The 43,546-nt window shown below is 37.5% G+C and carries 42 protein-coding genes, 5 tRNA genes and 1 pseudogene; 9 read left to right on the top strand and 39 right to left on the bottom strand.

The genetic code is table 11. The annotated features are described in order from the left end of the window. Positions 1–92: 92 nt before the first annotated feature. The 21 genes and pseudogenes from MT391_RS17345 to MT391_RS17245 all read right to left on the bottom strand — a co-directional run bounded on the left by MT391_RS17345 (position 93) and on the right by MT391_RS17245 (position 16,755). Positions 93–593: a YehS family protein gene (locus tag MT391_RS17345; RefSeq protein WP_166371559.1), complete on the bottom strand. Its 501-nt coding sequence runs from the start codon at positions 591–593 to the stop codon at positions 93–95. Between the two features lie 59 nt (positions 594–652). Further along, the gene (nadA, locus tag MT391_RS17340) at positions 653–1,711 is read right to left on the bottom strand and encodes a quinolinate synthase NadA (protein ID WP_166371557.1); all 1,059 of its coding nucleotides are present in this window, start codon (positions 1,709–1,711) and stop codon (positions 653–655) included. Between the two features lie 102 nt (positions 1,712–1,813). Next, positions 1,814–1,889 (bottom strand) — tRNA-Lys (locus MT391_RS17335). Between the two features lie 193 nt (positions 1,890–2,082). Next, positions 2,083–2,158, bottom strand: a tRNA-Lys gene (locus MT391_RS17330). A 192-nt stretch (positions 2,159–2,350) separates the two neighbouring features. Then, positions 2,351–2,426 (bottom strand) — tRNA-Lys (locus tag MT391_RS17325). Positions 2,427–2,584: 158 nt separating this feature from the next. Continuing rightward, a tRNA-Lys gene (locus tag MT391_RS17320) sits at positions 2,585–2,660 on the bottom strand. Positions 2,661–2,961: 301 nt separating this feature from the next. Further along, positions 2,962–3,669, bottom strand: a complete 708-nt coding sequence (gene ybgF, locus MT391_RS17315; protein ID WP_240923607.1) for a tol-pal system protein YbgF — start codon at positions 3,667–3,669, stop codon at positions 2,962–2,964. A gap of 40 nt (positions 3,670–3,709) precedes the next feature. Further along, complete coding sequence (pal, locus tag MT391_RS17310; protein WP_166371553.1) at positions 3,710–4,249, bottom strand: peptidoglycan-associated lipoprotein Pal; 540 nt, start codon at positions 4,247–4,249, stop codon at positions 3,710–3,712. Positions 4,250–4,277: 28 nt separating this feature from the next. Then, the gene (gene tolB, locus MT391_RS17305) at positions 4,278–5,591 is read right to left on the bottom strand and encodes a Tol-Pal system beta propeller repeat protein TolB (protein WP_299668586.1); all 1,314 of its coding nucleotides are present in this window, start codon (positions 5,589–5,591) and stop codon (positions 4,278–4,280) included. A 9-nt stretch (positions 5,592–5,600) separates the two neighbouring features. After that, positions 5,601–6,758: a cell envelope integrity protein TolA gene (tolA, locus tag MT391_RS17300; protein WP_499499197.1), complete on the bottom strand. Its 1,158-nt coding sequence runs from the start codon at positions 6,756–6,758 to the stop codon at positions 5,601–5,603. Next, positions 6,759–7,190, bottom strand: a complete 432-nt coding sequence (gene tolR / locus MT391_RS17295) for a protein TolR (protein WP_166371547.1) — start codon at positions 7,188–7,190, stop codon at positions 6,759–6,761. It lies immediately after the preceding gene. Positions 7,191–7,195: 5 nt separating this feature from the next. Then, a complete protein-coding gene (gene tolQ / locus MT391_RS17290) occupies positions 7,196–7,879 on the bottom strand; it encodes a protein TolQ (protein WP_166371545.1) in 684 nt (227 codons plus the stop codon). Continuing rightward, entirely contained in the window at positions 7,869–8,273 is a 405-nt protein-coding gene (gene ybgC / locus MT391_RS17285; protein ID WP_166371543.1) for a tol-pal system-associated acyl-CoA thioesterase, read from the bottom strand. The genes tolQ and ybgC overlap by 11 nt, the downstream gene beginning before the upstream one ends. 327 nt (positions 8,274–8,600) lie before the next feature. Then, positions 8,601–8,705 (bottom strand): annotated as a pseudogene (gene cydX / locus MT391_RS17280) (cytochrome bd-I oxidase subunit CydX); the annotation flags it as partial. 14 nt (positions 8,706–8,719) lie between these two features. Continuing rightward, entirely contained in the window at positions 8,720–9,859 is a 1,140-nt protein-coding gene (cydB, locus tag MT391_RS17275) for a cytochrome d ubiquinol oxidase subunit II (RefSeq protein ID WP_499499195.1), read from the bottom strand. Between the two features lie 9 nt (positions 9,860–9,868). Next, on the bottom strand, positions 9,869–11,428 hold the full coding sequence (locus tag MT391_RS17270) for a cytochrome ubiquinol oxidase subunit I (protein WP_499440975.1): 1,560 nt from the start codon (positions 11,426–11,428) through the stop codon (positions 9,869–9,871). 748 nt (positions 11,429–12,176) lie between these two features. Next, a complete protein-coding gene (gene ruvB, locus MT391_RS17265; RefSeq protein WP_166371535.1) occupies positions 12,177–13,184 on the bottom strand; it encodes a Holliday junction branch migration DNA helicase RuvB in 1,008 nt (335 codons plus the stop codon). A gap of 100 nt (positions 13,185–13,284) precedes the next feature. After that, positions 13,285–13,908, bottom strand: a complete 624-nt coding sequence (ruvA, locus tag MT391_RS17260; protein ID WP_166371533.1) for a Holliday junction branch migration protein RuvA — start codon at positions 13,906–13,908, stop codon at positions 13,285–13,287. 87 nt (positions 13,909–13,995) lie between these two features. After that, on the bottom strand, positions 13,996–14,883 hold the full coding sequence (gene rarD / locus MT391_RS17255) for an EamA family transporter RarD (RefSeq protein WP_499499193.1): 888 nt from the start codon (positions 14,881–14,883) through the stop codon (positions 13,996–13,998). Between the two features lie 81 nt (positions 14,884–14,964). Next, the gene (ruvC, locus tag MT391_RS17250; protein WP_166371529.1) at positions 14,965–15,486 is read right to left on the bottom strand and encodes a crossover junction endodeoxyribonuclease RuvC; all 522 of its coding nucleotides are present in this window, start codon (positions 15,484–15,486) and stop codon (positions 14,965–14,967) included. Positions 15,487–15,813: 327 nt separating this feature from the next. Beyond that, positions 15,814–16,755, bottom strand: a complete 942-nt coding sequence (locus MT391_RS17245; protein WP_166371527.1) for a LysR family transcriptional regulator — start codon at positions 16,753–16,755, stop codon at positions 15,814–15,816. A gap of 105 nt (positions 16,756–16,860) precedes the next feature. On the opposite strand from MT391_RS17245, the gene MT391_RS17240 reads away from it, so the two are divergent. Then, complete coding sequence (locus tag MT391_RS17240) at positions 16,861–17,496, top strand: carbonic anhydrase (RefSeq protein ID WP_166371525.1); 636 nt, start codon at positions 16,861–16,863, stop codon at positions 17,494–17,496. 85 nt (positions 17,497–17,581) lie between these two features. Here MT391_RS17240 and MT391_RS17235 read toward each other — a convergent pair whose 3' ends face one another. From MT391_RS17235 to MT391_RS17225, 3 genes are all read right to left on the bottom strand, one after another. Next, entirely contained in the window at positions 17,582–17,869 is a 288-nt protein-coding gene (locus MT391_RS17235) for a hypothetical protein (protein ID WP_166371523.1), read from the bottom strand. A gap of 458 nt (positions 17,870–18,327) precedes the next feature. Next, complete coding sequence (gene arfB, locus MT391_RS17230) at positions 18,328–18,744, bottom strand: alternative ribosome rescue aminoacyl-tRNA hydrolase ArfB (protein ID WP_166371521.1); 417 nt, start codon at positions 18,742–18,744, stop codon at positions 18,328–18,330. Then, positions 18,744–19,361: a tRNA-uridine aminocarboxypropyltransferase gene (locus MT391_RS17225; protein WP_499499192.1), complete on the bottom strand. Its 618-nt coding sequence runs from the start codon at positions 19,359–19,361 to the stop codon at positions 18,744–18,746. Before MT391_RS17225 ends, arfB begins: the two co-directional genes overlap by 1 nt. 45 nt (positions 19,362–19,406) lie before the next feature. Here MT391_RS17225 and rrtA point away from each other — a divergent pair, with 45 nt between their 5' ends. Further along, the gene (rrtA, locus tag MT391_RS17220; RefSeq protein ID WP_166371517.1) at positions 19,407–20,018 is read left to right on the top strand and encodes a rhombosortase; all 612 of its coding nucleotides are present in this window, start codon (positions 19,407–19,409) and stop codon (positions 20,016–20,018) included. A 111-nt stretch (positions 20,019–20,129) separates the two neighbouring features. On the opposite strand, the gene flgL is transcribed toward rrtA, so the two are convergent. The 3 genes from flgL to flgJ all read right to left on the bottom strand — a co-directional run bounded on the left by flgL (position 20,130) and on the right by flgJ (position 24,901). Further along, positions 20,130–21,599, bottom strand: a complete 1,470-nt coding sequence (flgL, locus tag MT391_RS17215) for a flagellar hook-associated protein FlgL (protein ID WP_499499190.1) — start codon at positions 21,597–21,599, stop codon at positions 20,130–20,132. A 271-nt stretch (positions 21,600–21,870) separates the two neighbouring features. Next, complete coding sequence (gene flgK, locus MT391_RS17210) at positions 21,871–23,886, bottom strand: flagellar hook-associated protein FlgK (RefSeq protein ID WP_499499188.1); 2,016 nt, start codon at positions 23,884–23,886, stop codon at positions 21,871–21,873. Next, on the bottom strand, positions 23,879–24,901 hold the full coding sequence (gene flgJ, locus MT391_RS17205; protein WP_499442756.1) for a flagellar assembly peptidoglycan hydrolase FlgJ: 1,023 nt from the start codon (positions 24,899–24,901) through the stop codon (positions 23,879–23,881). The genes flgK and flgJ overlap by 8 nt, the downstream gene beginning before the upstream one ends. A gap of 178 nt (positions 24,902–25,079) precedes the next feature. On the opposite strand from flgJ, the gene MT391_RS17200 reads away from it, so the two are divergent. Then, complete coding sequence (locus tag MT391_RS17200; RefSeq protein WP_499499186.1) at positions 25,080–26,405, top strand: Na+/H+ antiporter family protein; 1,326 nt, start codon at positions 25,080–25,082, stop codon at positions 26,403–26,405. 149 nt (positions 26,406–26,554) lie between these two features. On the opposite strand, the gene MT391_RS17195 is transcribed toward MT391_RS17200, so the two are convergent. The 10 genes from MT391_RS17195 to MT391_RS17150 all read right to left on the bottom strand — a co-directional run bounded on the left by MT391_RS17195 (position 26,555) and on the right by MT391_RS17150 (position 35,601). Beyond that, a complete protein-coding gene (locus MT391_RS17195; protein WP_299668641.1) occupies positions 26,555–27,679 on the bottom strand; it encodes a flagellar basal body P-ring protein FlgI in 1,125 nt (374 codons plus the stop codon). Positions 27,680–27,738: 59 nt separating this feature from the next. Next, positions 27,739–28,416 carry a flagellar basal body L-ring protein FlgH gene (gene flgH, locus MT391_RS17190; protein ID WP_166371505.1) on the bottom strand — a complete coding sequence of 226 codons (678 nt, stop codon included), beginning with the start codon at positions 28,414–28,416 and terminating at the stop codon, positions 27,739–27,741. A gap of 13 nt (positions 28,417–28,429) precedes the next feature. After that, positions 28,430–29,218 (bottom strand): flagellar basal-body rod protein FlgG, encoded by a 789-nt coding sequence (flgG, locus tag MT391_RS17185; protein ID WP_166371503.1) that lies wholly within the window; start codon positions 29,216–29,218, stop codon positions 28,430–28,432. A 44-nt stretch (positions 29,219–29,262) separates the two neighbouring features. Then, complete coding sequence (locus MT391_RS17180; protein ID WP_499442750.1) at positions 29,263–30,009, bottom strand: flagellar basal body rod protein FlgF; 747 nt, start codon at positions 30,007–30,009, stop codon at positions 29,263–29,265. Between the two features lie 358 nt (positions 30,010–30,367). After that, positions 30,368–31,855, bottom strand: a complete 1,488-nt coding sequence (flgE, locus tag MT391_RS17175; RefSeq protein WP_499499184.1) for a flagellar hook protein FlgE — start codon at positions 31,853–31,855, stop codon at positions 30,368–30,370. Positions 31,856–31,871: 16 nt separating this feature from the next. Continuing rightward, entirely contained in the window at positions 31,872–32,567 is a 696-nt protein-coding gene (locus MT391_RS17170; protein WP_499499182.1) for a flagellar hook assembly protein FlgD, read from the bottom strand. 10 nt (positions 32,568–32,577) lie between these two features. Beyond that, positions 32,578–32,997, bottom strand: a complete 420-nt coding sequence (gene flgC, locus MT391_RS17165; RefSeq protein ID WP_166371495.1) for a flagellar basal body rod protein FlgC — start codon at positions 32,995–32,997, stop codon at positions 32,578–32,580. Positions 32,998–33,018: 21 nt separating this feature from the next. Further along, positions 33,019–33,420: a flagellar basal body rod protein FlgB gene (gene flgB / locus MT391_RS17160; protein ID WP_299668661.1), complete on the bottom strand. Its 402-nt coding sequence runs from the start codon at positions 33,418–33,420 to the stop codon at positions 33,019–33,021. 272 nt (positions 33,421–33,692) lie between these two features. Beyond that, a complete protein-coding gene (locus MT391_RS17155) occupies positions 33,693–34,526 on the bottom strand; it encodes a CheR family methyltransferase (RefSeq protein ID WP_499499180.1) in 834 nt (277 codons plus the stop codon). A gap of 148 nt (positions 34,527–34,674) precedes the next feature. Then, positions 34,675–35,601 carry a chemotaxis protein CheV gene (locus MT391_RS17150; protein WP_166371489.1) on the bottom strand — a complete coding sequence of 309 codons (927 nt, stop codon included), beginning with the start codon at positions 35,599–35,601 and terminating at the stop codon, positions 34,675–34,677. Positions 35,602–35,711: 110 nt separating this feature from the next. On the opposite strand from MT391_RS17150, the gene flgA reads away from it, so the two are divergent. The 3 genes from flgA (at position 35,712) to flgN (ending at position 37,238) form a co-directional block, all read left to right on the top strand. Then, positions 35,712–36,401 carry a flagellar basal body P-ring formation chaperone FlgA gene (gene flgA, locus MT391_RS17145; protein WP_240923606.1) on the top strand — a complete coding sequence of 230 codons (690 nt, stop codon included), beginning with the start codon at positions 35,712–35,714 and terminating at the stop codon, positions 36,399–36,401. A gap of 76 nt (positions 36,402–36,477) precedes the next feature. Beyond that, positions 36,478–36,792, top strand: a complete 315-nt coding sequence (flgM, locus tag MT391_RS17140; RefSeq protein ID WP_166371485.1) for a flagellar biosynthesis anti-sigma factor FlgM — start codon at positions 36,478–36,480, stop codon at positions 36,790–36,792. A gap of 26 nt (positions 36,793–36,818) precedes the next feature. Continuing rightward, entirely contained in the window at positions 36,819–37,238 is a 420-nt protein-coding gene (gene flgN / locus MT391_RS17135) for a flagellar protein FlgN (RefSeq protein ID WP_299668672.1), read from the top strand. A 361-nt stretch (positions 37,239–37,599) separates the two neighbouring features. Here the strand turns inward: flgN and MT391_RS17130 are convergent, their stop codons facing one another. Together MT391_RS17130 and MT391_RS17125 are read right to left on the bottom strand one after the other, a co-directional pair. Continuing rightward, on the bottom strand, positions 37,600–38,076 hold the full coding sequence (locus MT391_RS17130; protein ID WP_166371481.1) for an LPP20 family lipoprotein: 477 nt from the start codon (positions 38,074–38,076) through the stop codon (positions 37,600–37,602). A gap of 269 nt (positions 38,077–38,345) precedes the next feature. Continuing rightward, positions 38,346–39,122, bottom strand: coding sequence for a FlgO family outer membrane protein (locus tag MT391_RS17125; protein ID WP_299668677.1), 777 nt, complete (start codon positions 39,120–39,122; stop codon positions 38,346–38,348). 234 nt (positions 39,123–39,356) lie between these two features. On the opposite strand from MT391_RS17125, the gene MT391_RS17120 reads away from it, so the two are divergent. The 3 genes from MT391_RS17120 to MT391_RS17110 all read left to right on the top strand — a co-directional run bounded on the left by MT391_RS17120 (position 39,357) and on the right by MT391_RS17110 (position 43,142). After that, positions 39,357–40,514, top strand: a complete 1,158-nt coding sequence (locus tag MT391_RS17120) for a flagellar assembly protein T N-terminal domain-containing protein (RefSeq protein ID WP_499499178.1) — start codon at positions 39,357–39,359, stop codon at positions 40,512–40,514. A 25-nt stretch (positions 40,515–40,539) separates the two neighbouring features. Next, a tRNA-Arg gene (locus MT391_RS17115) sits at positions 40,540–40,615 on the top strand. Between the two features lie 259 nt (positions 40,616–40,874). Continuing rightward, the gene (locus tag MT391_RS17110; protein WP_499499176.1) at positions 40,875–43,142 is read left to right on the top strand and encodes a sensor domain-containing phosphodiesterase; all 2,268 of its coding nucleotides are present in this window, start codon (positions 40,875–40,877) and stop codon (positions 43,140–43,142) included. Positions 43,143–43,546: the final 404 nt, after the last annotated feature.

The raw sequence follows: 43,546 nt of genomic DNA, 5'->3' as shown, positions 1-43,546 counted from the left end.
ATTAATGCCAGACTCTGACATATTAATAAATAATAGGCATAAAAAAACCGAGCTAGCTTGCTCGGTTTTTATCATACTTAAGACAGTCTATTTTATTCGACTTCTACTGCATCGGTACTTGGTTTAGTACCACGGAATTGCACGGTGATCCCGTCAATGAAACGACGTAATAATTGGTCGCCACAAGGTTTGAAGTTACGATGATCCGCTTTTCTGAATAAAGCAGATAATTCACCTTTAGAAACAGGGAAATTTGCAAGCTTCAGTGCATTTAGCATATCTTCATCTTTAAAGTTTAAAGCAATACGCAGCTTACGAAGAATATCATTATTAGATAATACAGCTTTAGCCGGTAATATTGCTGGAACAGCACCTTCTTTGCGACCACGTTTTTCGTAAATTAAGCCATCAAGAAAAAGTGACAATACGCTGTCACGACAAAAAACAAAACCTTCTGCATCTTCTTTTGCCATAATGCTGTGTAAAAAATCAACATTCATTTCGTTATCAACAGAAGCAAAAATTGCGAGCATTTTAGTATCGTTTAATTGCAGTGCAAAACGAACTCGACGTAAAACATCATTAGTAATCATATATTCTCAATAAGTTGTGTAAATAAATACTGTTATCAACAGTATTTAAAGTAAAACGCTTATGCGTTACCTTTAACTTTTAACTGTTGTTCAGCAGCAAAGTTTAACATTCTATCTAACGACACTAATGCGCCTTTGGCAACATCAGCATCAACATCAATCTCATGCCCATTGGCATCAGTTAACGCATTATAAATCGCTTTAAGGCCATTCATAGCCATCCAAGGACAATGTGCACAGCTGCGACATGTTGCACCATTTCCAGCAGTAGGAGCAGCCATCATCTCTTTGTCTGGGCAAGCTTGTTGCATCTTATAAAAAATGCCCGTATCGGTTGCGACGATCAATTTTTTATTAGGCAACGTTTGCGCTGCTTTAATCAATTGGCTTGTAGATCCTACCGCATCAGCTAACTTCACCACGCTTTCAGGCGACTCAGGATGCACTAAAACAGCCGCATCAGGATGCACAGCTTTCATATCACGCAAAGCACTTGCTTTAAATTCATCGTGCACAATACAGTCACCTTGCCACATGATCATATCAGCTTTAGTTTTGCGTTCGATGTAACTACCTAAATGGCGATCAGGCCCCCAAATAATCTTTTTACCTTCGCTATCAAGGTGCTCAACAATTTCGAGCGCGATACTTGAAGTAACTACCCAATCGGCACGTGCTTTTACCGCTGCAGATGTATTGGCATAAACAACGACTTCACGATCTGGGTGTTGGTCACAAAACGCTGAGAACTCTTCTACAGGACAACCGACATCCAGTGAACAAGTTGCTTCTAGTTCAGGCATTAGTACAGTTTTATGTGGAGTTAAAATCTTCGCAGTTTCACCCATAAAGCGTACACCAGCAATAATAAGTGTTTTAGCTTGATGGTCACGGCCAAAACGCGCCATCTCTAAGGAGTCCGCTACATAGCCACCTGTTTCTTCAGCCAAGGCTTGTATTTCAGGGTCGGTATAATAATGAGCGACAAGTACTGCATCTTTTTCAACAAGTAATTGTTTGATTTTAGCTTTATAATCGATTTTTTCCTGTGAAGATAACTCAACAGGTTTACCTGGAAACGGGTAATCCGATCCAACAAGCGGGGAAAATTGGCTCATTCTTAACTCTTAGAAATGGAAAAATAGATGCAAATTATAACAATTTGAAACAATAATTGTAATGAAAAATTTAAGGGAATATAAAAGGATAAATCAGGGGAGTGGTGGGCCGTGAAGGATTTGAACCTTCGACAAATGGATTAAAAGTCCACTGCTCTACCAACTGAGCTAACGGCCCATATCATTAAGATATAGTATGGTTTTAATTTCTAATTCACTTTTAAACTAAAAGTGAATCAATAGCTCTACCAACTGAGCTAACGGCCCATATCATTAAGATATAGTATGGTTTTAATTTCTAATTCACTTTTAAATTAAAAGTGTATCAATAGCTCTACCAACTGAGCTAACTATAAAATCACTTTAAAAAGTGGTGGGCCGTGAAGGATTTGAACCTTCGACAAATGGATTAAAAGTCCACTGCTCTACCAACTGAGCTAACGGCCCATATCATTAAGATATAGTATGGTTTTAATTTCTAATTCACTTTTAAATTAAAAGTGTTTCAATAGCTCTAACAACTGAGCTAACACCCATATAGTTTCATATGGCTTGGTTTTATTTTTGATATTCACTTTTAAATTAGAAGTGATTCAATAGCTCTACCAACTGAGCTGACTATAAAACCACTTTAAAAAGTGGTGGGCCGTGAAGGATTTGAACCTTCGACAAATGGATTAAAAGTCCACTGCTCTACCAACTGAGCTAACGGCCCATATAGTTTTATATTAAAAGTGTTTCAATAACTCTAACAACTGAGCTAACACCCATATAGTTTCATATGGCTTGGTTTTATTTTTGATATTCACTTTTAAATTATAAGTGATTCAATAGCTCTACCAACTGAGCTGACTATAAAACCACTTTAAAAAGTGGTGGGCCGTGAAGGATTTGAACCTTCGACAAATGGATTAAAAGTCCACTGCTCTACCAACTGAGCTAACGGCCCATATAGTTTTATATGGCTTGGTTTTATGCTTGACATTCACTTTTAAATTAAAAGTTTTTCAATAGCTCTACCAACTGAGCTAACAACCATATAGTTTGATATGGTGATGATTTTCAACTCTTCATGTGAGTTTTTTGTTAATAGTTACAACATGAGCTAAGTCACATGTCCCTCTCAACTGCGGCGTATAATATAGAATTTTTTTAATAGCGCAACAAAAAATTACTACTTTTATTTCATCTGCTGAGAAATTAAACAAAATGCAATTAATGCACTATTAATTCAAATTATATTGTTAATTTTATAATGCTTTTAAACGTTTAGCAGATAACCCTGCTGCCGAAGAACTTGGGTATTCAGTAATGGTTTTTTGATAAAAAGATCTTGCTGAATCTTTATTACCTAAGTATTCATCAATAATACCAATTTTAAACATTGCATCAGCACGTTTATTCGAGTCTGGGTACTTATCTGTTACAACTAAAAATGCAACACGTGCCTCATCTCGTTTTTTCTCTTTATATAAGAGTTGTCCTAACCAATATTGTGCATTAGGTACATAGCTTGATTTAGGGTGGTCAATCACAAAGGCTTCAAAAGCAGTGATCGCCTGCTCGTATTGTTTATCGTTGAGAACCAAATCTACTGCAGATTGATAAGCAGCCCTATCAGTTCCGTCACCAGTATCTTGATTAACAGGGGTTAATGCCCTAGATGAGTTAGTTGAACCTTTTTGACCTTCATCTATCATCTGATAAAGATTACGCTGTCTCTCTTCTATTTGCTCTAATTGATTAGCAAATACTTCCAATGAGCCTTTCATTTGGCTTACTTCTTGGCCGAGTTGATTAAGTTGAGTTTGAAAGCGAATTTGCATTTTATTGCGAGCGGTCATTACTCGAGTCAATTCGTCGATGCGATTCAGTAATTCTGCGTTAGTTGCAGTATTCACTGTTGCATCTGAAATAGGCGCAGCGGCATATAGTGGGTGAGAGATAAAAGCGGCCATTAGCATGGCCGCCTTAATAGTACTTTTATTCATAGGCGGATTAGTAAACTAATTCAGCACGACGGTTTTCAGTACGAGCCATCTCGTTATGTCCAAGATTAACTGGTTTTTCTTCACCGTAGCTTACGACTGTAATTTGACTAGCTGCAACACCCATGTTTTCTAGGTATGTTGACACTGCTAAAGCACGACGTTCACCAAGAGCGATATTGTACTCAGGTGTTCCTAGTTCATCTGCATGACCTTCAATCGTAATTGTTTTGTCAGTGTTATTTACTAAGTATTTTGCATGTGCGTCTAAGATCACAGCGTAATCAGGCATGATTAAAGATTTATCAAACTCAAAGTGAATAGTTGTTTTTAAGATAGCATCAGTATAAAGCTGAGCTAGTTGCTCTTCAGCAGTTAATTCGATTGCTTCAATAGTATTTGTTTGCACATCATCAACAACTTGTTCAACAGCTTGAGTTGCGTTTTTTTCTGCAGACTCTGCATCTACATCAGAATTTGAAGAACAAGCACCTAGCGCTAACATTGGTAAGGCTATTAACAAGCTTTTTGAAATTATTGAACGATTCATTTTATTTCCTTAGTACGTTTAAATTAAATTATTGTAAAAATGGTGACCATGCCGGAGACTTCACATCACCGTTGTTCGATGGAATATTCGCTTTAAATCGCCCATCCATCGAAACTAATGCTAAACCTTGTTTACCTTGGTAAACAGTGCTGTAAATTATCATACTGCCATTTGGGGCAATACTTGGAGATTCGTCTAACTTTGTTTTGGTTAACGTTCTTAATTCTCCTGAATCAAGGTCTTGCACGGCAATCATATAATTCCCATTGTGACGACTAACCAGTACTAGATTATCACCATCAGGGGTTATTGTTCCACCTAAATTTATCTCCCCTTCCCAGGTAATTCGTTTTGTTTTACCAGTTGTGAGCGATACTTGATAAATTTGTGCTCTTCCACCACGTTCTGACGAGAAGATAATAGATTTCCCATCTGGAGCCCAGCTCGGTTCGGTATCTATGACACGGTTTTTAGTCAATCGTTGCAAAGATTTTGTTAAAATATTAAAAGTATAAATCTCAGGCTGACCATCTTTTGATAGAACCAATGCTAACTGCGTCCCATCAGGAGACCACGTTGGTGATCCATTGATTTTAGGGAACGAAGTCATTAACTCACGCTTCTGTGTATACAAGTCTTGGATATAAATTTGTGAACGGCGTTTTTCAAAACTAACGTATGCTAATTTACGTCCATCGGGCGACCAAGAAGGTGACATGATAGGCTGTTTTGAACGCAACACTAACTTTTCCCCTTCCCCATCATAATCTGAGATACGTAATTGGTAAGGATGCGAGCTTTTTCGATCCACGGCAACATAAGCAATGCGTGTTAAAAACGCCCCTCTTTCTCCTGTTAATTTTTCATACACAATATCACTGATACGATGCGCATATTGACGTAGTTGATTTGTAGCGACGGTATTACGTCGTTTATCCATAATTGGATTATAATCAGCCATATTAACATTTCCCGTTAACACATCTAATAACTCAAAGGTCACAATATAATTACCCGGTTTAGTATCAGGTTTAACTTCCCCCATCACTATCGCTTCTATGCCGAGCTTTGTCCAAGCAGCATAATCGACTTCAGCACTGGTAGAGGGTGTTTTAGGCATGTTGTTGATAGATAATGGATTGAACTTACCACTACGCTGTAAATCGGCAGCAATAATTTCAGAAAAATTCTGCGGTTTTTTACCTTGTCCCAACCATTTAAATGGCACAACGGCAATCGGACGCGCGCTGTTGACACCTTCTGTGATCAAAATTTCTAATCGAGCTGATGCACTGCTACAAGCAGTGACCAGTACTAATGCCATAATAAATCGAATAAACATCTGCATTCCTTATAATTCAGGCTCTAATGTAATATCAAAATCCCGAAATTGAGAGATAATTTCAGGGTCTTTAGGAATAGGAAGTGTCTTTGCTTGTATGGTGGCACGACGCGCAGAATCACATAACCTTTTATCTCCACGGCTCATTCTTGCACTAAGCACTAAACCATCTGGAGCCAATTTTATTGCTAACGTACAACTACTCCCTTTCATACTCGGGTCAACTTTCCAATTGCGACTAATTTTGGCACGTATCAGCGCTTCATATTTAGCAATTTCAGATAGCTGTTTCGCGCTTCTGGCACTAGAGAAATCATCAGAAAACTCTGCCGCCATTTGCCTATCAAGTTCAGCTTGTCTCAAACGCTCTTTTTCCGCCGCAGCTTTACGCTTTGCTTCTTTCTCTGCTTTAATTTTAGCTGCTTTTTCCTTTGCAGCTTTTTCTTTGGCAGCCTTCTCTTTTGCTTCTTTTGCGGCCTTTTCCTTAGCGGCTTTATCTTTCGCTTCTTTTTCAGCTTTTTCCTTCGCTGCTTTTTCTTTAGCTTCTCTTGCAGCCTTTTCTTCTGCCGCTTTTTCTTTCGCTAAGTTTTCTGCTTTTACTCTTTCCGCTTCTTTTTTAGCTGCTGCTTTTTTTTCAGCATCTTGTTTTATCCTTAGCGCTTTAGCATCTTCTTCGGCTTTTTGTTTCTCTTTTAAAGCGCGAGCGGCATCATCGGCCTTTTTCTTTTCCTGTAATACCTTAGCCTCTGCTTCTGCTTTTTGTTTTTCCTGTAATGCTTGAGCAGCCGCTACTTTTTCTACTTCTAGCCGTTTTACTTCCTGTTGTTGCTTTAAAACTTCCTGCTCTTTACGTTGTACCGCTTCTTTTTCTGCTTTAATTTGGTCTTCTTTTTGCTTTTTAAGTCGCTCAGCCTCAGCCTGCTCTCGTTCTTTCTGTTGTCGTGCATCATCTATTTTTTGCTGCTTAGCTTGCTTATTTTTTTGCGCACTTTTAGCGAGATCATCAAGCATTTGTTGATTTATCATGGTCGCTTCAATAATAGATACCGCTTCTTTAGGCTTATCCTTAGGCAAAGAGAAGTCGACATTCATGAGCAACAGCCCACCAACAATAAGATGTAAAGAAAGCGCGGTAATGAATGCGATTAAATTTGTGCTTGTTTTCATTTATTGATCAGGCTCTGTCATTAAACCAAGTGATGGAACGCCCGCTTGCTGCAGCAACACCATTAAATCAATTACGGTTTTGTAATTCACATCACCGTCACCTTTAACAATAAATTGAGAGTTAGGGTCAAGTTCCAATTGTCGCTCAACAAGTGCAGACATCTCTTCTGCTGCCAATGGGGTATCGACACTATCGCCAACACTTAAGTAATATTGACCTTGTTTATCAATAGAGGCGATCAGCGGTGGTGTTGTATCCTCAGGCAACGATTCCGCTACTGCCTGTGGTAAGTCAACTTTAACGCCTTGTGTCACGAGAGGAGCCGTTACCATAAAGATAATCAGTAGTACCAACATTACATCAATGTAAGGCACAACATTTATCTCTGCAATGACACGTTTGCGTCTAGGAGTACGATAAGAATGTTGCATATAACTTACTCACCCTCAGTCATTGCTTGACGATGTAATATTGAAGTAAACTCTTCCATTAAATTAATGTAAGACGTTTCTAACTGCCCAACTTGGGTTGAAAATTTGTTATAAGCCATTACAGCTGGAATAGCTGCAAATAAACCCATCGCTGTTGCAATCAAAGCTTCAGCAATACCCGGAGCAACCATTGACAATGTGGCTTGTTGAACTTCACCAAGTGCGATGAATGAATTCATAATCCCCCATACTGTACCAAACAAACCAATATAAGGACTGATTGAGCCAATAGTAGCAAGCACTGGCAACCCGGCTTCTAACTCATCCATTTCACGCGATAGAGTAACGCGCATTGAGCGATGTGCACCATCAATCACACCTTCAACTTTACGTCCAGGCATACGATGTAAACGGGAAAACTCTTTAAATCCCATATAAAATATTTTTTCGCCACCATTAACACGCTCATTACGTGCTGCCGTTTCTTTGTATAAACGACTTAAATCATGACCAGACCAAAAACGATCTTCAAAGTGACTAAGTGCACTCTTGGCTGCTTTAAGCATTCTCGAACGCGAAAAGATCAACGTCCATGAATAAATAGACATGCCTAAGAGCAATAACATAACCGACTTTACAAGCAAACTTGCTTGTAAGAATAACCCTAAAAATGACATATCAGCGTGCACGAGTAATTACCTCAATTATTTCTGTTGGAATAGCGTTTGGTTTCATTTTTTGTAAATTTACGCAAGCGATTAGAGTATCAGCTTGGCAAAGAAGTTCCCTACTATCATTGAAAATTTTCTGTGTGAACATCAAACTCGCTTTGCGGTAAGACGTCACTTCTGTTTCGACATTAATCAACTGGTTAAAACGTGCTGCTTTTATGCAATCCATTTCCACCTTTTTCACCACAAATGCAATATTCTGCTGTAATAGCGTATCTTGTTGAATATCATATTCACGTAAAAACTCTGTGCGGCCTCTTTCAAAAAATTTCAAGTAGTTGGCATAATAAACAATGCCACCCGCATCGGTATCTTCGTAATATATACGAATTGGTAAAGTTGAAATTAACACTCGGCTCCCTATTCACTAATAATAAAAAACATGAACGCGACAAACGCTACTACAACTACCACTTTTTGTCGATAAAGTGGTAGTAATTGCTGTTTTTTAGTCACAAAAAACGAGCATATCTTCTTTTTGTTTATTTGTTTACTATTCTTTTGAGTTAAAAATAAAAGAATAATCTTAGCTAATAAAAAGCCCTTGAAAATAATCATCTTCAAGGGCTTTAAAACACTAAAGTGAATAACGTGCTCCTTGTTAAAAGAGCCGTTTTAGCTAGTCGGTCACCGACTTCATTTCACTATTAGACTTTACTTTATCTTGCTGTTCATTGTTTTTATTTTCTAGCTCATTAGTTTCTACTTGCTCTAACCACAAGCCATTGATAATACCTAATGCACACGCTAATAAAACACCTAAAATCCATGCAAAATACCACATAAAAAAACTCCTAATTAATACGCTGAATGTTTGTGTTTTTTCATATGGGCAATACCGATACGTCCAAACATTTTCAAATAAGCAAACCCTGTATATAACAGAATTAATGGTATAAAGATGGACGCCGCGATCGTCATTATGTTTAATGTGAACTCACTTGAAACAGCATCCCACACGGTTAAACTTGCACTTGGATCTAAGCTTGATGGCATAATGAATGGGAACATGCTAAACGCACATGTCAATAACACGCCAACAAGGGCAATACTGCTACTGATGAAAGCCGTTCCGCTATAATCTTTTTTACTCGCAAACCAAGAAAATAACGGAAATAACAAACCGATAGCAGGTGCAATCATCATCAGAGGATACTTATCATAGTTAGCTAACCATGCCCCAGGTTCAGATATTACCGTTTTTAGTAAAGGATTAGCTGCGCCATTATTATCAATAACTGAAGTCAATACATATCCATCGATGCCTTTTGCCAACCACACGCCTAATACGGCAAATAAGGTAACAATAAGAGGAGCAACAATTAGACTCACCATTCTTGCGCGTTCTCTCACTTGCGCTTCAGTTTTCATTTGCAGCCAAGTAGACCCCTGCAATACAAACATCAGCAACGTGAATATACCCACTAATAAACCAAATGGATTTAATAAACCGAAGAAGCCTCCATGATAAGTAGATCGTAAAAATTCATCGAATGTGAAAGGCACACCTTGTAATAAATTACCAAAAGCAACACCAAACATAATAGGAGGAACTGCACTACCAATGAAGATGCCCCAGTCAAAGGTACTACGCCAGCGAGTATCAGCAATCTTACTACGATAATCAAAACCTACAGGTCTAAAAAATAGTGTAAACAAGGTCAACATCATGGCTACATAAAAACCAGAAAATGCGGTAGCGTAAACTGCTGGCCATGCGGCAAAAATTGCCCCTGCCGCTAATACTAACCAAACCTGATTACCTTCCCAATGAGGTGCAATGCTGTTGATCATAATACGGCGATCTTGGTCGGTTTTACCGATCACTGGGAGCAATGCTCCTACGCCCATATCAAAACCATCGGTAATAACAAAGCCGATCAACAAGACGCTGATCAATACCCACCAAATGACTTTTAACGTTTCGTAATCAAACATAATTTATCCTTATCCTTGCTTGTTTTCGAGTTGTTCAAAATGATAACGTCCAGTTTTCAAACTGCTTGGACCTAAACGAGCAAAACGAAGCATCAAAAATACTTCAACAACTAACAGCACTGTATAAAACGACGCAATAGAGATAATGCTGAACCAAAGTTGCTCAGTTGAGACTGTTGATGTTCCCATATAAGTGGGCAATATTTCAGCAATCGCCCATGGTTGACGGCCATATTCAGCAATAAACCAACCTGCTTCAATTGCGATCCAAGGTAACGGTAAACTGTATAGGCAGATACGATGGAATAATTTATTTTCGCCCACTTTATTTCTTGCTGATTGGTAAAATGCAAACAAGAAAATAAACAGCATAGCAACACCAGCTCCGACCATCACACGGAATGACCAAAAGATTGGTGCAACACCTGGAATACTATCATCCACGGCCATTTTGATTTGCTCTTCGGTTGCGTCAACAACATTGGGAGCGAACCTTTTTAATAATAAGCCGTAACCTAGATCTTCTTTAACTTGATCAAAGGCTGCAATATTTTCAGGTGTATCCTCCCCCGCCTTTATTTTTTCTAATAGAGAATAAGCCACCATACCCGTTCGAATACGCGTATCATGTTCTGCCATTAGATCTTTTAAGCCAGTAACCTCTTCATCAATAGAGCGCGTGGCAATAATACCTAAGGCATAAGGAATTTGCACAGCGTAATCTGTGCGTTGCTCTTCCTGGTTAGGAAAACCTATCACATTGAAAGCCGCAGGTGCTGGATGAGTTTCCCATTCAGACTCTATTGCAGCCAGTTTAACTTTTTGCACATCGCCCACTTCATAACCACTTTCATCACCTAAGATGATAGTACTAAGGATACCTGCTGTACCAAATGCCGCTGCAATCGCAAAAGAGCGCTTAGCAAAGGCAATATCACGACCTTTTAGCAAATAGTATGAGCTAATCGCTAATACAAACATAGCACCAGCAACGTAGCCAGCCGCTACTGTATGGACAAATTTAACTTGCGCAACAGGATTAAAAACGAGTTCAGCAAAGCTATACATTTCCATGCGCATGGTTTCATAGTTAAACTCAGCACCGACTGGGTTCTGCATCCAAGCGTTGGCAATTAATATCCATAACGCAGACATACTTGAGCCAAAAGCAACAAAGAATGTAGCCGTTAAATGTTGTAATTTAGACAGCCTATCCCAGCCAAAAAAGAATAAACCAACAAAAGTCGACTCTAAAAAGAACGCCATCATGCCTTCCATGGCAAGTGGAGCACCAAATACGTCCCCCACATAATGCGAATAATAAGCCCAGTTAGTACCAAACTGGAATTCCATTGTAAGGCCAGTAGCAACCCCTAGTGCGAAGTTAATACCAAATAACTTGCCCCAAAACTTGGTCATATCTTTATAAATCTCTTTACTGGTCATCACATAAAGCGATTCCATAATCAGTAAGATCCAAGATAACCCAAGGGTTAAAGGCACAAATAAAAAGTGATACATCGCGGTCATGGCAAATTGAAATCGCGATAAATCAACAATATCGTCCATTGTATTCTCCTAAGCTTATAAGTAATTAGTGTGTAAATTAGTTATGTTTAAATGTTTAAATGTTTAAATGTTTAAATGTGTAAGGTGTAAAAGTTATATGTTTGAAATTTATATAAAATATTGATAAATAGTTAGCGTATTAATCACTATTAGGTGATAGCTGTATTGAAAAATAGTCGCGTTCGAAAACGAGTGAAGTTGAGATGAGAATAGTATTTTTTAACTGTCTAAGCTGATCATTGTGCTCTTTAATAAAAAAATTAAAGGATGAGAAAATAAAATCGAAAACAGATGCACATTGGATAAGAAAAATTGCGCTCTTTTTAGTCACTTTTACAGTGTAGAATTGGTTAATCAAAGAAATAAATAGATATCTATTTTCAGGCAAAATATTTTTAAGCATTTTCCATTCCTTTTGAAATTAACCATCAAAAAACGAGATTCACACTTGCTTGTTAACTTAATGTAACAGCAGCAAGGAAACAAGCACATTCATTAACCAAGCTTTAACATAAAACAAACAATTATTTAACATCAATGACTTACGGGCCTATTGGACGTTATTTATACTGTTTATATTGATCTTGATCAAGTGAAAAGTATGATCTTGAATAAATAAATTAGAACTGTGAAATAGAAGAGAGTAAATTAAGATAGTCTGCATATTGAAAAGGATATCATCAATTTCAATATGCAGTAAAAGTAGAAATTAGAAATTAGAAATTAGAAATTCAGCTAAAATGTGGATCTATATTGACGGTTTATCAAAACCAAAATGTAGATAAGTACGATTAGTCGCAATTCGCCCTCGAGGAGTACGCTGCAAAAAACCTTGTTGAATCAAATAAGGCTCTAAAACATCCTCAATAGTTTCTTTTTCTTCACCAATCGCTGCTGCTAAGTTATCTAAGCCTACTGGGCCGCCTTGAAAAGTATCTAAGATAGCCATTAATAACTTACGATCCATATAGTCGAAGCCTTCATTATCTACTTCTAACATATCCAACGCTTGTTTAGCCGTTTCATCATTGATCACCGCGGCCTTTTTAACTTGTGCAAAATCACGAACTCGTCGTAATAAACGATTAGCAATACGTGGTGTACCACGTGAACGGCGCGCGACTTCAACCGCGCCTAATTCATCCATCACTAATTGTAAATGTGAGGCACTACGCATCACAATTTTAGTTAATGATTTTAAGTCATAGTATTCTAATCGCTGCACAATCCCGAAACGGTCACGCAAAGGCGAAGTCAATGAACCGGCACGTGTTGTTGCACCAATCAGTGTAAATGGCGGTAAATCTAACTTAATAGAGCGCGCTGCAGGCCCCTCACCAATCATAATATCCAATTGGTAATCTTCCATTGCTGGATAAAGGATCTCTTCAACTACTGGACTTAAACGATGTATTTCATCAATAAACAAAACATCGTTCTCTTCAAGATTGGTTAATAACGCCGCTAAATCACCGGCTTTTTCTAAGATAGGCCCTGACGTTGTTTTAATATTGACTTCAAGTTCATTCGCAACAATATGCGATAAAGTGGTTTTACCTAAGCCTGGAGGCCCAAAAATAAGTAAATGATCCAAGGCTTCGTTCCGCTGACGAGCAGCCTCAATGAAGATCTCCATTTGCGCGTTCACTTGCGGCTGGCCTTCGTAATCAGCTAATAATTTAGGACGTATAGCCCTATCGATTAAATTATCATCGATCTTTTGCGTACCGGAAATAAGGCGATCTTCTTCAATCATGAATGACTCTATTGATGGTTAAGGTATAAGTTAAGGAATAAGTTACGATATAGGTAAAACATTAAATAAATGAAAACAGAATAAATGGATAATAAAGCATTTACATCATATTTTTTAATGAACTGCGGATCAAAGCCTCACAATCCATACCTTCTTGGTAAACTTGTTGAATGGTTTTCTCTGCCACAGCAGGCTTATAACCTAATGCTATCAATGCGCTAATCGCTTCATCTTTAGCGTTACCACTAACAAAAGTGCTTTCAAAGTCATTAGTCAGCGATAACCTATCGGATTCAGGTGTTAACAGATCAGAACCACCCCAGTTTTTCAGACGATCTTTCATTTCAACCACTAATCGCTCAGCCGTTTTCTTACCTACACCGGGTAATTTAACTAACGTACTAACTGCATCATTGTTAATACACTGCACAAACTGATTCGCCGACATGCCAGATAAAATAGCAAGGGCTAGCTTCGGCCCCACTCCATTTACTTTGATTAATTCACGGAACATTGCTCTTTCATGCTTATCGGCAAAACCATACAATAATTGTGCATCTTCCCTTACCACAAAATGCGTATAAACGACTGCTTCTTCACCCACAGCAGGTAAAGGATAAAAGGAACTCATCGGCAGTTGTATTTCATAACCAACACCGGAAACATCTAATAATATCTCAGGAGGTTGCTTTTCTAATAAAATACCGCGTAACAATCCAATCATGCTGTTCCCTGCCTTACTATTTAATAAATGATGACAAGCATAAAAAACAACTGAGTAAATATCCAGTGTTTTTTATGCTTGTTTGTTTTATTTAAACCATTTAATTAATTTACTTTCTAAAACAAACACTAATATTCCAAACCAAATACAAGCAAAGGTAAACATCTTGATAAAAGAGATCGGCTCATCGTAAACCAGTACCGCGAACACAAATAGTATGGAAGGCGCTAAATATTGAAAAAAGCCCAATGTCGAAAGTGGTAAACGTAGAGCAGCTTGGCCAAAAAAGATTAATGGCAGTGCCGTCACAACACCAGCAAACATAAGCCACAGGTTAAGTGACCATGGATTAAGAAGTAGATTAGACGTTTCGCTATCTGTCATCACCACTAAATAGAAAGCCGCGATCGGTAATACCACCAGCGTCTCGATGAATAAACCTGTAATCGCTTTTACCTTTACTTTTTTACGTAATAATCCGTAAAAAGCAAAGCTGAACGGTAGTACTAATGAAACCCACGGTAATTCGCCCACTTGCCAAGCTTGTGCACTCACCCCAATAAAAGCTAATAACACCGCAAACCATTTGATACGAGACAAACGCTCACTTAAAAATACCAATCCTAAGATCACATTAATAATAGGGTTAATAAAATATCCTAAGCTCGCTTCTAACATTTTCCCGTGGTTAATCGCCCAAATAAAAACCAGCCAATTACAGCTGATTAATAATGACGTCATGGTTAATACCAACAAGCTTTTATAGTTACGCGCAACCAGTAAAACATTCGGCCAATGTTTTAAATAAGTAATAAATAAAGCAGTCACCACAACTGACCAAATAACACGATGAGCAAGAATTTCATAAACCGGAATAAACCCTAAGTACTTAAAATAAACGGGTGCAAATCCCCACATTAAATAAGCGCCTAGAGCATATAGAATACCAACCTGTAATTCAGATAGTTTGTTCATATGTTCTCGATAATAAGCAGTTAAGCCTGAAAAACAGGAAGTAAGATGTTACATAAAAAGTTAAAAATAGAGTACTAACAATTAACGGAAACGGCCTCTTACCGTTTTTTTCACTTGCCCAGCCATTGCCACTAAAGATTGTGCAGTATGAGCATGACAAATAGCCACTGCTAGCCCATCGGCCGCATCAGCTTGAGGACGCCCCGATAAGTTTAATATTTGCATGACCATGGATTGTACTTGCTCTTTTGAAGCTGCTCCACTGCCCACAACTGCTTGTTTAATTTGCCTTGCTGAATATTCACACACATACAAATCAGACTGTGTTGCTGCAACCATTGCCGCCCCTCTTGCTTGACCCAGCTTTAATGCAGAATCAGGGTTCTTCGCCATAAACACTTGTTCAATAGCAAATTCAGAAGGGTTATACTGCTGGATGATTTCCGCAATACCATTAAAAATCATGTTTAATTTAGGTGCGAGCGTATCACCTTTAGTGCGAATACAACCGCTGGCTAAATAAATACATTGACTGCCTTTTTGCTGGATAACACCATATCCAGTGATCCTAGACCCAGGATCTATGCCCAAAATAATACTCAACGCTATGCCGCCTTTTATGATCTCTTATTATGATTGTTTATCGATTAAACTTGAACTGTAGTAGCCGCTCTCAAAAGTTATCTCACAGCAATAAATTTTCTTAGCCATCATTTATACCAATTCGGCAAAATAGCTGTTCATATACATAAAGGAGCTAGTATGGCTATTAGACCTTTTTCATTCACGCAGGAAATAAAAACAGCAAACATAGTGACTGAACCGACGTGAAATATCCACTTAAAAAAAGCAGATGCAAAATAAGCACTGCCACAAATCAAAATACTTTAAAAAATAACAGCTTAAAGACTTAAGGGATAACTAGTTAGTTTACGTTTTTTTAAAGAAATGCTGCTCTAAAAAACGATTACGTAATGCCGGTACATTTTTTTCTGCGGATAATACAAAATCAATAAATGCCTTAGCAATCGGGGATAAATGTTTACTCTCATGGTGAACTAAATACCAACTTCTCACTAATGGGAAACCTTCCACCTTTAATTCGACTAAGATGCCAGTACTTAGCTCCAATGTAACACTATGTTTAGAAACGACGGAAATACCTAAGTCAGCCATCACCGCTTGCTTTATCGTTTCACTATTACCCAGCGTCATATTCACTTTCAGTGGCACATTCTTATCTTTTAAAAATTGTTCAAACGCTTTGCGTGTGCCCGACCCTTTTTCCCGATGTATAAAAGCATGCTCAGATAACTCTGCTAATGGGATATGTTCTCGTTTTGCTAACGCATGCTGAGGACTGGCAATTAAAATAATCGGATTATCTACAAAAGGATATTTAGTTAATGCCATGGTTTCCGGAATTAATCCCATGATCACTAAATCATCTTTGTTTTCATGTAAGCGTTGAATAATTTGCTCTCGATTAACAATATCAAGATGAAAGTTAACCTTGGGATGTAACTTATGAAAGGCCCCGAGTAAGTGCGGCGTAAAATATTTAGCACTGGTCACCGCAGATAAACAAAAATCACCAGTTAACTCCCCTTTTAAAGCACTTAGGGTCATATCAATATTATCAAAACTGATAAACAACTCATCGCAAAAGGTTTTTAACTCTTTCCCAGCAGGAGTCAGGAATAACGTTTTACCTATCTTTTCAAAAAGGAATATATCCAAGTTATTTTCAAGCTGCTTCAATTGAATACTCACAGCGGGTTGCGATAAACCTAGCTTATCCGCCGCTTTGGTATAATTCATGGAAATAGCGACTTGACGAAACACTTTTAATTGATGAAGAGTAGCGCGCATATTTAATCATTAACCTTTGTTTATGGTAAAAATAAAATTTATTAATTTTTATTAATGAAGTTTATCCTCTATTATCAGCATTATGTCAATAATAAGGAAAATTCTATGTCTGCTGCTGATAAATTAATTGCAGGATACCAACGCTTTCGTGAAGGTTACTATCAAGAAAACCAAGCTCAGTTATTTAAATTAGCTGACGAAGGCCAATCCCCTAAAATAGCAATAGTAAGCTGTTCTGATTCTCGCGTTGACCCAACCATTATATTAGATTGCGAACCTGGCGATTTATTTGTTATTCGAAACGTGGCAAATTTGGTTCCACCCTGTGAAGATACTGATAATTTTCACGGTACCAGTGCAGCATTGGAATTTGCCGTCACAGGCCTTGAAGTTGAAAGTATTATTGTTTTAGGGCACACCCAGTGTGGTGGTATTAAAGCATTGATGGATAGTGCAGGGAAAAAAGTCGATAAAAGCTTTATCTCAAAATGGATGCTACAACTTGAGCATGTTCGTGATGATATTATTGCGGACACAGAATTAAAAGACCAAGCAAGTCGCTATAGTTGCTGTGAACAAAAAGGCGTTCAACAATCTTTAGATAATTTAATGACCTTCCCGTGGATTAAAAAGCGTGTTGAATCAGGAGATTTAAAACTACATGGATGGCGCTACGATCTTTACAGTTCAGAACTGTGTGCATTAGACGAAAAAAGCGGAGAATTTGTTCGCATTAGCTAGTGCTAATAAAATAAAGAGCTGTTAATACAGCTCTTTATAAAATTGATAACATTTTTAAAATACAACTCGAGTTGATACAGTAAACTTAATCGTCGTAACCAAAGTCAGTATCAGAGTCATAATCATCACTACTGGTATTGATATATAACCCATCTTCTAACTCTTCAAAGCCACTCGGCATTTGCACTACAAACTCATCGGCATCGACATCAAACGTAGCAACTACTTCAGGTAATTCATCGGTTTCAACATGAATGAAACGATATTGTTCTCCTGATTGATTCGCATCTTCCCAGATAAAATCATCGGCATCCAAAGTATACTCTTCTTCTGTATCTTCATTACGAAGTGCATAAAAACCCATTAACGACATAACTATCCCTTCTTAAATTAACAACTCTTTTAAATTAAACTAACAACACTAAATGGCAATTTTATGACACCAATAAATAACATAGTGATTAACACTTAATAAACTATTCTGTGTGGTACATTTTGTCAAAACCCAATTAGGGTTAGATAATAGACCCATGATACTTTAAGGTACAAAGTCAGCAAGGAAAACTAGTGCCAAGGTGATAGGCATAAAGTTAATTTTTCGAGAGATAGTCACTCTACATGGAGACTTTATAACAACCCAAACTGGTGGTATTGCCCCTTATATTCAGATCCCGTGCAAGACAAATACCTTAAAGTGGCGTGGGTATAAATCTATTCAGTAATCTATCTACCCAGTAACCTATCTACTTACTGCCCTTGTTGTTCCTAATATTTCTAAAGCACCTAATGTTTCTAAAGCTCCTAATATTTCTAAAGCTTCTGCAATTTCAATTAATCAGTGACTTTCCCTCGCAACGCTTTGTTATTGCCCACTCGTTTTTTATCATCAACTCGACGTTTTTTTGCATTACGAGAAGGTTTTGTCGCCTTTCTTGATTTTTGTATCTTAACGGCACTTAAAATCAGTTCTTTTAAGCGGGCTAAGGCCTCTTCTCTATTTTTTTCCTGAGTACGATGTACTTGCGCTTTTAATATAATAACGCCATCTTCCGTGACTCTATGATCAGATAACGCTAATAGGCGCTGTTTATAAAAATCAGGCAGAGTAGAACTTTTAATATCAAAACGTAAATGTATGGCAGAGTTAACTTTATTTACATTTTGCCCACCAGCACCCTGTGCTCGAATCGCGGTTAATTGCAATTGCCAGTCGGCAATTTCTACACCTGCAGATATTTGTAATGGCATTAAACATCACCTCCTTTAATTGGGTCTAAGTAATGTTTCTGATATACCTCAGCAGGCATACTCGCGATTTGAAAGTCGATCATTTTATTAAATGAATCCAATAAAGGAATGAATTTAGTATGATCATTTTCTAATGCGGATAATAAAGCATAACCAGCTTCAACCGTGGATAAACCATCTTCTCGGGGGGATTTTCTAATACGATAATTACTTTTATCTGCGACATCCATCATCACTTTCGGTAATGCTTGTAAAAAAGGATTATTCATTAATAACTTATAAGCCTTTTTCCAACTTCCATCGAGTAATATAAATTGCGTATTAGCATCTATTTTTTGCTTTTCCTGTAAGGTTGATACTGTATTAGCCAGCTCATCGGGAAACACTAAGAACGTATTATCAAGGTCAAAATCAGTCGCTTCAAAGGTATTTGCCGTAGTTATTTTTACTAGTGACAAAGATAACGCTAAAATTCGTGCCGTGCCGATCGCTTTATGTTGTTCACTTGGGTCTTGCAAAACATGTAAAAAGTGTTGATTATCAAGCACACAAATTGAGGCACAAATACACGCAGGCAATGCTTTATTACATTGGCTGCAAACCGCTCTTTTACTCATTATTTGTTTCAACTTTTTTTAAGGTTCATTTTTTAAGGTTAATTAATGCGTTCAATATGGATTAACAACGCTATTATTTTGACACTCTGTTTATTGGTATTTATTTTTCAAGCAGAGAGTCATCAATGGTTAGCATATTATCACAGCGATATTGAAAAGGGCCAATGGTGGCGTTTACTGACGGCACATATTTGCCACACTAACGGTTACCATTTAATACTTAATGGCATAGGGTTAGCTGTAGTTAGTGCTTTATTTTTGGATACTTTTAAAACTGTTTCTTTAATCTTTTCAGCATGCTTCAGCGCGATTTTTATTAGTATTTGTTTATTATTACTAGAGCCAGACTTGCAATGGTATGTGGGCTTATCCGGCGTATTACATGCACTATTTGCCATCGGAGTGTGTGATGAATTAAAAAAAGGAGATAGATGGGGAATAGTTTTAGGGTTGGGTTTTATCACTAAAATTGCATTTGAACAGTTTAATGGCCCTTCACTTATGACTGAATCATTAATTGCCGCCACAGTATTTATTAATGCTCACTTATATGGTGCGATTGCAGGTGTTGTATATTTTTTAATGATTCCACTCTGGCAAAAAATGCTTGTTACGGCAAAACGTGCGATAAAAAATAGTGTTAAAAATAACGAATGATAGGCTATAAATAACAAGAAAATAAAAGCGATATGCGATGTGTCTGTATACGAAAACCTTCGCTTAGCAGAATGACATTATTATTACCTATGTTAATTATCGCTTCTATTTTTAGATCAAGTTAAACAAACTGAGTTGTTGCAGTTGTACGTATGTTTTTTGAGAGATCTCTAACATACTATATTGTTCTTGATATTCACTGATCGCCGCCGCCATATCTAAGTCTTCTAAACTGGATAACGTAGTCTGAGCGGTTAAATTAAAGTCCAATGTTGATTCACGTTGATTATCAATGGTTCTTAATCGTGCACCCACTGAACTTTGTGTACTCATCACGTTATCCATTGCACCATCAATTTGTAGCAATGAATTACTAAATGCACTATTACGTGCAGCCGTAGCTGTTTTATCGGTACCGGGAATGCGCAAAGCATCAATAGAACTCTGTAGCGTTGCAAAAATATCTTTTTCTTCACTTTGACGTAAGGTAAAAGAATCCCCATCAACTACATCTCCTTTAAGCTCAGTTTTAATGCCGTTGAATGTAATCGCTTTACCGTCTTCATAGGGTGTTGGTTCTACAAACTTGGTTAGCGCGTAACTATCACTATCATCAGGAAGACCATTAACTTCAAATTTGATACCGTCTATTTCAAAGGATTGCGCTTCGCTATATTCATTGACATTATTTGCATTATAAGGTGATGCGGATGACACCCCATTAATTGAAATAAAAAACTTTTTAGGTTCAGCTGAACTTTCTACAAATTTAATATCAAAAGAGGTTGTTGAGTTGGCGGCAACACTATTAATTTTAATCGTAGCACTGCCCGTGACTACACTTTTTTCTAATCCATAAACAGAATATTCTTGACCATCGGTACCATCAGTAATTGCAATTGTATAATCTTGATCGAGGTAATCACGCGCAGCGTTTGTATCAGCAACACTACCTTGACTAATCTCTGCACCACCTTGGTTTTCCGAACCAACCTCTGAAACAAAAGTACCATTACCTTCAGCTATATTCATAAAAACGTTAGCGCCGGAATCATTACCTTGAATCGACACTCCAGAGCCTATTCTATAGTCTCGTTCACCACTGTCTCCATGATATATAACTTGGCCAAACTCATTCTTTTGAAAAGGTTGTGTGTCCACTTCAAAGCCTGCGAAGATATATTGGCTGTTACCATCTTTGGTATTAGCAACCCCCATCAACTCATCACGTAAATTTTCAAGTTCGACAGCAATAGCTTCTCGATTTGATTCATTCATGGTGCCGTTACTACCGCTCACCATCAATTCGCGCGCTCGTTGTAAAATATTAGTACTCTGCGTAAGTGCAGTATCAATTAACTCGTTAGCGGACTCGGCCATTTTCCCATTTTCAATGAATTGTTCGCCCACGGAGATATCTTGCTTTAAGCGTTGTATGGTGGCAATAGCAACAGGATCATCACTACCATGAATAACCCGTTTTTGGCTCGCCATATGCAAGTTTTGGTCACTTAACTCAGACTGTTGTGACATTAATGAACTAGTATTACGCATAAAAAGCATTTGAGATGAAATTCGCATACGGCCTCTCTGATTTCTTTTTGAGCTTGACGCTCACCTATTTAATTAAAATGCAAAAATCACGCCAGTATGGTTATAAAACAGCTAAAAAAGGTAAAGAGGGTAATTTTAGAAGTATACGAAGGATTAAAAAGGATCACTGTATAAATAACAGATACAGCTACTTTGAAAAAAGTTAAAAATAAATCTGTCTTTTAAAGTACGGCCTTGAATAGATTGTTTTAGCATTATCACCCAGATGTAAAAACAGCATTTGGATGATAACGAGATATTATCGAGCCGCCTGTAAAATAGTGTCAAATAATTCACTAGCAATGGTAATAACACGTGCAGCTGCACTGTAGTGTTGTTGATACATTAGTAGGTTTGCTGCTTCTTCATCCATATTCACTCCACTCACCGATTGAATACGTTCAAAAGATTGATTTTTTAATATTGCTGAAGATTGCATCGCTACATCTGCGTTTGCTGTTTTAGCGCCTATCTCGGAAATCATTTCACTATAAACATCTTGAAAGGTCGACTTACCGTCATTCATTATTTTAGTATTTTGCAGATCAGACATAGCTAAAATATTTCGATTATCACCTGCACCTGTTTCATTATAATTTAATGTGATCTCATCACCGGCAACGGGTATACCTTTTTCCATTTCTACCTTAACGCCACCAAATTCAAGTGTAGCTTTGCCAGTTAAAGGGTCAATTATAGCGGTTAACTCTGGTGTGTTAATTTGATTGTCATTTTTATCAAAAATATTATAAAAAACTTCGCTGGTAGTTGTATTCGTTGATATTTTAATTGTTATTGGACTATCTTCATCCATATAATTAGGGTCACCTTTATCAACAATGCCACTGACATGAAATGTTGCAGTGCCATTATTGGTATCGCTAACTACCGCTTTAATTTCCGCGTCTGCAACGGCTACTTTTGTAGGGTCTGTCTCATCTAAACTAGCTTGCTGAGCCCCTAAACGTGTTGGACGCAAGGTGAATTCTTTACCGACCTGTAATGGTTCTGAAGCTGAAATTGAATCGATTCCAATACTAATGCCTGCTCCAGGAATCTCAATACGCTTATCATTTGTCAAGTCTGTGATGGAAACAGTTTGAGTTTCGCCGGTGGTATTGTTGGTAACAGAAAATGTAAGATCTATACCAGGATCATTAGGAATTACTTTTAATGAGAATTCATCGGCAGATAACTCGCTTAAATCATCAATACGCACACTTAATGTGGCTTCACCTTTACCATCAGCATGACTTAATACACGGCTTTTCATGGCCTGATCACTATTAATATCATTAAATAATGCCGCACCAATCTCGCCGTCTAAGGTTTGACCTTGTTGTTGCTGCTCATTGATAGCGTGGGTTAAACCGATTACATTCTGGCCTAACTGATTAAATGCACGCTCTATTTCATTTTCACGAGTTTCAAATAACGCACTGACTTTCCCCCCAAACTTACTACCATCAACTGGCGATGTTTTACCATTATTGCTTAATGCTAGTTCTTTTCGAGCGGGATCTGGGTCTCCGTTAATCGCAACAATAGATTGAGATTGAACACCCATCACTAAACCTTGGCCGCTACCGATATAAATATTCACCATATTATTATCCGCTTCAAGCACGGAGACATTAACGTATTCACTTAAGGCGGTAATGGCCTGATCACGTCTATCTAATAAATCATTAGCATCACCACTACTGTCCGAACTAGACACAGCAAGTATACGGCTATTTAATGTTGCAATATTGTCAGCGAGTTCAGTGATCGCCGCGGCAGAATTCTCAATATCATAATTAACACCACTGTATTGCGTTTCTAATTGTTGATACAGCGTATTGTATTGATTGATCATATTCGATGCGTCTTCAAGGAATACAGCACGCGTTTCTATTGTATTCGGATGATCTGCAACATCGCCTAGTGAAGAAAATAAACTAAGAACGGACTTAGCAACAGAGGTGCTTTCATTCGAGAGTAATTTATCTAATTGGCTCGCTTGCGTGTAACTCACTTCGTTATAAGCGTGATCCGAGGTATTAATAATGTTTTCTTTAAATGCAAATTGATCATAGGCACGGTCAATTCCGTTGATAATAGAGCCATTACCAATAAAATTGGCCCCTAATTTTTGTGCCTGTGCACTGGTAATGTCAACAGTTTGACGAGAGTAGCCTTCCGTACTCACATTACTAATATTGTGACTGGTAGTTGCTAGACTTGCCTGTGAAGAGTAGATCCCCGACAGTCCAATTTGGAATAAATCAGCCATTGTTATTATCTCCCGCAACAACCGATTGGAAGTTATCGCTGTTCATAATCGCTTTAATTTTATCTGCATATTGTGGATCGGTTGCATAACCCGCTTGTTGTAACTCTTCAATATAACGATCTGCGTTCTCACCTTGCTGTAAAGCTTGCTCGTAGCGTTTATTGTTACTAATAAAATTCGTATAATCTTTAAAACTTTCATGTAGATTTTCGTAAACTCGAAAATTAGAACGACGCTGTACACCAACACCATCTTCAACCTCTAAACTGCTTTTATTAACGCTTTCACCCTGCCAACTATTGTGAGATTTAATGTTAAACAGATTGAAACTACTTTGCTGGTTGGCAGTTTGCAGCACTTTTTTACCCCAGCCTGTTTCCAATGCAGATTGAGCGACTAAAACCTCAGGTGAAATACCTAAAGACTTAGCTGCTTTTTGTGCATAGGGTAACAATGTGGCAATAAAGGACGATGGCGAACTAAAGTCAATTTTCTGTGCGCTAGCATTTGTATTAACATCATCGGCACTCTCCGCTTTCTGTTGCAATGCACTATCATTGATTTTTGTTTGTAATGACGCTTGTAATTGATCTGGCTTTTTAAAGTCAGTAACGCTTTCTTTTGTTGTTAAACTCATCATTTCAGGCTCTTGCTCAGGCATCATTAGTTGATCCTGTGGCACTGACTGTGGGCGTACCATAGATGTTGGGTCTAACTGCCTAACTAATGCATCAGCGAGTCCTAGCGAACCGTGACGACTGATATCAACGGCTAACTGCTTATCTTGCATATCCGTATAAAATTTTGTTTGTTGGTTATTAAAGGGACTTTCAGTTTCAAAGGCAGCGTTGGCTTCTCGCATTGATTTAATTAACATCGATGCAAACATAGACTCAAACTGATTCGCGACTTCACGGATCGTTTCTTTGTCATTGGTCTTGGTTTTTTGACGCAACTGCTCCAACCCTTGTAGATCAAAGTAATTACTTGCCTGTGTTACCGTTTGATTGCTCATTAACAGCCCCTATTTATACCGTTAAACTAATAAAGCAAAATAGGTGCCAACAGTTCCAATTAGAACTATAACTACCTTTTTTCTGATTAATAATAAAAAGGAGGTTAGTTTTCTCAGCAAAGTAGCGCCGCATCACGTAGAATGCCTGCGATTTTTACCCTACCCACAAGGAATAGTTATGCTTAACCCTGTTTTACTGGCGGTATGTATCATGCTTATTTTATCCATGATGCGCATTAATGTTGTTATTGCACTGACACTCAGTGCTCTAATTGGAGGTTTAACGGCTGGTTTATCTCTGCCTGATACCATCTCTGCATTTGAAAGTGGCCTAGGTGGCGGTGCAACTATTGCATTGAGCTATGCTATGTTAGGTGCCTTTGCCGTTGCGATTTCTAAATCAGGTATTACTGATTTATTATCACAAGCGATTATTAAACGCTTAAACGGAGAGCAGACACAACAAGTGTCTACAACCATCAAATACACTGTATTTACCGTTATCCTATTGATGACAATCGCATCACAAAATGTGATCCCTGTGCATATCGCATTTATCCCTATCTTAATACCGCCGTTACTGGGTGTGCTTAATAAATTACGAGTGGACAGACGTTTAGCCGCTTGTATTCTAACCTTTGGTTTAGTGACTCCTTACATGGTATTACCCATCGGTTTTGGTGGTATTTTCTTAAATAACATTCTTTTAAAAAACTTACATGACAATGGCTTAGAGGTCACAGCAGCACAGGTACCGACGGCGATGCTTTTACCTGCAATGGGTATGATTGTGGGTTTATTAACAGCTGTTTTTATTAGCTACCGTAAACCGCGTGTATACCAAGAAAAAGTAGCTAATTCAAAAGCGGCGGAATTAAAGGTACTGGATAAACGTCATATTATTGTTGCTTTATTAGCAATTATTGCAACTTTAACCGTACAACTATTAACGGGGTCAATGATTGTTGGTTCGCTAGCGGGTTTCAGTGTATTCACCGTGGGTGGCGTCATTGCTTGGAAAGAAACCCATGATGTATTCACTAAAGGTGTACACATGATGGCAATGATTGGTTTTATCATGATTGCCGCTGCAGGTTTTGCCGCAGTAATGAAAGCAACTGGCAGTGTGGAAACATTAGTAGAAGCATTATCTTCAGGTATTGGAGAGAACAAATCCTTAGCAGCGATATTAATGCTAGTGATTGGATTATTAGTCACCATGGGTATAGGCTCTTCGTTTTCAACTATCCCTATTATTGCCACTATTTATGTCCCACTAGCAATAGCATTTGGCTTCTCTCCAATGGCCATTATTGCATTGGTAGGTACCGCAGCGGCATTAGGTGACGCCGGTTCACCAGCATCTGACTCAACATTAGGGCCAACGTCCGGCCTTAATGCAGATGGTGAACATGATCATATCCGTGACACTGTTATTCCAACTTTTCTGCATTACAATCTACCGTTAATCGCCTTTGGTTGGATAGCGGCAATGACCTTGTAATAAGCACAGAGAAAAATAGTTTAAGAGCGACTTGCTGATATTGATCACGCGATAGCCCTTAACGTAAAAAGGGAAAACCATTGGTTTTCCCTTTTTTGTATCCGCATACTTTTTTGTACACGTGTAAATGGATCCATTACCGATAAAGATTAAATAATAACTAGCTCACCTTGTAACGCACCCGCTTGTTTTAATGCTTCTAGTATCGCCATTAAATCACCAGGCGCAAGCCCTACTTCATTCACTGCACGCACTAAATCATTTAGACTAATTCCAGTATCAAATCGAAACATACGGCTATCTTCCTGAGTAACATTAACAATACTATTTTCAACTACTTCAGTATCACCACCAGCAAATGGGTTAGGTTGCACGACTTCTTTATTTTCACTAATCGTGACACTAATACCGCCATGAGTAATAGCCGTTGGTAATAATCGAACATCTTGGCCTACCACTATTGTACCAGTACGCGAGTTAACAATGATTTTTGCCCCTGAGCGGGCAGGACTAAATTCTAAATTTTCTAGTGTTGATAAATAAGAAACCCGTTGTGAGATATTGCGCGGCGCTAACACCTGAACTGACGTTGCATCTAATAAACTGGCCGTATTAGGACCCACTAAATTATTAATCGTATCTGCCATCAATTTTGCCGTAGTAAAATCAGAGTCATGCAGGTTAAAAGTAATGGTATCGCCCTGTCCAAAAGGAGAAATAACTTCTCGCTCAACAATGGCACCATTTGCAATACGACCAACGGTAGGTGTATTGATCACCACTTTCGAACCGTCAGCACCTTCAGCGCCAAGCCCTCCAACAACAAGACTCCCCTGTGCTAGCGCATAAACCTTACCATCAACCCCTTTCAAAAAGGTCTGTAACAACTCCCCCCCACGTAAACTTTTTGCTTCACCAATTGCTGACACAGTGATGTCAATTTTCTGACCTCGTTTAGCAAAGGCTTTTAATTCCGCAGTGATCGCCACTGGCGCAACATTTTTAATCTTTAAAGTTTGGCCTTGTGGAATATTGATCCCAAAATTTCTTAACATGGTCGCAAAAGCTTGCTCAGTAAACTTACTACTTTTTTCCCCGGTGCCCGGTAAACCGACTACCAAACCATATCCAACTAATTGGTTACTTCGAACCCCTTGCACACTGGCAATATCTTTGATTCGCGCTGCATCCGCTGTATTAACCAACAGCGATAGGGTTAAACCTAAGCATGCTGAAAAAAAACAGTTCGCTGTTCCTTTTGATGAAAATAGCATATGACTCTCCTTACCTTATCGCTTATGTAAATAATATCGCTGATGCAAATAAATGACTTTTAGAACGGCCAATAAGGGCCATTAAAGAATGCAGTTAACCAACCTTGGCTTTGTGTGTTAGCAAAGGTGCCGGTGCCGCCATACTGAATGCGAGCATTGGCAACATGGGTTGATGAAACCGAGTTATCAGAACTAACATCTTCGGAGCGAATGACGCCACGTATACGCACAAACTCTTCACCATTATTTAACATCAACCATTTTTCACCGCGAATTTCTAAATTACCATTACTTAAAACGCGTGTTACGTTAACCGTGATACTGCCTTTTAAACTATTGCTTTGGTCTGCATCGGCATCTCCGGCAAAACCACTGTCTTGAGAAATACCTCCCCCAAAACCAAAACCAGGTACAAGTGAGCCACTAGGTAACGTAATATCGTCGACACTCATTTTATACGAGTTACTTTTATCCAAACTGGTGCCAGCTTGTTTAGTGGCCTTGGTTGATTCTTCTAGATTCACGGTGATAATGTCGCCAACGCGATGCGCTTTAATATCTGAATAAAGGTTATTAGCATAACTCTCTTGAAATAAAGACCCTGTAGTGACCACATTTAAATCTGCTTCAAGTGGCTCTACCGGTGCATATTCAGGGTCATTCTTCACTTCTTGATTGGGTAGTGAAGTACAACCTACGACGCTAAATATTGCACATAAAATTATAATATTTCTCATATTAACCACCTATTTATAGCTGTTGGCTAACGTAAGAGAGCATTTCATCAACCGCTGAAATTACTTTTGAGTTCATTTCGTAAACACGCTGACTCTCGATCAAGTTAACCAGTTCTTCTGTTACGTTAACATTAGACGTTTCCAACATTCCCTGACGAATAAAACCTAATCCGTCACCACCCGGTACGCCTTCAATAGGTGCTCCAGAAGCCCCTGTTTCTGCGTATAAATTTTGCCCTAAAGGCTCTAAACCAGATGAGTTAATAAAATCATTCACATTTAATTGCCCAACCACTTGGTTTTCGGCTTGACCGGCAATACTCACTGACACTTCACCCTCAGCACCAATACTAATCGTTTGCGCATTTTCAGGAATTTGAATTTGTGGTAATAATGGATAACCAGAACCTGGCGTTACCATGACCCCTTCTTCATTAAGCATGAATTGACCGTTACGCGTATACGATGAACTTCCATCTGGCATTTCTATTTCAAAAAAACCACGACCATCAATCATCACATCTAAGGAGTTATTAGTGGTTAACGCATTACCCTGTGTAAAGTTCTTTTGTACCGCGACAACCTTTGCACCAGAACCAAGCATTAATCCCGAAGGCAGCTTAGTATTTTGTGTTTCATTAGCACCCGGTTGGTTAACCGTTTGATATAACAGATCTTCAAAAATGGCACGACTCTTTTTAAAACCAACGGTACTTGCATTGGCTAAGTTATTTGAAATAGTTGCGACGTTAGTTTGCTGTGCATCTAACCCTGTTTTACTGATCCATAAAGCGGAATGCATAACCTTTCTCCTTAAAATTCTTTAATAATGCGTAGACTAATGACTTAAGACATTCGAAGTAGAGATTCAGAACTTTTATCTATCTCTTCGGCTTTTTTCATCATCTTAATTTGCATTTCAAAACTACGTTGTAAGTTAATTAAACTGGTTAACTCACTACTTAAATTAACGTTTGATGACTCTAGAGCACCGTTAGCGACAACCACATCATTTGAAACTTGTAACGGTTGACCATCAATACGGCGGAATAAACCATCTGAACCACGCATTAAATCTTTGATATCTGGATTGACTAATTTTAATTTAGCGATATCTTCCATTCCATCGGCAGGTGCACCTTCAGGGCGAACCTCAATCATCCCGTCTTTACGAATATTGAATTTTTCAATGGGCATCGGGATATAAATATTATTACCGGTTTCATCCATTACTTCTTGGCCATTGGCGTCAATTAAAAAGCCTTCTGCAGTGATATTAAAATCACCACTACGTGTTAACCCTTCGTCACCCGCTTCGGATTTAACAACAAACCACCCCTCACCTTCTACGGCAACATCTAACTCTCGTCCGGTATCATGAACAATGCCGCTGTCAAAATTTTGTCCTGGTGATTCAGTAAGCGCAAAGACTCGTGTTGGTAAGCCTTGCCCGTGAACTTGCATACTACGAGCTTGCTCAAAACTGGCCTTAAACCCTGTTTTACTGGCATTTGCTAAGTTATTACTGTGAATAGCTAACGCATTCATGGTCTCTTTAGCGCCTGACATTGAAACATAAAGAAAATTATCCATTTTGACTTCCTTAACTATTAACCGCTTAATTCATAACAATGGCAATTGCCGCATTATTTATTGTGTTTTTTCTTGATACATTCATAAATGCAATCGTTATGCCAACAAAATAAAAATGAGGAAGCTGAGCAGCAAATATAGATAAAGTTAGGGGTGGAGAAGGTTCAGTTTTTAGTTGTTTATATTTAGAACTTAAAATATGGGAGTGTAGAGACACATGTAGTTTAGGAGGCTAAGAGGTTAAAAGGTTAAAAAACTAAAAGTTTGAAGCATTTAAAGAATGTAAGCGTTGACTTTTTATACAATAAAAACGCACCGAGAAAGGTGCGTTTTAGGAATCATTAACTAATTTATAAAATTAACGAATTTGTAAAATAGTTTGTTGTAATTCGTTACTGATCTCTAATGAACGAGAGTTAGCTTGGAAGTTACGTTGCGCAGAAATCAAGTCCACCAGCTCAGTTGTTAAATCAACATTAGATTGCTCTAGGGCAGCAGAGTTAATGAGACCAAATGAACCTTCGCCACCTTCCCCTGCAATAGGATCACCAGAACTTTGCGAAGCACTCCAGCTTGAACCAGTTTGTGCTAAACCCTGTTCATTACGAAAACGCACCATAGCAACACGCGCAATAGGATCAGAGGTACCGTTACTGTAAGAGGCTTTAATTAATCCATCATTACCAATTTCAACGCCAGTCAAACGACCGACAGTTAAACCATCTTGTTCTAATGAAGTCACCCCAAATGATGAAGCATATTGTGTAGGGTCATCAAAAGAAAGTACAATATTTTGCTCTCCATCTGTTCCTTGTTTCAACAACCCAGCCCCATTTTGTCCAAGTTCTTCAAATTCAAGTACTTCAGGGCTACTAGTTAAATACTTACCAGAAGAGTCAAAACTAAGAACGATGCCATGTTGAGCGGTAACAGAACCATCATCGTTTGTAAAAGAATATTCTGTACTTTTCGTTAATGAGCTATATGTGGGATTATTATCTGCATCTAGTACTGGATTACCATCTGTATCAACAATCGGTTTGGTATCAAATTTACCATCTCCAATCACCTCACCATCCGCATTAGTAGCACCTGCAGTATCATATTTATAGCCAATAGTGTCAGACGCATTTTTAGGGTCGATTGGAACGCCATCAATCGTCATATAAGCTAACCATTGGCTCTTGCCATCTGCAGAAGCATTTTCTGGTTTAACATAATAAGTATTCATCGTACGCGCTTCACCCAATGAATCATAAATAGTCACAGAAGTAGCGTTATTATAGGTACTAGGGTCTTTAGGATTAAACTTAGAAGGATCTAGAGCTTCATCACCAGCAGGTAAATTTAAACTTATTTTTACACTAGAAGTGGCTTCAGGGGAGCCTGCTGTTTCTGGCAATTGAATCGGTCCTGTTGTACTTAAACTAACTGATGAAGAAGTCCCATCATCATTAACAGGAAAAGCTTGTAAGTAATTGCCGCTGTTATCAACAATATAATTTTCATCATTTAATTTAAAAGTACCGGCACGCGTATAACTTAAATCTTTATCGTCAATACCACTGGCCGTGGCAAAGAACCCACTACCTGTAATAGCTAGATCCAATGGATTATCAGTAAATTTTAAGCTTCCTTGGTGAAATTGCTGTGCAACGGCAGCAACGGAAGTACCGTCACCCACTTTGGTCGCACTGTTAGAAAATAGAGAGTTTGCGTAAACGCTATCGAACTCGGCGCGAGACTCTTTAAAACCAACGGTATTTACATTTGCAATATTATTTGACGTTGTGTCTAAATCAGTCTGAGCTGCCGCAATTCCGCTTAATGCTACATTAAATGACATAGTGACTTCCTCTTAGTTATATGTTTTCTGCAACTTCAATTGCATCTTTAAGTTCAATTCCGCCTAAACCTTTTAGATTTAAGTAGACGCTAGCAGTCCCACCACCTAAGCTCACACTTTCTACATGCGCATAGGAAGCCGTTGTTAATGCTTCACCTTGACCATTCACCATACCATTGGCGGCAAATGTATAAGCTCCAGCCGGTGCAGGATTCCCCTGTGAATCTAAACCATCCCAATCAAAACGTTGATTACCCGCCCCCACATCACCTAATGTCAAGGTACGAATAATATTGCCGGTTTTATCGGTAATGGATACCGAGGCATTATAAGCACCGGTTGTTGTTGTTAATGAGCCTGAAGCAGTGCCACCTTCAGTTAAATAAGCTTGGTCGCTTGGTATTAATACTTTTTTACCCACTAATGATGAAGCTTCTAATGCTTGGCTAGAGTTTAATACTTCTTTAATGCCTGCAAATTCACTGCCCATAGTGGCAATCCCTTCGGCGGTCGTAAACGAAGCCATTTGCGCAATCATTTCTGAGTTATCAACGGGAGAAAAAGGGTCTTGATAAGCAAGCTGTTGTGATAATAGAGAGAAGAAATCTTCTTGACTCAATTGCTGCTCTGCATCGATCTCAGAGTTTGCATTAACCTGTTCTTCGGTTAAAGGCGTTGTAAAATTAAACGATGATGAAGTGATAGTAGTCATCTAGATATCCTTACGCTTTGCCTAATTGCAATGTGCGATTCAACATTTGTTTTGCCGCTTCTGCAATTTGCACATTTGTTTGGTATGAACGAGAAGCACTGATCATATTAGCCATCTCTTCCATCACATTGACATTGGAGTGATAAATAAAACCATTTTCATCGGCTTTAGGGTGATTAGGTGCATATTCTTGATTTAATTCAGCAGTACTTTCAACAATGCCCTGTACTTTGACACCAACACTACTGTCTAAGCCACCCATTGCTCTATTTAACTCAGCAGCAAATACAGGGTGTCTCGCTTTATAGGTTTCGTCGATATTACTGCTAACACTGTTTGCATTTGCCAAGTTACTGGCGGTTGTATTTAAGCGAACAGATTGTGCACTCATGCCAGTTCCGGCTACATCTAATACTTTTAATAAACTCATAGTAGTTCCCCTGACACGCTATTATTGGCCTTTTATCGCTGTGCGAAGCCCTGATATTTTGCTATTTAAGAAGTCTAAACTGGCTTGGTATTCCAAGCTATTTTTCATAAACAAATTACGTTCAACTTCTAAATCTACTGTATTACCATCACCGGTATCTGGCTGATTTGTATTACGGAACAACAGACCATTTTGAGCCATTGAAGTTGAGAAGCCTAAATTATGAGCGCTATCGGTACGGTTAAGTGAAACACCTGCACCGGACTTTGCCGCATTGAGTGCGTCTTTAAAGTTAATATCTTTTGCTTTGTAATTAGGTGTATCAGCATTTGAGATATTAGAAGCTAAAATTTCAGTACGACGTGATCGAATGCCTAACGTGTGCTGATGCATGCCTAATGCTTTTTCAAAGTTAATCGCCATAATTTTCTCCTTTGTTATTACAAATGCAAAGCATGTGCCAAAAAGAAATATCAAAGATAATTAATTAATAAAAAATTAGAGTTGTGAGTATTTAATAGTAAATAACAGGGGGTTTGTGTGGGTGAATCGATATTGAAGAAGATATAAAGGCTAGATAAGCCCATATATTGATAGATAACAGAATGAATAATACAGTTAAGCTAATCGACCTAATGTTTTTATGGCAAAGAGGCAAAAACTGCCCCTCTACCAAAAAAGTGGCAAACAAAGACTTACTTGCTTTTTAGTTTATAAATAATACCAGGATTACAACGTACCATTTCAAACCGGTCAGTTAATCCATTTAATGATTCAGAAGCCCCGAGAATAAGGTATCCACCAGGATTTAAAGCAGTTGCAAACTGATTCAATATTTTTGATTTCACGTCGTTCGCAAAATAGATAAGTACGTTACGGCAAAAAATGATATCAAACTTACCTAGCGAGCCGTAGCTATCCAATAAATTTAAGCTTTTAAAGGAAGTCAAAGTTTTGACCTCAGGTTTAATTTGCATTTTATTTCCGTCACTGCCTGCAGGCACAAAAAATTGACGTTTACGAGTATCAGACAAACCTCGAGATAGCGCTAAATTATCATATTCTGCAGCTTTACATTGTGCCAACATCGAATCAGAAATATCAGTGCCAATAATTTGTACACTTAAATTACTAATAGGTTTACTCTTTTTATACTCTAAAGCCGTCATTGCAATAGAGTAAGCTTCTTGACCAGATGAGCTAGCCGATGACCAGATTTTTATATTCTTTTTCGTTTCAAGAAACTCAGGAAATAATTTACTGGTTAATAACTCAAAAGGGTATCTATCTCGAAACCATAGAGTTTCATTGGTCGTCATCGCATCAATAACCATAGTGCGTAATTGACGATTTCGAATGCCCATTGCTTGCTCTATCAGTTCAGTTAAGCTTTCCAATTTAAACTCTGTCACTAATGGCAACAAACGACTTTTAACAAGGTATTGCTTGTTATCGCCCAACACAATGCCACATTGCACTTCTAAAAAACCAGCAAACTGCTTATAGGTGCTATCAGAAATAGTTCTCACTAATTATTACTCGCTTTTAATTGTTGTATAGAGGACATGGCAACTTAATTTTTTAACCATTAAGGTATATATAAAAAATAATAGCTGACAAAATAATTATCAGCTATTGTAAATTAAACTGTTTTCGATGATTTTCGTTCAAAGGGTGTTATTTAATGCCTAAGTTAATGACTTTCTGCACAGCCGACGCTAACTCATCAGGATTAAATTTGGCAATAAAATCATCAGCTCCCACTTTCTCAACCATCGCTTGATTAAAAACACCACTCAAAGAAGTATGCAATATAATATGTAAGTCTTTCAAATCAGGGTGGGACTTTACTTCAGCAGTTAAGGTATATCCATCCATTTCTGGCATTTCTACATCTGAAATCATCAATGCATATTTTTCAATAACGGGTTGCGTCTTAGCCACTTCTTTTAAGAAATTCAGTGCTTCTTTGCCGTCCTTAACAAGGTCACATTCAATACCAAGCGCTGAAAGAGCACGTTGAATTTGTTTACGTGCAACTGACGAGTCATCTGCAACTAAAATACGTTTGTTCTTCATCTCTTCCATTGGTAACTGGGCGATCACTTCTGCCGTAACTTCGGTATCGACTGGCGCAATTTCATCTAGAATTTTTTCAACATCTAAAATTTCGACAAGAGAGCCATCAATTTCAGTAACTGCGGTTAAGTAATTGTAACGACCAACACCATTTGGCGGTGGTAGAATGTTTTCCCAGTTAATATTAATAATACGTTCAACCGAGCCCACTAAAAAGCCTTGAATGGAGCGGTTATATTCTGTAATGATAATAAATCTATCCTGAATATCTTGTATTGCACGTCCACCCGTTGCAAGGTTCATATCAATAATAGAAATCGTCTGCCCTCGCACATGGGCGACACCACGAACAGCGGGATGAAGTTTAGGTAAAGCGGTAAGTGGTGGACATTGTAAGACTTCTCTTACTTTGAATACGTTAATACCATAACGTTGAATGCCACCTAACTTAAAAAGCAGTAACTCAAGTCTATTTTGACCTACCAACTGAGTACGTTGGTTAACCGAGTCTAAAACACCTGCCATATTCTGTTCCTTTTTGTTATGGTTGCTGGCTATGATTATTTTTTATAAAAATACTATAATCTTTAATAATGCATCAGCAATATAAAATTCACTTACACGAGGTGAGCAAATTGATTCGATTTATTTTAATTGTCCTAAGTCTAGGCACTTCTTACAGTTTTGCAGACTCTAATTACTCAAAAGAGATAGAAAAATTTGCAGAGGCTCTAGTTTTTGATAAATATCAACAAACTTTTGAACTAACAGGCGAAAAAAAACTTTATATCAAAGCTATCGAATTATCATCTCGACAAACTTTTGCCATTTGTACCGAGCCATTACAGGGACATATTGTAGGCGATAAAATCAAAAGTAAAACCGCCGTCAAGGTATCTTGCCTAGGAGAAAGTAAGTGGGACACTTATATTCGCGTCAAAGTACAAACTTTAATTCCATTAATTGTCACTCGACACTCTTTAAATAAGGGAGAAATGTTGAATGATGACAATATTAAACGTATTTATAAAGCCCAATCTCAAGTGCGAGGCAGTACGTTCAGCAGTACAGAATCGCTAACAGGTGTTCGCTTAAAAAGAAACGTATCCTCAAAGAAAAGTATTCGCCACAAAGATATTTGCTATGTTTGTGAAAATGATAAAGTGACAATTACCGCAAACCAAAATGGCTTAGTAATAAAAGCCTCGGGTATTGCGTTAACTGATGGTAATATAGGCAGTACTGTGAGAGTGAAAAATGCGCGTACACAACGTGTCGTTGTAGGTACTGTTTATGCACTCAAAGAAGTACATGTAACTTTTTAAAAAAGTCATCATTTTAGCTAAAGTTATCCATATTTCTGCCGATACCTTAACTATGTAGACTAATTGGAATACGATTATGAGTATAAACATCAACCGTCAAACGCCTCAGAGCAAGCTTTCTGTTGAGCAACATAAAACTCAAAAACAAAGTGAGACAAACGCCGCGGATAACAAAACGGCTGCTAGCTCAAGTAAAGACTCTGTACAATTGACTTCACAGGCATTGAATTTAAATAAAATGCAAACATCGAGTGAGTCCCAGGTAAATATGAAACGCGTAGAAACATTGAAAGCGGCGATATTAAACGGTGACTATAAAATTAATACTGAGCAGTTAGCTGAAAAGCTAGGTAAATTTGAAGCTGATTTTAGCAAAGCATTTTCAAGCTAATACATTACACTTAAAAGAATAAAAAAATGCTAACAAAACAATTATCAGAGCTATCAGAAACAATTCAAGCATTACATGAACTGCTTGATGAAGAGAAGAACTGTTTAAAAGAAAAGTCATTTGATGGGCTTAACACTTTGTTGTTTAACAAACAGAAGCTATTACAAAATATTAATAGTTATAACAAGTTGATCAGCACACCAGAAAATTTAGCTCTTATACAGCAAGATCCTGAACTTGTGACACTACAAGGTGAGATTCAAACTAATCTGCAGCTTTGCCAAAAAAATAATGCGATTAACGGTCGATTAATAGAATTAAGCATGAAGAGCAACAAGCACTTAATGCAAATACTGACACAAGCTAAAGGTAAAAACAGTGTTACCTACGATCAAAAAGGGTTACTCAGTGGCGGAAGTTTATTAGGTAAAAATATCGAAGCGTAATAAACGCTCTAACTCTATCTTAGCGCTCTAATAGCATTCCAAAGCCCCCTTCAATTACCCCCAGCGTTCTTCTTAACTCTCTGTTATAAACATCGCTTGGTTAAGCGTGCGAATTAAAAGTTAGTTAGCAACACGCACGTAAATAATAAAGTGAAGTTTTTATTACAGCCTCTAAGCTTACTTAACAATTCTAAGATTGATTAACAACTCGAAAGTTAATAAAAAACGGTCCTTATCAACTCCAATCAAGAAAATTCGACTAGACTTAACTATCTAGACTTAATTAGATAGTTAACAATAAAACGAACAATGACCTATCAACATACGCCTCTCATAAAGCTTCTCTAATCCAGCTTTAAACTTAATAATAAACTTGGCTTTGCACTTTTATCACCGCCTCACTGTCAGCAAACTCAGCATCTTTTAAGAATGGAAGAGTTTTCATATTGAGCCCTAACTCAGTAATGTACAAATCATCTTCATGGTAGGTACGAAGTACTTTAGCTCCCCTCACCAAGCCTTTCACTTTACCTTTTATACCGTTACTTTGTAGCTGATATTCCTTAACACTATTTTCAGACGTTAACATAACACCGTAAACTTGCTCTGCTAATTCTTTATAAGCCTCCAACTTAGAAGCTTTAATAGCATTAAGCATTTTAATGTCATCGGTAGCGCCCTTTTGAGCATCCATTGTTGCGTACCCAACTGCTACAAACTCATATTCTTCCACAGTTTCTTTAGGTACATTATGCAAGCTACAAGCAGATAAAAATAACACACTAACTACTACAGGTAATGCTGCTATAAAATGACCATATTGATTCAATCTGAGCATTATAAATTCCTCTTTTATTAATAAGCAAAGGCAGTCGATCCTTTCCTTATACCGGTTTATTGTCGATGATTATAAACACAAGCAATAAACGTACCTTTATATTAAAAATAGAATTTTAGATTTAAATATAAAGGTAGGAAGTATAAAAAATAAGGGAAATATTAAAGTGAATATCAACCTCCAACTCGACTATCGATATTTAGCGAGAAAAAAGCAGACCGAAGTCTGCTTGTAACAATAAATTATCTAACATGGTGAAGAGATACTTTTTACTCAACTAAGCGGACTAATGCATTACTTTCATTACGTTGGCTGTTACGAGAAATGAATTGCTTAGGACGATAATCATATCGACCACCTACAAATATATTATGTGGAATGAAAGCACTACTTGTGGATTCAACAACGCTACTTGCAGCATTAACTATACGTACATTAACAATTACACCTTCTTCATTACGAGACATAGTCCCCGTTAATATACGAGTCACGTCAACATTGTTATTGAGTTTCTTCCAGTCCCTAGAAATAGCAAACTCACCATTTTCAGTCACTTGTATATTACCAGTTAATTTAAAATCTATAACACGTAACTTTCTAATATGTAGCTCATGAATGAATTGCTCAGAAATAGTTTGCCCTAACCAACTTGTATTTTGATGATTGTTTAAATCAACTAATGAAGTTAATGCGATAGCAGAGTTTTGAAATTGATATTCATAATTAAAAAGTAATTGATCTGCCATTTTACTGACAACTTCAGATAATATAAGTGATTTTTTACCGTTGAACGTATATAAATGGCCATAACCATTAGAATCTGTTTGTACGTCAGCTTGGTCACTGCCTTCACTATCAGGTTTATTATTACTAAATGAATGAGCCACATAATAATATAGGTAGTCATCACTAGCATGTCGCTCATGTTGTAACTGCTCCAATCGTGCCTGTTCTTTTATTTCAACCTCTTCCGGTGAAGGGGTTGATGAAGAGGAGCAACCCTGCAAAAGAAGAATCAATGTGGATATAATAAATAGCGTTTTCATGGAAACCTGCCTCGATAATAAATTTTTATACTAAAAAGGTTATCGGTCGAAACTAAAAAAACTTTAATACAAATTTATTGTGCTATTAAAAAGCATATCCAAATAAAGTTGGTTTATATTTTGCTTACTAATAATCAATAGCCATAAATTAAAGATACTTGACCGTTTTGTAAGTTCGGATCTCAATAAGTATGGCAACTTTTTTAATTATTCCATTCAGCAGGTGAGCATGTCATGAGACAAATTGTATTTTTTTTATTGCTAATATCATCTTTTAATATCTCTGCACAATGGTTTCAAGCAACAGCTAATAGCACCATTATAAATAATGATATTGAACAAGCACGTGAACAGGCGATTAAAAAAGCAGTGAAAGACGCTCTTTTATTCTCGGGTGGTGCGATTTCAAGCCTACAGCAAGTCAATCAAGGTGTTTTAGTTGAAAATAAGTTAATGCTTAACTCGGGCGGCGAAATTAAAGGCTTAAATATTATTGAAGAAACTGAAAAAAATCAGTTATTAACGGTAACGATCAAAGTCAATATCGTAGCGAAGGAACAGCAATGTATTGGTAGTCAATTTCCAAAATCAATGGTAGTCAGTCGCTTTGCCATGAACGTCCCGCAGCAAACAGTTGATGGTCAAATTTATGACTTACATAAAAAAGTAAGTGAAACTTTTTTCAATCAGTTATCTCTTAGCCCTAATTTGTTCAATATTCGTCGATACATAGACACCCCATTAAAATTAGGTGAAAAATATAATAATAGAAACTTAACGGACACTTTAAAAAGTCTCTCGGCTCAAGTGGATAGTCAATTTGTAATCTTTGGTGAAATTAATGACTTATCAGTTAAATTTGAAAGTAAAAATTCACTATCATATTGGATAAGCGATCCAGATCGACATTTTTATATGACGATATATCTCTATGATGCCTTTCAAGGAAAATTGTTGTTCAGTAAACAATACCGCCGACAAACGACATGGCAGTATGGAAAAGAAGAATATGCCGATTTAAATAGTAAACAATTTTGGGATTACCAATACGGACAGGCTATATTAAGCAGCTTAGCCGAAGCGAATACAGACATATCTCAACACATACAGTGCGTAGTACCCAAGGCTCGAGTTGTTGCAGTCACTAGTGACAGTGTACAAATAAACTTGGGAATGAAAAATGGATTACAGCCCGGCACTATTATTGAACTTGCTTACTCAAGTAACTTTAAAGATCAATTTGGTATAGAAAGACAATCGGCAACTGCATCAACCCAAGCAATGAAGGTAGTTGAAGCATATGCTGATAGTGCAGTATTAGTCACATTTGATGACTATCCCTTAAGTAATATTCAAATCAATGACATTGCTACTATTAAACCAATACAATAATTATGTATAATAATTAAATATTAATCTCTCTATAGCTCAACAGGATAGAGCACCCGCCTCCTAAGCGGATGATCGGGGTTCGAGTCCCTGTGGAGAGACCATTACAATTTGACAGGCTAATTTAACACAACAGTATCACGCACTTATTTTGCAGTATCACTTTAGGACCGTTACTCTCCCCCTAACCAGTACATTCATTAAAATACCACTGCAACCTAAAAAATAAATTACATTATAAAACAGTATTTTATACCAAATAAAACAGTAACTTAGCTTTAACAAATTAACTATTATGCTTTTTTGTTAGCTTGAATATTTATACTATAATAAATGCGTGATTAATTAAAATGCAGAGGGAATATGGATTCAGAGAGACAACGTAGTTTATTAGCCCATCAAAAAAACATACTATCCAAGATTGCGCTAGGTGAATCTCTCAATGAAATTTTTGATGATATTTGCTTGGCTATTGAAGAAATTATTGATGATAAGGCTGCTAAATGCTCTATTTTGTCACTCGATGGAAAGCAACTTTTTCATTGTGCAGCCCCAAGTATTGATCCTGAATACTCAGCCATAATCAATGGGGTGCATATTGGTGAAGCGGTGGGTTCATGCGGAACTGCCGCACATAGAAATTCACGTGTCATTGTAGAAAATATTGAAACATCACCTTTATGGCAAAACTTCAAAGAGGTTGCGCTTAAGTTTAATCTTAAATCCTGTTGGTCTACTCCTATTACTTCTTCGCAATCAGAGGTGCTAGGATCATTTGCAATTTATCATGACCATCCTAAAACGCCTTCTAAAAAAGACTTAGAACTCATTGATTATTTTGTTAACTTTTCAAGTATTGCACTGGAAAAATTACAACATCTAAATAAAGTAGAAAACTTAATTAACGATCTTGAAATAAGCAACAAAAAACTTAATGCATTTACCAAGGTGATGCCCGATCCTGCTCTTATACTAAGTGAAGAAGGTGTCTACCTTGATGTTTATGGTTCATCAGAAGATTTATTAGCTTACTCTACAAAGCAATTAATTAATAAGAATGTAAATGATATTTTACCTAAAAAATATGCTAGCGCTATCATGAAAACCCTCAAAAAAACATTAACAAGTAATGAGATCCAAGTATTTGAATATGAACTTGAAGTACAAAAAGGGTTGGTTATTTTTGAAGGGCGAACAACACCTATTATTTATGAGCAACCAGGCGAGGAGCCTAAAAAACATATACTTTGGGTGTCAAGGGACATTACTCTGCGTAAAAAAGCCGAAAAAGAAATAGAGAAGTTAGCCTACTATGATCCACTCACCAATTTACCCAACAGACGATTATTAACAGAGCGTCTAACTCGTTGTGTAGAAAGAATAAAACGGTCTCAGAAAACTGGGGCCTTATTATTTTTAGATATTGATAATTTTAAAAGAATTAACGACTCATTAGGGCATAGTGCAGGTGATGAACTATTAATAGAAATGACAAAAAGGCTAAGCTCCGTAGTGCGGGCATCTGATACTTTAGCAAGAATAGGCGGAGATGAATTTGTTATATTGCTAGAATATATTGGTGAAAACAATGAACATGCGACCAATGAAGCTGCGGTAGTTGCACAAAAACTACAGCGCGTTTTTTATGAAAAATTTCAAATAGGCGCACTAGCTTTTCAGGTAAGTGGAAGCATTGGAATATGCTTAATAGAAAACATAAATTCAAGTGTAGAAAATATTTTAAAATTTGCAGATACAGCCATGTATCGCGCTAAGGTAAAAGGTGGCAATGGTTATAGTTTCTATGATTCACGCTTGCAAACTTTACTTGAAAAGCAAACAGAGCTAGAGACCGATATAATAAGGGCGATTGATAGCAATGAGTTCTGTGCTTACTTTCAACCCCAAGTAGATGTCAAAGGTAAAATAACAGGTTGTGAAGCATTGATACGTTGGAATCACCCTATAAAAGGACTTATTGCACCTAACGACTTCATTCCTATTGCAGAACAATTTGGTCTAATTCAAAAGTTACAAAATATAGTTTTACAGGATATTTGTCGTTTAATGAACCAGTTAACTCACCTCGATATTATCGATAGTGAATTTAATCTTTCTATTAATATAAGCCAAAATCAATTTAATTCATCTACATTAAAAACTGAATTACTTAACATTATCAATAATTTTAAAGTTACACCTTCTAGAATAAAATTAGAAATTACAGAATCAATGCTTGCTCATGATCCTCTTCATACCTTACAACAAATGGAAGAGCTAAAAGCACTAGGATTTTCTTTTTCTATAGATGACTTTGGTACAGGATATTCTTGCCTGTCACATTTACATGCTTATCCTGTTAAAGAATTGAAAGTAGATAAAAGTTTTATTGATAACATTTTAAATAATACTTCAGGCTTAAGTATTGTTGAAACTATTATCAACCTAGCAAAAAACTTAGATATAACAGTAGTGGCAGAGGGTGTGGAAACTCAGCAGCAATTTAACATATTAAAAGAGATGGAAATTGATGCAATACAGGGCTACCTCATTGCAAAACCAATGCCTTTTAAGCAATATTTAGAATGGCAAAAACAATACCTCATTCAAAGCAGTGCAACTCACAAGTAGAGCATTAGTACTAAAGCCCTAAGCGAAAAAATCCCTGCTGATGGGATTGTTCTGGATATAATGTAAGCTAGTCGATGGGTGAGCACTGCTCAATGTAGAGCATAAGTCGATAGCATTAAAAAAGCCCTACCCGAACCAGTTGAGCTATTTTAAATTAGGTGCTTGGCGATGGATGGACATTGCTCATGACCCATCGTTGTCCCGATATAACCAGGGCACGCAGAGCTTAGCCCACTCATAAAACGATGCTGTCGCATCACTCGCCCCTATCTATCGCACTGAAGGATGACCACTGTATGGCGCTTTGTTTATCTCCTGCCCAAGCAGGACATCACCACCAAAATCCCTAAACGAAAAAACCCTGTAGACAGTGTCTACAGGGTTTTTCCTGAATACTATGCAAG

Source organism: Vibrio sp. 1-Bac 57, assembly GCF_037546855.1.
GTDB lineage: Bacteria > Pseudomonadota > Gammaproteobacteria > Enterobacterales > Psychromonadaceae > Psychromonas.
This window is presented reverse-complemented; position numbering and strand designations above follow the sequence as displayed.

Bases quoted from the DNA above. Each gene is read 5' to 3' on its own strand.
- MT391_RS17345 (WP_166371559.1), bottom strand. From the start codon at position 593: ATGATTACTAATGATGTTTTACGTCGAGTTCGTTTTGCACTGCAATTA.
- nadA (WP_166371557.1), bottom strand. From the start codon at position 1,711: ATGAGCCAATTTTCCCCGCTTGTTGGATCGGATTACCCGTTTCCAGGT.
- ybgF (WP_240923607.1), bottom strand. From the start codon at position 3,669: ATGGCCGCTTTTATCTCTCACCCACTATATGCCGCTGCGCCTATTTCA.
- pal (WP_166371553.1), bottom strand. From the start codon at position 4,249: ATGAATCGTTCAATAATTTCAAAAAGCTTGTTAATAGCCTTACCAATG.
- tolB (WP_299668586.1), bottom strand. From the start codon at position 5,591: ATGTTTATTCGATTTATTATGGCATTAGTACTGGTCACTGCTTGTAGC.
- tolA (WP_499499197.1), bottom strand. From the start codon at position 6,758: ATGAAAACAAGCACAAATTTAATCGCATTCATTACCGCGCTTTCTTTA.
- tolR (WP_166371547.1), bottom strand. From the start codon at position 7,190: ATGCAACATTCTTATCGTACTCCTAGACGCAAACGTGTCATTGCAGAG.
- cydB (WP_499499195.1), bottom strand. From the start codon at position 9,859: ATGTTTGATTACGAAACGTTAAAAGTCATTTGGTGGGTATTGATCAGC.
- MT391_RS17270 (WP_499440975.1), bottom strand. From the start codon at position 11,428: ATGGACGATATTGTTGATTTATCGCGATTTCAATTTGCCATGACCGCG.
- ruvB (WP_166371535.1), bottom strand. From the start codon at position 13,184: ATGATTGAAGAAGATCGCCTTATTTCCGGTACGCAAAAGATCGATGAT.
- ruvA (WP_166371533.1), bottom strand. From the start codon at position 13,908: ATGATTGGATTGTTACGCGGTATTTTATTAGAAAAGCAACCTCCTGAG.
- rarD (WP_499499193.1), bottom strand. From the start codon at position 14,883: ATGAACAAACTATCTGAATTACAGGTTGGTATTCTATATGCTCTAGGC.
- MT391_RS17245 (WP_166371527.1), bottom strand. From the start codon at position 16,755: ATGCGCGCTACTCTTCATCAATTAAAAGTGTTTCGTCAAGTCGCTATT.
- MT391_RS17240 (WP_166371525.1), top strand. From the start codon at position 16,861: ATGTCTGCTGCTGATAAATTAATTGCAGGATACCAACGCTTTCGTGAA.
- MT391_RS17235 (WP_166371523.1), bottom strand. From the start codon at position 17,869: ATGTCGTTAATGGGTTTTTATGCACTTCGTAATGAAGATACAGAAGAA.
- arfB (WP_166371521.1), bottom strand. From the start codon at position 18,744: ATGCCATTACAAATATCTGCAGGTGTAGAAATTGCCGACTGGCAATTG.
- MT391_RS17225 (WP_499499192.1), bottom strand. From the start codon at position 19,361: ATGAGTAAAAGAGCGGTTTGCAGCCAATGTAATAAAGCATTGCCTGCG.
- rrtA (WP_166371517.1), top strand. From the start codon at position 19,407: ATGCGTTCAATATGGATTAACAACGCTATTATTTTGACACTCTGTTTA.
- flgL (WP_499499190.1), bottom strand. From the start codon at position 21,599: ATGCGAATTTCATCTCAAATGCTTTTTATGCGTAATACTAGTTCATTA.
- flgK (WP_499499188.1), bottom strand. From the start codon at position 23,886: ATGGCTGATTTATTCCAAATTGGACTGTCGGGGATCTACTCTTCACAG.
- flgJ (WP_499442756.1), bottom strand. From the start codon at position 24,901: ATGAGCAATCAAACGGTAACACAGGCAAGTAATTACTTTGATCTACAA.
- MT391_RS17200 (WP_499499186.1), top strand. From the start codon at position 25,080: ATGCTTAACCCTGTTTTACTGGCGGTATGTATCATGCTTATTTTATCC.
- MT391_RS17195 (WP_299668641.1), bottom strand. From the start codon at position 27,679: ATGCTATTTTCATCAAAAGGAACAGCGAACTGTTTTTTTTCAGCATGC.
- flgH (WP_166371505.1), bottom strand. From the start codon at position 28,416: ATGAGAAATATTATAATTTTATGTGCAATATTTAGCGTCGTAGGTTGT.
- flgG (WP_166371503.1), bottom strand. From the start codon at position 29,218: ATGCATTCCGCTTTATGGATCAGTAAAACAGGGTTAGATGCACAGCAA.
- MT391_RS17180 (WP_499442750.1), bottom strand. From the start codon at position 30,009: ATGGATAATTTTCTTTATGTTTCAATGTCAGGCGCTAAAGAGACCATG.
- flgE (WP_499499184.1), bottom strand. From the start codon at position 31,855: ATGTCATTTAATGTAGCATTAAGCGGAATTGCGGCAGCTCAGACTGAT.
- MT391_RS17170 (WP_499499182.1), bottom strand. From the start codon at position 32,567: ATGACTACTATCACTTCATCATCGTTTAATTTTACAACGCCTTTAACC.
- flgC (WP_166371495.1), bottom strand. From the start codon at position 32,997: ATGAGTTTATTAAAAGTATTAGATGTAGCCGGAACTGGCATGAGTGCA.
- flgB (WP_299668661.1), bottom strand. From the start codon at position 33,420: ATGGCGATTAACTTTGAAAAAGCATTAGGCATGCATCAGCACACGTTA.
- MT391_RS17150 (WP_166371489.1), bottom strand. From the start codon at position 35,601: ATGGCAGGTGTTTTAGACTCGGTTAACCAACGTACTCAGTTGGTAGGT.
- flgM (WP_166371485.1), top strand. From the start codon at position 36,478: ATGAGTATAAACATCAACCGTCAAACGCCTCAGAGCAAGCTTTCTGTT.
- flgN (WP_299668672.1), top strand. From the start codon at position 36,819: ATGCTAACAAAACAATTATCAGAGCTATCAGAAACAATTCAAGCATTA.
- MT391_RS17130 (WP_166371481.1), bottom strand. From the start codon at position 38,076: ATGCTCAGATTGAATCAATATGGTCATTTTATAGCAGCATTACCTGTA.
- MT391_RS17125 (WP_299668677.1), bottom strand. From the start codon at position 39,122: ATGAAAACGCTATTTATTATATCCACATTGATTCTTCTTTTGCAGGGT.
- MT391_RS17120 (WP_499499178.1), top strand. From the start codon at position 39,357: ATGAGACAAATTGTATTTTTTTTATTGCTAATATCATCTTTTAATATC.
- MT391_RS17110 (WP_499499176.1), top strand. From the start codon at position 40,875: ATGGATTCAGAGAGACAACGTAGTTTATTAGCCCATCAAAAAAACATA.